The following is a 57,671-nucleotide window of genomic DNA, read 5'->3' as shown; positions in this document are numbered from 1 at the left end:
ACCGTGCCGTCAGCAATGCCGCGAACCTCGCCATGCAGTTCATCACCCGTGTGAAGCGGGATGCCGAGGTGCCGGTTTATTATCACCCGCACAATCCGGCCGAGGCCGTCGTTCAGCCCATGCCCTGGCAGGGCGCGGCGATTGGTGCGGCGTTTTGCGCCCTCCTGCTCGTTGCGCTCGCAGCGCAGTTGCTCCTGGCATGAACGCGACCGCGACCACGATCTCACCCGCGTGGTCAGGCACCTTCGCAGGCACGCTGCGCCCCTTGGCGGCGCAGATCGCCGTCACAGGCTACCTTGCCGGTTTTTCCGTGCTGCCGAACGAGTGGTTTCACCTCGGCTGGCTGCTGCTCGTCGGCGCTTGGGCCTTCATCTGGAAAGAAAACCCGGCTCAAGGGCTGCGCCAGCCGGTCCATCCCGGCGCGTGCCTCATGGCGGCTTTTCTGCTGTGGATGACGCTGCGCTCCTACTGCAGCGAGGCGTTTCGGCAAGGCCACTTCAGTAGCGAGGTCATGCGTGGCATGCTGGGAACCCTGCTGCTGGCCTTGTTCTGCGCTTTGACCTGGCAGACGGCGCGAGATCGTGAGGCTTTGCGCACTACCGGCTGGATCACCGGCATCTTGGCAGGCTGTGCCGCGCTGATCAGCCTCGTGCTATCCTACTTCGTGCTGCCCGGCCATATGGCGGGTGAGCGGCTGACGAATCTGCTCGTGCATGGCGGGCTGAATCCCATCTGCACCGGGCTGATTTTCGGTTTTTCCGCCATCTGGCTCGCCGCGCTGGTGGAGGGAAAGGCGCTGCCCGTCTCGCGCCGCCTAGCCTGGACACTCATCGCGCTGCTGCACCTCGCCGCCTTCTTTTCCGGCAGCCGTGGCGTCATGCTGGCGCTCGCCTGCGGTCACGCGGCCCTGCTCCTGGCGAGTGGCTGGCGGCGTGGCGCGGCGGCTTTGGGCGTGTTTGTCATCACCGGCATGCTTTACTTCACCAGTGCCCCTTTGCTGGCCAAGATCGCCGTCTGGCGCGCTGAGTCAGCAGTGGCTATCGCAACACCCACCCTCACCCATCACCTCCACAAGGCGGTGGAACGCGGTGACAACGGCCGCTTTGACATCTACCGCGCTGGTTGGAACGCCCTCGACAATCTCTGGCTCGGCACCGGCCAGTGGGGCGTGCGTGACGTGTGGCAGTGCGAGCTCCAGCCCGATCCGTGCAGCATGATGACCCACCTGCACAGCGCCTTCTTCGCCACTTTTGTTCATGGCGGCATCATCGGGGCTGTGATGCTGCTCGCGCTGCTCACGCACGCCCTGCGCTGCGCCAGAAACATCGCCCAACAAGGAAATGCCACCTGGCTCGCCCTCCTCGCCTTCGGCTGCGGCGGCCTGCTCTTCGACGGCGAATCCCTCACCTCCCTCGCCACCGCCCCACGCTTTGAAGGACTGCTGTTCTGGTTGCCGGTGGTGGTGGTCTTGGCGCGTGGTGGCCTCACTTCGACACCACGAGCTGCTTGATGCCCACTTCGCCGTCGAAGGCGATGAAATTAAGCTGTTCCTTCGCTTCGGCGAAAATGGCGTGTTTGGCTTTGGTGGTCGTTCCGGCGAACTGGACGGTGATCTCGTCACCTTGGAAGGTGACGCGGCAGGTTTGCCACTCGGCCGATTTGAATTTCACCTGGGTTTTGCCGAGGGGCACCACTTTGTCCGGCCCTTCACCTTTCTCGGGGTTCTTGGCGATCTCAAGGAAGGCACGCGAGAGGACGATGCGGAAGCTGCGGGCGTTTCCGGCGGTGTGAATGCGCAGGGAGTGACGGTCGGCCTCACCGAGGCGGATTTGAAACTCGAGGGTGCCGTCTTTCATGGCGAGCGGTCCGGTGAGGGCGCTGCCTTTGGCACCGGCCCGGCCAAACATGGCATCGTCCCGAACGGTCCATGCTTCTTTGCCCTGGGAGGATTTGAAGGTTTTCACGTCAACCGGCTGCGCATTGGCAAGCGGAGGCAGTGCAACCACCGACGTCTTTGGTTTGACGCCCGCAGGCGGGAGTTCACGACTGTAACCGCCGTCGCGATAGCGGTTGAGCAGTGTTTCGAGCTCTTTGACGACTTCGGGATGCTGCGCGGAGACATCGCTGCCCTCGGCGATGTCCTGGCGCACGTCGTAAAGCATGCGTTGCATCTGATCGGCGCGGGCTTTTTTCGCGGCGGGCTTCACGTCGTCGGCAGGAACACCTTCGATCCATTTCCAGGCTCCTTTGCGGATGGCAAAGTTGCCGTCAGCGCCGTGAACGATCACATCCTGGCGGATGGTGCTTTCGAGTTTGTTGCCGAGCCAGGCTTTCGAGACATCGTGGCTGTCCTCGGCGGCCTCGCTGGCCTTCGGCAGCTTGGTACCGGTGATGGCGGCAATGGTGGCGAGGGTATCGACGATGCTGATGGTTTCATCACACACGGTGCCTGCGGGCACATGGCCGGGCCAGCGTACGAGGTAAGGCACGCGGAAGCCGCCTTCCCACACATCGTGCTTCCCGCCGCGAAACGGTCCCACGGGCTTCAATCCGGCGGTTTGGGCCACGTTTTGCGGCGTGTCACCGGTCGGCTTGTTCACGCCGCCGTTGTCGCTGGTGAAGAGCACGAGCGTGTTTTTGGCGAGGCCCTGTTTGTCGAGCGCATCAAGCACGCGGCCCACGCTGAGGTCCAGATCGCTGATGAAGTCGCAAAACGGCCCGCCTTTGCTTTTCCCGGCGGTTTGCTTGGAAGGTGTGATGGGATTGTGGACGGCCACGGGCGTGAAATAGACGAAAAACGGCTTCTCCGCGCTCTGCTGGCCGATCCAGGTCACGAGCTTGTCAGTGAGCGTGTCCATGACCTCGTCGTCGATGCGTTTGGGGGCGTTGAGTTCGAGGTTTTTGACCGGCTTGCCCTTCTGCTGGCCCATGGTGACGTAGGGCGGGCTGGGCGAGGACGGGCTGTCTTTGTTCAGGCCATAGACCCAGTGGTTCTCGACATAGACGCCGCTGAGATCGCCGTGATTGGCAGGGACGCCAAAGTGGTAGTCAAAGCCGATTTCGAGCGGCCCGGGCTTCAGCTCCTTCGTGTAATCACACTTTGCCTCTGTGCCATAGCCGAGATGCCATTTGCCGACGGCGGCGCAGTTGTAGCCCTGGTTTTTCAGCATCGAGGCCACGGTGAGGCGTGTGGTCTCGATATGCAGCGGCGCGGTGGTGCCGAGCACCTCGCTGATCAATGACGTGCGCCAGCAGTAGCGACCAGTCATCATGGAATAACGCGTGGGCGAGCACACAGACGAGGTCGTGTTAGCATCCGTGAAGCGGCGGCCTTCTTGGCCGAGGCGGTCGATGTTCGGCGTCTGCACCAGTTCAGGATTCGCGCCGTAGCAGCCGACGCTGCCCCAGCCGAGGTCGTCGCTGAGGATGACGATGACGTTGGGTTTCTCAGCACCCTCCTTCGCCAAGGCTAAGGCGGGCAGGGAGATCGAAGAGCCGAGGGCGAGGAGGAGAATGAAGAAGCGTTTCATAACGCGGGAACGTGGCGGCGAGGGGGGACTTGCAGCGCATTCCGTGGGGGAGGTAGGAAGTGAGAGGTCAGAGGTGTCGGCACCCACCGCTGACCTCTCACTTCTAACCTCTCACATTTCACGTCTGACTCCCCCCACCCCGCCTTTCCCATTGCGGCAGCGGCTCGGTGCGGCACAATGCTGGCCGCCATGCCGACCCGTCTCGTTTTCTCCCTCCTGTTTTGCCTTCTCAGCCTGTTCATGACCGGCTGTGAAACCGGTTCCTCGCCAGCCTCCGGCCCTCAGGCCGAGGCACGCCGCCGTCAGATCGCCATGGAGCCGCGTGGGGATTATTACATCGGCCGCCGTTTTCACGTCCCGTTCACGCACTTCTGGGGCTATCTGCGCAGTCCAGGGCAGGATTGGAGCAGCTCCAAGCTCGTCATCATGAATGAGCGCTACATGAAAATTCCCTTCCGCCTGCCTGAGCAGCCTAGCGACGGTGGTTACGCCTATGGTGACGATCACAACAACGAGTACCGCATCTACGGACGCTACACCGGCCGCCGGGTGTTTGATCCGAACAGCAACATGATCCTGCCAGAGTTCGAGCTGCGCCGCTGGGAACTGATCAACGAAAGCGCTGGCTGGCTGTTCACGCCCGGCGAGCGCTTCACTGGCAGGCTTCTGCGCAGCGAGCCCGGCTCGGCGCCCTAGCGGAAATGACGAAACCCGCTTGGCGAATGACGGATTTCGGAGCTCTCCCTCGTCATTCGGACTTCGGGTTACATTCGTCATTGATACGCTTCGCTTCCCTCCGGGCTCCTTTCAGTCGTCTGTCTCGCTTCGCTCGGCTCTAATTTAGTCATTCGTCATTTTTTAACTCTCATGCCCACGACCGATCTGATCGCCGACCTCGAATGGCGCGGCCTGCTCAAGCAGTGCAGCGACCTCGAAGCCCTCAAAGCAGCCCTCAAGACCCAGCAGACCTTCTATTGCGGCTTTGACCCCACCGCAGACAGCCTGCACATCGGCAATCTGCTGCCGCTCATGGCCCTGCGCCGTGTGCAGGAGCACGGACACAAGGCCATCGCCATCGTCGGCGGCGGCACCGGCTTGATCGGCGACCCCAGCGGCAAGGCGAACGAGCGTACACTCAACACGCCCGAGACCGTCGCTGCCTTTGTGAAGCGCATCGAGGTGCAGATCCGCAGCATCCTCATTCCTGACAAGACCATCATAGAAGACAACGCCTCGTGGATCTGCAAACTGAGCGCCGTGGAACTCCTGCGCGATGTGGGCAAGCACTTCACCATCGCGTGGATGCTGGCAAAGGAATCCGTCGCCGCGCGTCTGGAGAGCGGCATCTCGTTCACCGAGTTCACCTACATGATTTTGCAGTCGTATGACTTCGTCGTGCTCAACGAGCGCCACGGCTGCACCGTGCAGATCGGCGGCAGCGACCAGTGGGGCAACATGACCGCCGGCATCGACCTCGTGCGCAAGCTACGCGGCCAGCAGACCTACGTCGTCACCTTCCCGCTCATCACCACGAGTTCGGGCAAAAAATTCGGCAAGTCCGAGGCCGGTGCCATCTGGATGGACCCCGCAAAAACGAGCCCGTATGCCTTCTACCAGTTCTGGGTGAACTCCGAAGACCCCGACGTGCCGCGCTTCCTGCGCCAGTTCACGCTGCTTTCACACGCAGAGATCGAGGCCATCGAAGCCGAGCACAACGCCCGCCCCGAACTCCGCAGCGGCCACAAACGTCTCGCTGCCGAAGTCACCCGCATGGTGCATGGCGAAGACGAGCTGCAAAAAGTCATCCTCGCCTCCCAGGCGCTCTTTGGTACTGCCGATCTCGCCACCGCCGATGTCGGCACGCTCATCGAAGCCACCGCGTCTGCTCCTAGCACCGAAGTCGATCTCGCGAACATCCCGCAGGTGGCCGATTTGCTCGTTACGCTCGGCCTCGCCACCTCCAAAGGCGATGCCGGTCGCCTGATGAAAGGCGGCGGCTTCTACATCAACAACCAGCAGGTGGACGCAGGCGCCGCGCCGACGCTGACCGCCGAGCATTTCCTCGGCGGCAGGCTCTGCATCCTGCGCAAAGGCAAAAAGAGCTACGCGACGGTGAGGGTGGCGGGGGTGTGACTGAGCCCGCGTTGACAAATGGCATGTAAACCGCACCTTCCTGACATGCCCGCCACGATTGAAGCACCCACATCCTGGATTGAGTCCATCGGCGACTTCCGGCTGCCGCCGGAGACGGACCGGCAACTCCAAAGCCTGATGGATCGCAACACTGAGGGGCTGCTGCAACCTGCGGAGAAAGAAGAGCTTTCCGCCCTCGCCGCGCTGAGCGAGGAAATCTCATTGTTTCGTGCCCAGGCATTGCAACTTCTTGGCAAGCGTCCGGCATGAATGTTCCCGCCGCCTTGGCCGTGCTCGTCAAAGAACGCGCGGAACATCGCTGCGAATACTGCCGCATGAGCCAGTCGCTTCAGGGTGCGACGTTTCATGTGGAGCACATCATCCCCGTCACCTGCGGAGGCACCACCTCCGAGGACAATCTCGCGCTGGCCTGCCCGAGTTGTAATCTGCACAAATCGGACCGGTCGCATGTGCTGGATCCAGACACACAGGCGATGGCAGCCCTCTTCCATCCACGCAGGCAACGCTGGTCGGACGAGTTTGCCTGGGAAAACAGGCGAATGACGGGTATCACAGCAACGGGGAGAGCCACGGTTCAAGCACTGGATCTGAATCATCCGCGCCGTCTTCGTGTGCGGGAGGCAGAGGCGTTGTTCGGGCTTTTTCCGCCTGGAATCTGAGTCTTCCAAGTCGCTGTTGCTGCTGTTCCCACGCACAAGAGCTACCCCACGGTGCGGGTGGCGGGGGCGTGAGCTCATTCGACGATCACGACATCGTCGCGGCGAAGAAAGAGGTCATATTCTCTACGTTTTTCGATCAGGGCTGCTTCGGTGTTCACGAGGATGCGTTTGTTGCCTTGAGGTGTCCTGCGAATGATCACGATTGCCGGGATTTTCTTTTTAGAGATGGTGCCACCTGCAAGCTCAAGAAGACCAGTGACACTCAGGTCTGTGTCTTCGGGCAATAAGTATTTGCCTGTTTTGGAGACATTTCCAAGGGCAACCACTGTGGAGTAATCAAACTCAAGAGAGCAGTCCTCGCATTTATGTGGCTTGAAGTCACATGTCACAGTGACCGTGGCTTCTTTAAAAAAGCCTTTTTCAAGTCCGTTTTTGAGCTGGTAAGCCAACGTGCGGCACGTTAAGCTGACAGCTTTAGTGAGGCCGAGATAGGGGGCTTGAATTTCCCCTGATACTGCAACGTACTGTTGAACGGCATCACGCTTGTCCTCTAGGATTTGAATAGTTATCAAATTGCCAACCTCGATCTTTTTCACATTATCGAGCGCATCCATGCCCGTCAGGGCTTTGACGGGCGGTTCGAGTGCTTTTTCTTCGCCTCTGGTGGCGGAAGCCAGAAGCAACGAGCAGAGCAATGTATAAAAGGTGGAGCGTCTTGGCATGCCACTCAGCCTACCCAGCCCTATCGGCAAGGCGCAAGCCAGATTTCCGCAGACGAGGGCGTCCGCGCTCCTGGCCGCTGCCCCCTTGTGAAAAGATTCACAATCTGTTTGCCGCTCCTGCGCAGGGGGCGTAATTCTGGCAGTTCTCAAACCCACACGTCGCCTCATGGTCGCCCCTGCTGAATCCACCGTTGCTGCTTACGACTCGAAAGTCGAAGGCAATATCATCTTCACCAAGATGGACGCCGCCATCAACTGGATGCGCAAGAACTCCATGTGGCCGATGCCGATGGGCCTGGCCTGCTGCGCTATTGAAATGATGGCCGCCGCGTGCAGCCGCTACGATTTGAGCCGCTTCGGTGCCGAAGTGATGCGTTTCTCTCCCCGCCAGGCCGATGTGATGATCGTGGCTGGCACGGTGACCTACAAGATGGCCCTGGCCGTGAAGCGGGTGTGGGACCAGATGCCGGAGCCGAAGTGGTGCATCGCCATGGGTGCCTGCGCCAGCAGCGGCGGCATGTACCGCAGCTACGCTGTGCTTCAGGGCGTGGACCAGATCATTCCTGTGGATGTTTATATCTCCGGCTGCCCTCCGCGGCCTGAGGCGCTGCTGGAAGGCATGATGCGCCTCCAGCGCAAGATCGAAACCGAGCACTCCTTTGTGGAGCAGAAGCAGGAACTTGTTGAGGAACTGACCGCTTAATTTTCCACGATCATGAACGCCGCCCAGATGACCGAGGCCCTGAAGCAAAAGTTCGGCGATGCCGTGCTCGAAACAAAGGAATTTCGTGGTGAGCACACGCTCGTCGTCACCCTGGCCAGCGCAAAGCCACTCTTGAAGTACTGCCGCGATGAGCTGGCCTTCGACTACCTCGTGGATGTGTCCAGCCTCGATTACCTGGGCAAGGAGCCGCGTTTTGAGATGGTGTACGAGCTTTACGGCTACGGGCACCACGAACATCTGCGTGTCCGCGCCGCCGTGGCGGAAGACGTGGAAGTTCCCACCGTCAGCGACATCTGGGCCACTGCCGACTGGCATGAGCGCGAGGTGTACGACATGATGGGCATTAAATTCAGCGGTCACCCGGACCTGCGCCGCATCCTGATGTGGGAAGGCTACCCCTACTTCCCGCTGCGCAAAGATTTCCCCCTCGAAGGCCTGCCCAGCGACATGCCGGATGTCGGTTTCACCAAGACCGCGCCGATGGCTGACGGTCCGTTTGTCACCAGCCCTGGGGTTGGCGACACGGTGACGCGTGAGCCACGCTCCCGCAGGCCGGTGGAGTGATTTCCAATTCACCCATGATTGGTCCGATCCGACCATCAGTCTGACCCGACGGATCCTCCCACCTCCGAAAGAGCCCGCCAAGCTCTGCGTTCCCGTTTCCTCCTCATCATGACACGCACCCACCTCACCACCGTCCTCGGTCTGGCGCTCGCCACGGCCGCTTCTGCTGCAACCGACTGGGCCACGTTCCGTGGTCCTGCGGGTAACGGCATCGTCCCTGCCCTGCCAGATGCCAAATGGAGCCTCAAGGAAGTCTGGAAATCGCCCACGAACCTGGGCTTCAGCAGCTTCGCCGTCGCAGGCGGCAAAGCCTACACGCTCGTCACTGGTGAAACCGAAGGCAACACGGGCGAAATGCTCGTCTGCCTCGACGAGGCGACCGGCAAGCAGCTCTGGAGCAAGCCTCTGACTGTCATCGCCAAATACGACGGTGGTGGTGATGCCGGCACACCTGACAACAAAGGCGGCGACGGTTCCCGCAGCACTCCCGTCATCGACAGCGGCAAAGTCTATGTCATCGACTCCATGCTCGGCGTGTTCTGCTTCGACGCCACCAGCGGTGACAAAGTCTGGAGCCACGATGTGATGAAGGAAAACGCCGGCGTGCAGATCAAATGGCACAACGCCGCCTCCCCGCTCATTGACGGCGATGTGCTCATGCTCGCCGGCGGCGGCGCGGGCCAGGCGCTCATCGGTCTCGACAAAAACACGGGCAAAGTGCTTTGGAAAGGCGAGGACGACAAGATGACCCACGCCACCCCGATTCTCGCGGACATCCACGGTGTGCATCAGGCCATCTTCTTCACCCAGACCGGCCTCGTCGGCGTGAACCCGCAGAAGGGCGACGTGCTCTGGCGCGCCGAGTTCCCCTACAAAGTGAGCACCGCCGCCTCCCCGGTCGTGTTTGAGGACATCGTTTATTGCTCCGCAGGCTACGGCGTCGGCGCAGGTGCCTTCAAGCTCGCCAAAAATGGCAGCAACCTCGAAGCCACGCAGATCTGGCGTCGTGAAAACCAGTGCTTCAACCACTGGAGCACGCCTGTCGTGAAGGACGGCTACCTTTACGGCATGTTCAGCTTCAAGGAATACGGTGCTGGCCCGCTCGCCTGCGTGGACATCCGCACGGGCGAAGACAAGTGGGCTGAAAAAGGCTTCGGCCCCGGCCAGGTCATTCTGGCGGGCGACAAGATCATCGCTACCAGCGACAAGGGCGAAATCGTCGTCGCTGAGGCCAATCCTGAGAAATACAAGGAAGTGGCCCGCAAGGACGTGCTCGAAGGCAAGGTCTGGAGCTACCCGATCCTCGCCAACGGCAAAATCTTTGCCCGCAGCACGGTTGAAGGCGTCTGCCTCGATCTGAACTGATCGCTGAAACACATTTCATCGGATCTCGAAGCCCGGTGCCAGCGCTCCGGGCTTCTTTTTTGCCCTGGGGCCGTGCAGCCTTGACGCATCCGACCCTCTGGCCGACTCTCGCCCCCTCTCTGGCATGAAGTGGCAACAACGTGTGATCCAGGCCTGGCAAAAGGCGCGTGAACTCCCCTATTTGGGGCGCAGTTCCTTTGCCGTGGCGATGATCCTGGTCGTGACCGCCATCGCGCTGGACTGGCACCGCACGCATCCTGATGATGACGCGGGCGAGGCGATCCAGCAGGCCCGGCAGGCGCAGATGGACGTGCCAAAGATGATTATGGTGCTCTCCCGTGTGCTGCCCTACCTCAATCTGTGGGTTTCGTTGGGCACGCCGCTGCTGCTGTTCATGATCTGGCGGCGCTGGAACGATCTGCGCCGCCTGATGGCTCCGGTGAGCATCGCCTCGGTTTCCATCGTGGCCTGGGTGGTCGCGAGCGAGCTGGTGGACTACGTCGCGCATTCGCAAATGACGGAGATGGGCGAGCCGCCCGCACCCACGGCCTTTGTGTTCAAGCTCATCTTCATCGCCCTCGCGGTTGGTTCGGCGCCGTTCGCGCTGCAATACTACCGCAAGACGACCATCCTGGAGCGCTACACGCTGCGCACCTTTGTGCATCCGCTGCTGTTCTGCTTCGTGTCATTCTGCTCGCTGTGGATCATCATGGACCTGCTGGACAACCTGAAGGACTTCCAGTCGGCGAAATCCAGCTTTGGCGAGGTGCTGGGCTTCTACCTCGGCCTGCTGCCCTACATTTACGTCACGGTGATGCCGGTGGCGCTGCTGCTGGCGGTGCTGTACGCGCTGACTCGCATGTCACGCGCCAACGAGATCATCTCGATGCTCGGCGCCGGACTTAGTCTGGCCCAGGTGCTGCGGCCAATCTTTCATTGCTCGCTCTATGCCGTGCTGTTGAGCCTCGCGGCAAACTACTACTGGGCTCCCCGCGCCGAGGGCAACCGCAAGGCCGTGGTGCGCGCACTGGAGGAAAAGGGGGCGGACTCCATCATGGCGTCCGCAATCATGTTTCACAACGTGCAGACCCGCCGCACTTGGTACGCTGCCACCTTCCCCTTCTCCTTGCGCAGCGGCCGCGAGCGCATGCACGGCGTGCAGGTGCGGGAGGAAAGCCCCGAGGGCGCTCCGTCACGCACCATCCTGGCCCCCTCCGCCTCATGGACGCCTAAAGGCGGCTGGCGCTTCTATGACGGCAAGGTACTGCGCTATCAAAACGGCAGCGTCACCTCGATCCAGCCTTTTCCCCTCCGCACAGACGGCACTCGCATGCTTGAACTCACCGGCCTTGAGGAGACCCCATGGAGCATCGTCAGCTACGCTCTGCGGGCCGATTTCATGAGCGTTCCAGAGATCATCTCGTACCTGCATGCGCACCCGAAGGCCACTGCCGACAAGCTCGCCCCCTTCCGCACGCATTTCTGGCACCGCTTCGCCCTGCCATGGCAGGCGCTTGCTCTGGTACTCGTCGCCGCGCCGCTGGGGGTGGCCTACTCACGCCGTGGCTCGGTCGGTGGCATCGCGGGAAGCGTGTTCATCTTTTTCATCTTCATGTTCGTGAACAACCTCTTCCTCAACCTCGGCAAAGGCGGCCACCTGCCGCCCTGGCTCACAGTTTGGATACCGCACCTTCTGTTTGGGGCGCTGGGGCTGGTGCTGTTCCATTACCGCTCCCAGAACCGCGACCTGCCGCGCCTCAAACTCGGCTTGTCCAAGCCCAAAAAATCGCAGATCGCCCGGCCACGCAACCGCAGTGCCCCGTTGCCCGGAGCCTCGGCCACTTGAAACTTCAAACCTGAAACTTTAAACATCGTTGATGCAGCAAAACTGGTCCATCCGCAGCCGCGCCCATCAATGCGCCCTCACCGGCCGCCCTTTTGAGGACGGCGAGAGCTTCCACACCACGATCTACTTCGATCCGCAGGAAAACGGCTACGTCCGCCGCGATGTCTGCGCCGAGGCCTGGCCGCAGGAGCGTGAGCAGCGCAAGCCCGTCGCCGCCTGGAAGAACATTTACCAAAAGGTCATCGCCGAGGCCAAACCTGAGATCGCGCCCAAGGAAAGCGCCCAGGATCTGCTCCAGCGCTTCATTGAGGACGGCGATCCCAAGACCGAAAACGCCCGCTACATCCTCGCCCTCATGCTGGAGCGCAAACGCCAGATCGTGCAGACCGCCGAGAAGGAGGTGGATGGCGCGAAGATGCTCTTCTACGAGAACAAAAAGACCGGCGAGATCTTCATCGTGCGCGATCCCGAGCTGAAGCTTGATGAGATCGCGCAAATGCAGGACGAAGTCGCCTCCATCCTTGCCTTCGGTGGTCCGGCTGCTGAAGCCGCGAAGGCAGTGGGCGTGACCCTCACCGTCGATGGCGTCGTTCCGGCCGCCGACACGGCCCAGGAGTTGTCTGAATCCGCGCCCGAAGCCGAATCGCCCTCCGAAAACGTTGAACCCACCTCTTCTGACGAGTCGGAGGAAGAGGCATCTACCGAAGAGACGGCGGAGGAGCCGGGGGACGAACTTGAATCCGATTCCGAAAGCACCGAACCGGAAGCATCGGACGAGCCCACAGAAGAACAGGAGCCGCCTGTTCATTAAACAACGTCGTGCGAAAGAGCACGGTCAGGCTGTCGGTTGAGTGTCTCTGCATGAAACACTTCTTCCTTGCTGCTCTCGCTGCTTTCTCGGCCTCCCATGCCGCAGACCTTCCCGATCTGCCCGTCGTGGATCTTTCAAATCAGAAAGACCGCCCCACAATCATCGCCGCAGGCACGGAGCAGACTTATCAGGGCCATCCCACGACGGTCTTGATGCCGGATGGCAAAACCATCTTCTGCGTGTGGTGCATCAATCATGGCGGAGCCGCAGGACCGATGGCACGCAGCGATGACGGCGGCCTGAACTGGACACGCATGGACGAACTGCTGCCGCCCGGCTTCAAAACGCACCAAAACTGCCCCAGCATCTACCGCATGACCGATCCCGCAGGCAAAGAGCGCCTGTGGGTCTTTTCCGCCGCGAAAGACAATCGCAGAGGCCCCGGCATGCCCAGCATCATGAGCGCGGATGGCGGCAAGACCTGGAAAGAGATGCCGCCGCTCGGTTTCCCCTGCGTGATGACCTTCAGCAGCATCGTGAAGCTCAAGGACGGCCGTTACCTCGGCCTCTACCACAAAGGCCCCGGTGGAGCCGACAAAGCGCCGCTCGATGTGCTGCAAACCATCACCGCCGACGGCGGTTTCACCTGGAGCGAGCCGAAAGTCGTCGCCTCCGTCGAAGGCAAAAACCCCTGTGAGCCCTTCGTCTTCCGCTCGCCTGATGGAGTGGAGCTTTGCTGCCTTATGCGTGAGAACACGCACAAAGAACGCAGCCTCATGATGTTCAGCCACGATGAAGGACAAACCTGGACCAAGCCCGTGAACACCTCCTGGGGTCTCACCGGCGACCGCCATGCGGGCGTGTTCACCAAGGACGGCCGCATGGTCGTCGCCTTCCGCGATCAGGCGCTCAACAGCCCCACCAAAGGCCACTTCGTCGCCTGGGTCGGCACTTACGATGACCTCAAGCAGGGCAAGCCCGGCCAGTACCGCGTCAAGCTCCTCCACAATCACGCCGAGCGTGTCGGTGACTGCGGCTACCCCGGCATGGAACTGCTGCCAGACGGCACCATCGTCGCCACCACCTATGTGAAGTATGCGCCAGGCAAAGAGAAACACTCCGTCGTGAGTGTGCGCTTCAATCTAGCCACCACCGATGCGCTGGTGAAGCCTTGATACGCCTGAACTTCGCAAAGGCAGGCGCATGGGCCGCGTATGACTCGCGCCATGAACACGCCCGCCACCTCTCGCCGCCGCTTTCTTCAAACCTCGCTCGCCGGAGCCGTCTCACTGCCTGCCTGGGCCGCGCCGCTCGGTGCGAATAGCGATGTGCGTGTCGCCGTCATCGGCTTTCGCGGTCGTGGCGGCGGTCACATCAAAGAACTGCTCAAAGTCTCCGGCGTGCGCCTCGTGGCATTGTGCGATGTCGATTCCGCCGTCGTGGACAAGAAGGTCGCCGATCTCGACAAGCAGGGCATCAAGGTGAAGACCTATCGTGACTTCCGTGAGTGCTGCGCGGACAAAGACATCGATGCCGTCACCATCGCCACACCGAATCACAGCCACGTTTTGATCGCGCTCACCGCTTTGCAGCATGGCAAGCACGTCTATGTCGAGAAGCCAGTGAGCCACAACCTCATCGAAAGCGCCAAGCTCATGACTGCGTCCACCAAAGCCGCCGCGAAGGGCCTCATCGTGCAGCATGGCATGCAGCGCCGGTCCGACGAAGGCTGGGCCAGCGCCATGCAGTGGGTCAAAGAAGGCCACATCGGCAAGCCCAAGCTCTCCCACGCCCTCGTTCACGGACTGCGCCTGAGCATCGACAAAGTGGACGGCCCGCAGCAGCCACCTGCCACCGTGGATTACAAGCTCTGGTCCGCTCCACGGCCCGAACTGCCGATCATGCGGAAACAATTCCACTACGACTGGCACTGGCAGTGGCCCTACGGCGGCGGCGACATCGGCAACCAGGGTCCGCATCAATACGACGTGGCCCGCTGGGCGCTCGGCGATCCCGACACACTGCCAAAGCGCGTCATGAGCTTCGGCAACCGCTGGGGCTATGTGGATGACGGTCAGAGCGCGAACTGCCAGATCGCCTTCCATCCGTATGAGCCCGTACCGCTCATCATGGACAAGTTCGGCCTGCCCATGCGCAACCTTGATCCCAAATCCGGCGAACCACCCTACAAAGGCCTGCGCACCGGCAACATCATTCACTGCGAGGGCGGTTACGTCGCCGAATCGAAGGCCTACGACAACGCGGGCCAGGCCATCATGAAGTTCGAGAACTTCCTCACCGGCCCGGACCACATGAAAAACTTCATCGACAGCGTTCGCGCCGGAAAATACACCAAGGACGTGCTTCACATCCGTCACGGTCATGCCGCCGCCTGCCTGTCTCACCTCGCCAACGTCTCCTACCGCCTCGGCAAGGCCATGAAGAACGAGGAGATCAAAGAGCGTCTCGAAGGTGACAAGTTCGGCCAGGAACTCTATGCCGAGTTCCTCAAAAACCTCGCCAACAACGGCATCGACACCCAGGAAAAACAAATCATCGCCGGCCCCTGGCTCGACTTCGATCCCGCCACAAACCAGTTCGCCGGCCAGTTCGCCGCCGAGGCCAACAAACTCTGCCAAGAGGAATACGCGGCGGGGTTTGAGCTGCCGGAGGTGTAATACCTCTCAAACCAACTCCCTCAACGGCGCGCCCTGGTCCACGATGAAGTTGGGTCTGCCCTGATGATCCATGTAAGTCGCGTCCAGCGGCACGCCCATGTGTTGGTAGATCGTAGCGGCTAGATCTCCAGGAGTCACCGGGCGCTCTTCAATCTCCGCGCCGTCTTTCGTGCTCGCGCCGATGACCTGGCCGTGACGGAAGCCTCCACCGGCGAGGCTCATGCTCATCACGACGGGCCAGTGATTGCGCCCGTCGGTGCTGCCTTGGGTGCCGAGATTCGGCGTGCGGCCAAACTCGCCCATCGCGATGACGAGCGTGTCATCGAGCATGCCGCGCTCGCGCAGATCGCTCACCAGCGTGGTGATGACATGATCGAACACCGGCAGCAGCGGGCGCAGGCCGTTCCAGATGCCGCCGTAGGGCGGGATGTTGTCGCCGTGATTGTCCCAGGTGCCGGAGGCGCCGTGATTGCTGAGGTCGATGGTGACGAAGGATGAGCCACGTTCGACCAGACGACGTGCGAGCAGCGCTTGTTTGGCCCAATCATGCTCACCGAAGCGGTCGCGCACCTTTTTCGGCTCCTTTTCCAAATCGAAAGCCTCCTGCGCACGACCTCCCGCGACGATGTCGAAGGCCTTTTGGCCGAACATGTCCATCGCGCCCATCATGCCGCTCGCATCGATGTCCGCGCGCAGGCCATCCATTTGCCGACTGAGCGTCTGGCGCGCGTGCAGGCGGTCCATGCTGAGGCCGGAGGGCAGTTGGAAGAGCTTCGTGGCGTTGTTGCCATCGAACGGATCATACTGCGTGCCGAGGTAGCCGCCCCAGGCCACGTGCGAGCGCGATTTCATGTTCAGCACGACGTAGGGCGGCATCGCCGGATGATTCGCGCCGTGATGCTTCGCCACAATGCTGCCGAAGGAGGGGAAATACTTCGCCTTCGGGTTCGTGCGCGGCTCGTTGGCCAGATTCGCGGTCTGCATCACCATGTTCGGCTCATGATTGCTGAATCGGCAATCGACCGAACGGATGAGCGTGAACTGGTCGAGCATCGCCGCCTGCTTCGGCAGAAATTCGCAGATGCGCACGCCAGGCAGTTTGGTCGGGATCGTCTTGAAAGGCCCGCGATTCTCGATGGGCCGGTCCGGCTTTGGATCCCAGGTGTCGATCTGCGACGGCCCGCCTGTCATCCACAGCAGGATGACGGCTTTGTTGCTCTTTGTGACCTTTCCTTCTCCGCGCAGCTTCATCAGCCCCGGCAAAGTGAGGCCGCCCAGCCCCGCGAGGCTTGTCTTCAATACGGAACGTCGTCCATGCACGACCACGCCGTCCCGCACGCGTGGGTTCATGAAGGTGAAGGCATGTCCGTGATCGTGCGAGGCCATGCGAGTCATACGGGACCGATGAAACAGCTTTGTCAGCGCCGCTGTATTCTGCGCATGAGAATTCTCCTTCTGGCCCTGCTTGGTTCCACTCTCTTGGCCGAAATCCCCCGCCCTGACGATGCGCAACAGCCGCTCTCGCCCGCTGAAAGCGCGAAGCTCTTCCAACTGCCCGCCGGTTATTCCATCCGCCTCCTCGCCAGCGAACCGCTCATCAATGAGCCGAGCGGCATCTGCTGGGATGACAAAGGACGCTGCTTCGTCTGCGAACTGCATGGCTACAACGTCGAAGGGCAATATGACATCGACGAGTTGAACAAAAGCGGCCAGCTCGACCTGGAAGTGCGCCGCATCCAGGCCAGCGAGGAGGCCAAGAAAAAGGCCGAGGCCGAAACCTACGGCACCGTGAAGCTCCTGCGCGATACCGATGGCGACGGAGTCATGGACAAAGCCATCGTGTGGGCGGATCGCCTACCGCCGTGTTACGGCATCGCGACAGCGAATGGCGGCATCATCGTCGCCTGTGCACCGCACATCGTTTTCCTCAAGGACAGCGACGGCGATGACCAAGCCGACGTGAACGAAAAGATCTTCACCGGCTTTGGCACCGGCAATCTGGAGCGCGGCATCAATGCACCGACCTGGGGACCGGACGGCTGGCTTTATTTCGGTCGTGGCTGGGCCGGAGGTGAGATCACCGGGCCGCATTTGCAAAAGCCCGTCACCCTTCCCGCCACTGACTTCCGCATTCGCGCCGATGGCAGCGCCATCGAGCCCGTCAGCGGTAGCACGAAGACGATGGGCATGGCCTTCACCGACAGCGGTGAGCGCTTCACCTGCACCACCACGCATCCCGGCCTGTACGTCACGCCCATCCCATGGCGCTACCTCGCACGGAACCCCGATGCCGCCGCGCCCGTGCTCGACTCTCCCGCCAGCGAGGACACCCGCGTCTATCCCATCTCCAAACCGCATCCCTGGCGCACCAAGCGCGAGCAGCATGCCGAATACTTTGCCTTCTACCGCAAGATCAGCCTCAGCGACGCCGCCGCGTCCGGCTACTTCACCAGCGCCTGCGGACCGCTCGTCTGGCGCGGCCAGTATTTCGTGTGCGAACCCGCGCAAAACCTCATCCACCGCGCCGACATCGTGCGCGATGGCACGCGACTGCGTTTGCAACGCGTGAAGGGTGAGGAGCAGCGCGAATTCCTCGCCTCCCGCGACGCCTGGTTCCATCCCATGAGCCTCGCGCACACGCCTGAGGGCCACATGGCCATCGTCGATTTCTACCGCGAGATTATTGAGGACTACTCCGCCATCCCGCGACACCTCCAGCAGCAATACGGCGTCATCAACGGCCGTGATCGCGGCCGCATCTGGATTCTCGAAGCGAAGGACAAATGGCAAAAGCCACCACTGAGTGCCACCGACGCGAAAGTGCTGCAACTCCGCCAAAACGACGACACTTCAGGGCTGCGCCTCGAATTCGGTTTCGCGCCTCAGCTTGCCCTCCAGCTCGCTCTGAGTCTCGGGCCGCGCAAAGACGATCTCGCCACTCTTGCGCGAATCTATGGCCACCTGCGCTGGATGGACGCCGCCATCGCCTGCTCGGCTCACAAGCTCGAAAAAGACCTGCTGCTCGCCCTCGCCTCCGATGTGGGAAAGAGCGAACCCGTCATGGCAAACCTCGCCGGCATCATCACCGCACGCGGAGACGCCAAAGAGATCACCGAATGCCTCGCCGTCGTCAAAACCGGCAAAGCGCACGAGATTCTGCAACTCGGCCTCGAAGACACCAAACCTCTCGCGAACGCCGTCGAAGTCCCCGTGCCCACAGCGCCCACCCCCGAGCAAAACGCCGCGTGGGAAAAGCGCGTGCCCGCCATCCTCGCAGCGTTGAAACAGAAACCGAATATCGACGAAGGCAAAACGCTCTTCCAAGGCATCTGCGGAGCCTGCCACAAGTCCCACGGCATCGGCTCCACCGTCGGCCCCGATCTCGACGCCGAGTTCCAACGCGCCCCCGAGGTCATTCTGCGCGACATCCTCTTCCCCAGCGAAGCCGCCCGCCCCGGCTACGAGACCATGATGGTGAAAACGCATCGCGGCGAGACCCTGCTCGGCATCACCGCCTCCGACTCGCCCACCAGCATCACCTTGAAGCTCCCTGGCGGCCTGGAACGCACTGTCCTGCGCAAACGCGCCGAAATCCGCGCGGTGAGAAATGTGTCCCTGATGCCTGCTGGCCTTGGCGATGCACTAAAGCCCGAACAGATCGCGAACATCATCGCGTTCCTTCGCACACAGGCTGCCCCTTGATTGATCCACTCGGAAGACAAACTACAACGGCTGCAGAATCCACACGCGTCTTGCCAACGTGCCTAACTTCTGCGCAATCTGACCCAATCCTCATGAAGTTTTGCATTTTTATCCTGGTCGCCTTTTCCAACCCGCTTGGCGCCGTTGACAGCTTCCTCGTCGAAAACGGCCAGCCGCGGGCGGAGATCATCATCAGCGACAAGCCCACGCGCATGTCCCGAGTCGCCGCGCATGAGTTTCGGCAGCAGATCGAGAAAATCAGCGGCGCACGGCTGCCCATCGTCACGCAGCCTTCAGGGGATGCGGTCAAAGTTTTCATCGGAGCCAGTGCGCACTCGCCTGTGAAGGCGGAGGGGCTCAAAGACGGCGCGTATCGAATCGCCAGCGGCGCGGACTGGCTGGCGCTGATCGGCGATGACGCGGACTTTGAGCCGGTGGGGCCGTTTGCACGAAACAATGGCGACATCCCACGAGCGCAGGCCGAGTGGGAAAAGATCGTCGCCGCGCCGTATGGGCTGCCGAATCCCGGTTTGTACAAGCACCGCACCAAAATCACTCTCGGCGGCGAAACGATGGAGATCTGGGGCCTTGATGAACGTGGCAGCTTCAATGCGGTGACGGCGTTTTTTCAGAAGCTCGGCGCTCGCTGGTATCTGCCGGGCGAACTCGGCGAGGTGTTGCCGACGATGAAGACCATCGATCTGCCCAAGTTCGATGAAACGGTGAAGCCGGACTTCGCGCTGCGGCAGTTCAATTTCCGCTTTGCCACCTGCGGGCCTGACACATCGCTGTGGGCCATGCGACTCGGCATTCGCAACGACGAGCGTCTGCAAATCGCCCACGGCATGGCGAACATGACGAACCGCGAGGAAGTCTTCGCGAAGCATCCCGACTGGTTCGCCATCTACGGCGGCAAGCCCGACTTCAAGCCCGGCGACTCTAAATGTCAGCTCTGCTACTCGAATGACGAACTCTTCCGCGAGACCGTGCGCTATGCGCGGGCGCTGCTCGATACCTTCCACTTGGAAAGCGTCTCCATCATGCCTCCCGATGGCTACACCTCCATTTGCCAATGCGAGAAGTGCAAAGGCAAGGACTCGCCCGAGCGCAACGAGCGCGGCTTGCTCAGCGATTATGTCTGGGACTTCGTCAATCGGGTGGCCAAGGAGGTCGGCAAAACGCATCCGAACGCGAAGGTGCTGAACTGCGCGTATGGCGTCTATACCCTGCCGCCGCTGAAGATCGACAAACTGGAGCCCAACGTGCTCGTCGGCATCGTCGGTGGTCGCCGACCGATGAACAAAGCGGGCAACAAAGCCGAGGGCGAGGCCGCGCCGGAGGCTCTGCGTGCCGCGTGGGCTGCAAAGACAAGCAACCCGATCATCAACTTTGAAAACTACCCGTTCACCGATCGCGGCTGGTATCTGCCCGCTTTTGCCGCGCAGTCGATGGGCGACACGGTGAAGGCAACCCAAGGCCTGTCCCAGGGCGAGGACATCTGGCTCACCGTGCGTCACGACTTCGACAAAGTCGCCACCGGCTTCAATCACTTCCTCGTCTATTTCACTGCCCGCGCTTACTGGAGTGGCTACGATCCCGCCGCAGCGCTGCGAGAATACTGCCGCCTGTTCTACGGCCCCGCCGAGATCGATATGTTGAGCTTTTTCAACTTCTGCGAAGCCCACTGGAAGGTCATGGACGAGGACAAAGCGAAAGCCGACGAAGCGCTCGCTCTTTTCGACAAAGCAAAGGCCAAAACCGATGCCGCGAGCGTCTTTGGAAAACGCCTCGCCCTCATCGACGACTTCCTCAAAGGCCTGCGCATGAAGTCACAGCAACTCGGTCAGAAACGCGGCCCCGTGCCCACTGTGCGCCTCGTCGGCGATGCGAAGGACATCGTCATCGATGGCAAACTCGACGACGAATACTGGCAAAACTGCCCCGCCGCCGCCACGGGCAAGTTCAGCGAGCTGCAAACCGGCCGCGTGCCCACCTTTGGCACCACCTTCAAAGCTGGCTGGCAGGGAAACAGCGTCTGCTTTGCCATCCGCTGCGCCGAGCGCACCGGCGAGAAGCTCAACATCGCCGCCACGCGTGAAGACGATCAAGCCATCTGGTATGGCGACGCCATCGAGATCGAACTCGCCACCGAAACACACTCCTACTACTCCATCGCGATCAGCCCGAACGGTCACATCGTCGATCTGGACCGTGGTGCGCCACGCGGTCAGTGGTTCACTTGGGATTCCAAGGCGGAAGTCGCCACCCACATCGCCGATGATCATTGGACCGTCGAGATTCGCATCCCCGTCACACAGGATGAAAACGATCCGCTGCATCAAGTCATCGGCCGCAAGCCCACGCAGAGTCTGCCCTGGCACATCAACCTCTGCCGTCAGCGCATCCGCGAAGACGGCCAGGAGCACAGCGCCCTCTCCCCCACTGGCGTCGAAAACTTCCACGAGCCACTGAAGTTCGCCCACTTCTATGACGGCAAGTCGCACGTCTTCGACGCCGACCCCAGCGTCACCGACTTTGTGATCGGCTACCGCGATGCCACACAAAAACGCAAAGCCGCAGGATTCCTAGCCCTCGCCGAAGGCAAGATCACCTACTTCCAAAAGTCCGCAGCGCTCGAACAAGCCTCCCTGCTCGACCGCAATGCCTCCTTCATTGACCAGATCCCCATCGAAGCCGTCCGCAAAACCGCGCAGATGCAAAACCTGCTCGCCAACTACAAAGCCATCGAAGTCGTGAAGCAGTTCGCCAACGAAGACATTATGAGGTGGCCCTTTTGGAAACGCGGCGACGGCTTTCATGCTCGCGGCCGCGCTTACTTCATCACCAAAGCCGGCGAAAAAGCCGAAACCGACCTCCGCGCTGCTTTGGAGTTCACCAGCGATCTCCGCCAGCGTGAATCCATCTTGCTCGTCCTCGCCCAAAACCGCGAAACCAACCTCAACAACGACGAAACAGCTCTCAAAGCCTACGAGGCCATCCTCGAAGGCAAAACCCGCCTCGGCGGAGCCGATGAGTTTTCTGCGTTGCAAGGCATCGCCCGCATCCAAACCCGTCGCAGCAAATTTGATGAGGCCCTGAAGACGCTCCACCGCGCCGAGCCAGACAAGCTGCAAGGCGTGTGGAAGACGAACATCCTCAAATCCATTGAGGTGGTGAAGCAGGCACAAAAATAGTCGGACAGGTCGGCTCTGCCTGCGGCGTCTGATTCTGGCATGAAACCGCTTCTCTTCCTCTTGTGTGCTGCGTCAGCCTTCGCTGCTGATACGCCCACGCTTCATCCGAAAGCCGCCGCGCTGCCCTTCACGCATCAGGGACCGTTTGTCACCACGGCGGATGGCGGCGTGCTCTGCATCGACTCCAAGAACGCGCTTCGCAGCACGGATGGCGGTCGCACCTGGACGAACGCGCCGCTGTTCTCAGATCCCGCCAAATTCAATGTCAGCAACGAAAGAGCTCTGCTGCGCACGCGTGAGGGTATTGTCATCTCCGCATGGATGAATGGCGCGGAGCGCAAGCAGCCCAAAGGCTGGCGATGGGGCGAGAAGGATGTGAGCTGGAAGGAATTCATTCTGCCCACCTACACTTGCCGCAGCACTGATGACGGCAAGACCTGGGAGGCACCGGTGAAGCTCAGCGATCCATGGTGCGGCTGCATTCACTCGCTCATCCAGATGAAAAGCGGCCGCCTCGTGCTCGTGGGGCAGGAAATCATTCCCGAGTGGCGGCATGCGACGGTGATGTGGGCTTCGGATGATCTCGGCAAAACGTGGCAGCGCGGTGACATGCTCGATTACGGCGTCGGCACGCATGATCACGCGGGTTCGCTGGAAGGCAGTGTCATCGAGCGCAAGGACGGCTCGCTCTACCTGCTGCTGCGCACGGAATCGGGCTTCTTGTGGGAAGCCACCTCGCGTGATGGCTTGAAGTGGGACGGTTTGAAGCAAACGACGATTCAATCTGTCACCTGTTGCCCGCAGATGGCCCGCCTGGCCGATGGCCGCATCGCGTTGCTGTGGAATGCGCCGCCACGTCACGATCCGAGTAGCGGATCGAGTCGCTCGGAGCTGTCGCTGGCCTTTTCCAGTGATGAAACGGCCACTTGGTCAAAACCGGTGATTGTGGCGGCAAATTATGTGCCGGGCGGGCGTGTGTCGTATCCCTACCTTTACGAGCGCAAGCCTGGCGAACTGTGGATCACCACGATGCAGGGCGGCCTGCGGATGAAGATCAACGTGGCCGATCTCAGCGCAGCCGAAATTCCTGTCTTTGTTCCTCCGCCCAAAGCACAGCCAAAGCCCGGCGGCATCGTCATGTTTGGCGATTCCACCACCGCGCCACGCGGCAGCGTCAAAGTCTATGCCACGCGTGTCGAGATCGCGTTGCAAAGCATCGGCTCCTCGCTCGGTGTTCACAACGCGGGTATCCCCAGCAACACCACGGTCCAGGCCCGCAAACGCCTCCAAGAAGACGTGCTGCGGCACAAACCACGCGTCGTGGTGATGCAGTTCGGCATCAATGATTCCGCCGTGGATGTGTGGCGGAAGCCGCCGATGACCGAGCCACGCGTCTCGCTGGAGGGTTTCATCGAAAATTACCGCGCCATGATCGCCGAAACGCAGAAGCAGGGAGCCAAGGTCATCCTCATGACCACCAACCCGCTGCGGTGGACCTCCAAGCTGCGCGAACTCTATGGCAAGCCGCCTTACAACGCCGATGCCGAGGACGGCTTCGAGTCGCTGAATCTCACGCGCTACAACGACGCGCTTCGCAAGCTTGCGGATGAGATGAAAGTATCGCTCGTCGATGTCCATGCTGCTTATCCGGCCTTTGCTGCCAAAAACAAAACGACCGTCGAGGAGATGCTGCCCGATGGCATGCACCCTGGAGATCTCGGGCACCAACTCGTCGCGGAGTTGCTTGTTCCTGCGATTCGTGATGCCGTTCGCTAATTCTTTTCGCAGAACGCTGCCAGCGTTGTCGTTCAGCTCCAACCCATAGCCCTATCATGATCCGCCACCTGCTCCCCCTTTGCGCCGCTCTGCTTTGCACCCTGGCCACCGCTCAAGAAACATCGCTGCCTGCGAAGGACAAATTCCACCTCTTCCTGCTCGTTGGGCAGTCCAACATGGCCGGGCGCGGTGTCGTGGAGGCGCAGGATCAGACACCGCATCCGCGTGTGCTCATGCTGAGCAAGGAGGGCCGCTGGGTGCCTGCGATGGATCCCCTGCATTTCGACAAACCGAGCGTCGGCGTCGGCATCGGCAAGACCTTCGGCCAGCTCATCGCCGAGGCGAACCCCGGCATCACCATTGGCCTCATTCCGTGCGCCGTCGGCGGCTCGCCCATCGACACCTGGAAGCCCGGCGTGTTTTATCCCGCGACGAAAAGCCATCCCTGGGATGACATGGCGAAGCGCGCCGCGCTCGCCCTGCCCGCAGGCACGCTCAAAGGCATCCTCTGGCATCAGGGCGAGAGCGATTCCCTGCCGGAACTCGCCCCGGCTTATGAGGCAAAGCTGCTCGATCTCATCACCCGTCTGCGTCAGGAGATGAAAGCACCGGAGATTCCCTTCATCGCCGGGCAGATGGGCAGGTTTGATGACATGCCTTGGACGCCGGAGAAGAGCATCGTGGATCGTGTGCATCAGGACTTGCCGAAAAAAGTGCCGCACACGGCTTTTGTGGGCTCGGAGGGCCTCAAGCACAAAGGCGACAAGATTCACTTCGACGCCGCTTCCTATCGCGAACTGGGGAAACGCTATGCCAGGGCGTTTTTGGACATGACCGCGAAGCGCTGACCCAAACCGGCCGAAAGACCCTGTGCAGGGCGTCGGTTCAAGGAGGCATGAAAGCCATCCTCGCCCTCTGCCTGCTCACCAGCGCCGCATTTGCCGACATCCATCATGCCCAGGGCGAGATGGCCGGTGAAGTCACCGCGACCTCGGCCTTCCTTCAAAGCCGCCTCACGGCCATTCCCGGCCCCGTTCTCGATGAAGGGGGCGATGTTCCCGGCAAAGAAGGCGTCGCGTATTTTGAGTGGAGCGAGTCGGCGGACTTTGCGCAGCCGACACGCAGCAAGTGGTCCGAGGCGAAGGCGGATCACGACTTCATCATCCGCAGCAGCGCGAGCAGGCTCAAACCCGGTACGCTTTATCATTACCGCCTCGTTTTCGGCGAAACTCGTGAGACCGCCAAGTCTGGCCCCACTCGCAGCTTCAAGACACTGAGTGAAAGCGGTCCCGTGAGCTTCTGCATGGCCAGTTGCATGAACTACCACGCCTTCATGCACGGCAAGGCCAACGGCGGCGGCCCCGTAACTGCGACGGAGGAGGACAAGCAGCTTGGTTATCCCGCTTTCGCGGCGATGGCGGCTTTGAAAGCCGATTTCTTCATCGGCACCGGTGACATCGTCTATTACGATCATCCCGCGAAGCCTGCGGCACAGACGCTGCCGGAGCTGCGGAAGAAATGGCACGAGCAGTTCCGCTTTCCACGCATGATTGAATTCTTTGCTCGCACACCGGCCTTCTGGTCGAAGGACGATCACGACTTCCGCTTCAACGACGCCGATCTCGGCGGCAAGAAGCTGCCGGAGCCTACCACCGGCATCGAAATCTTCCGCGAGCAGATGCCCATCTTCGATGAAGAAGATCGCGTCACGCCGACCTACCGCACGCATCGTGTTCACAAGCATTTGCAGCTCTGGTTTGTCGAAGGCCGCGATTACCGCTCTCCCAATCAAATGCCCGACGGTCCTGAAAAGACGATCTGGGGCCGCGAGCAGCGCGAGTGGCTGCAAACGACGCTCAAAGCCAGCGATGCCACCTGGAAGGTCATCATCACCCCCACGCCGATGGTCGGCCCAGACCGCAACAGCAAGACGGACAACCACACGAATCTTGCCGGCTTCAAACAAGAGGCAGACAGCTTCTTCCGGTGGCTGCTCGACAACGGCCTGGACAACGTCCTCACCTTCTGCGGCGATCGCCACTGGCAGTACTACAGCATTCACCCGCTGGGTGTGGAGGAGTTCTCCGTCGGCGCCTTGAACGACGAAAATGCCATCCGTGGCGAAAAGCCAGGCGGCAAAAACACCACCGACCCGGAGGGCAAAATCCTGCAACCCTACATCTATGACAAACCCACCGGCGGCTTCCTGCACGTCCGGATCGGCGACGACGTACGGCTGGTGCTCACTCACCACGACGACCACGGCGTGGTAATGCACCGCGCTACCAAGAGGATGCGCTGAGGCGGTCAGGTTCGTCAAGAAGTCAAGGCTTCGCCGTCAAGATGATCAGGAAGGTGCTTCGGCCTCCTTTGCACCCAGCTTGACTTCCTTGACCCTTTGACGCGCAGCACTTCACCTTCCCACGCGAAGCACCTTGACCCGCTCCCCCCGCTTTTTAACTCTCAGGCTCTCAAAATTCCGTCCCCTGCCCCCATGTCCGCCAAAATCATCTACACCCTCACCGACGAAGCCCCGCTCCTCGCCACTTATTCGCTGCTGCCCATCGTGAAGGCCTTTACCAAGGCGGCGGGCATCGAGGTCGAAACGCGCGACATCTCCCTCGCCGGCCGCATTTTGGCCCAGTTCGGCCAGCAGGACGATGATTTGAGCTACCTCGGCAAACTCTGCCTCGAGCCCACCACGAACATCATCAAGCTCCCGAACGTCTCCGCGTCGCAGCCACAGCTCAAGGCCGCTATCGCCGAACTTCAGGCCAAAGGCTACAAACTCCCCGATCTGCCCGAAAACCCGCAGACCGACGAAGAAAAGGAGATCAAAGCCAAGTACGCCAAGGTCATGGGCAGCGCCGTGAATCCCGTGTTGCGTGAGGGCAACAGCGACCGCCGTGCGCCGAAGGCCGTGAAGGACTACGCCAAGAAGCACCCGCACAAGATGGGTGCTTGGTCTGCCAACTCGAAGACTACCGTCGGCACCATGGGCAAGGACGATTTCTTCTCCAACGAGAAATCCGTTTGTGTGCCAGCAGCCACGGAAGTGAAGATCGAGTTCGTTGGCAAGGACGGCAGCACCAAGACCCTCCTGCCTAAGCTCGCCCTCAAAGCCGGCGAGATCATGGATGCCACCAAGCTCAGCAAGAAGGCCCTCGTCGCCTTCTTCGAGCAGCAAATCGCCAAGGCGAAAGCCGATGGCGTGCTCTTCTCGCTCCACATGAAGGCCACCATGATGAAGGTCAGCGATCCGATCATCTTCGGCCACGCCGTCAGCGTCTTCTTCAAAGACCTCGTCGCCAAACACGCCGCCACGCTCGCCGAGATCGGCGTGAACTTTAACAACGGCTTCGGCGACCTCATCGCGAAGCTCGACAAGCTGCCCGCCGACAAAAAAGCCGAGATCGAGGCCGACATCCAGGCCGCCTACGCCAGCGGCCCTGCTTTGGCCATGGTGAACAGCGACAAAGGCATCACCAATCTCCACGTCCCGAGCGATGTCATCGTCGACGCCTCCATGCCCGCCATGATCCGCGGCGGTGGCAAGATGTGGGACGCCGCCGGCAAGGAGCAGGACACGCTCGCCGTCATCCCGGACAGCAGCTACGCCGGCATCTACCAGGCCACGATCGACTTCTGCAAAAAGAACGGCGCTCTCGATCCCAAGACCATGGGCAGCGTGCCCAATGTCGGCCTCATGGCCCAGGCCGCCGAGGAATACGGCAGCCACAACAAGACCTTCGAGGCCCCCGCCGACGGCGTCATCCGCGTCACCGACACAGCAGGCAACGTGCTCTTTGAACACGCCGTCGATCAAGGCGACATCTGGCGTGCCTGCCAGACGAAGGACGCCCCCGTGCAGGATTGGGTGAAGCTCGCCGTCAAACGTGCCCGCGCCAGCGGCGTGCCTGCGATCTTCTGGCTCGACAAAGCCCGCGCCCACGACGCCCAGATCATCGCGAAGGTCGAAAAATACCTCAAAGATCACGACACCAGCGGCCTCGACATCCGCATCATGACACCCGCCGATGCCTGCACGTTCTCGCTCGAGCGCATCGTCAAAGGCGAAGACACCATCTCCGTCACCGGCAACGTCCTCCGCGACTACAACACCGACCTCTTCCCCATCCTCGAAGTTGGCACGAGTGCGAAGATGCTCTCCATCGTCCCGCTCATGAACGGCGGCGGCCTCTTCGAAACCGGTGCCGGCGGCTCCGCTCCGAAGCACGTGCAGCAATTCTGCGAAGAGAACTACCTCCGCTGGGACAGCCTCGGCGAGTTCTTCGCCCTCGCCGCCTCCTTCGAGCATCTCGCCGACACCTTCAAGAATCCGAAGGCCAAAGTCCTCGCCGACACCCTCGACGCCGCCAACGGCAAGTTCCTCGAAAACGACCGCAGCCCCGGCCGCAAACTCGGCACCATCGACAACCGCGGCAGTCACTTCTACCTCTGCCTCTACTGGGCCCAGGAACTCGCCGCCCAAACCGCCGACGCCGACCTCGCGAAGACCTTCAAACCCATCGCCGAGTCCCTCACCACCAACGAGAGCAAGATCGTCGCCGAACTCCTCGCCGTCCAAGGCCAGAAAGCCGACGTCGGCGGCTACTACAAGCCGGATAACGCCAAAGCCGATGCCGCGCTCCGCCCGAGCGCCACGCTGAATGGGATCTTGGCGGGGGTTTGATTCCACTTCGAAATCTCTACTGAATAAAGACTACGGCCTCACTCCAAGCGAGATGGACATCCTTAAGCTCCTTGTGACCGGCAGCACCATCAAAGACGCCGCCGCACAGTTCGGCATCGGCTACTGCACCGCCGACGAATATATCCGCAGCGTGTATGTGAAACTGCAGGTCCGCAGCCGCGCCATCGCGAAGGCGGTGAACCATCAGCGTGACGATGCGCGTGATGTCGGACTCCAGCGCGGCGCGTTGTTCCGCAGGCAAATCCTCAGCCTTCGGCGGCATCTCGTCTTTATCGACCCGGTCATGGATGCGAATCCAACGCTCGCGCGTCGTGTGATCGGCGAGATCAAACTTCAGCGCGGTACGATCGAGGCTGCCCTTGGCGGTTTCTTTGTCGTGGCACTTGATGCAGCTCTGCTCGATCTGCGGCGGCTTGGCCGCGAGCCCCAGCGGGACAAGGCAAAGGAGAAAAGTTCAGGCTCACATGAAAATCGGGCCTGCCACTACGCCAGAAGCTACACCAATCCTTCTTTGAGGGCCTTCGCCACCGCGCCAGTGCGGGTGTTCACCTCCAGCTTCTCGTAGATACGGCGCAGATAGGTGTCCACGGTGTGGATGCTGAGCGTGAGCCGGCCGGCGATCTCCTTTTTGATGAGGCCCGTCGTCATGAGCTGGAGGATTTCTTTTTCGCGTTCACTCAGGCCATAGTCGCTTTGTTTGGGAGCGAGTTTGGAAAACATGTCGAGCACACGACGGGCGATGCGCGGGTTCATCGGCGAGCCGCCTGCCAGCGCATCGCGCACGGCCTGGGTGATGTCGGTGACGCTGCTGGTTTTTAGCAGATAGCCAGCCGCGCCAGCGCAGATAGCCTGGAAGACCTTGTCGTCGTCCTCGAAGACGGTGAGGATGACGATGAGCGATTTGGGCGCGCGTTCTTTGAAGAGGCGGATGCCATCGAGGCCGCTCATGCCTGGCAGGCCGACATCGAGCAGGATCAAGTCGGGCGCGTCATCGCGCGTGAGGGCGGCGAGGGCTTTTTCGCAGGAGTCGAAGTCGCGAGGGCACTGCAAGTCAGGTTCCGAGTTCAAGACACGCACGAGCGTGCGGCGGAAGGCGGCGTGGTCTTCGACGATCCAGAGAGTTTTCATGAGAGCGGGGCCTCCAAGACGATGCGCGTGCCTTTTCCAGCCTCGCTGGTGATCTTCACATCACCGCCGAGCACTTCGGCGCGGTGACGGAGGTTGGCGAGGCCGTTTCCGGCGGTGACGACACTGGCGTCAAAGCCACAACCATCGTCTTCGATCACCATTTGCAGCTTTTTGAGCTGCCAGGTGATTTGAAGGCTCACACGCATCGCTTTGGCATGTTGGGCGATGTTGTAAACGGCCTCGCGAAAGAACAGAAAAACCTGGCGATGAAATTCCAGCGACGCGCTGGCCGCATCACCGCCTTCGGGCGATGCGAGTGTCCATTCAATGCCCTTGAGCAAGCTGCCCGCGCTCTGGCGCATAGCTTCGACGAGGCTGGTGAGCTTGGGCGCATCACCCTCGCGCACGAGCCAGATGATGCCGCGCATGGACTCGGCGGCCTCGCCAGCAAGACGATGAATTTCTTCAAGTGATTCGGAGGCACCATCTTCACGCAAGGCCAGCTCGGACATCAGGCGGATGCTGCCGAGGTGACTGCCGATCTCGTCATGCAGATCACGCGAGATGCGATGGCGCAGCGTTTCCATTTCGAGACTGCGCGAACGGCGCAGGCGCACGAACAGCATCAACCATGCGGAAAACATCGCGATGACGACCACGATCGCCAGATAAGCGGCTCGTGAGCGAGCCCTGAGCATCTCCACAGCTCTGTCAGCGTCGAGCATGGCGAGTCGGAAGCTGATTTCGCGCCGTTTCGAGAGATCGGCGAGCCATGCGGCCTCAGTCAGCAACACACCGGAGCTGGTGCGTTCATCGACCAGTTGCTCACGCGTCCATGAACCGGTGATCGTGTCGTCCGAACTCGCCACAGCTGATGCTAACGCGATGTTTTGTCCTCCCGCGAAGGCTTGCAGCTCTGACAAAGCGAAGACGAAATCAGCGCTGCGCTCCCAGAGCGACGTAGCGGTGACGCGGATGGTTTGAGCACGCAAACCGGGTGTTGGGAAGGCCACGGGAGTGTCGCCAGGATTGGGGAAGTCCGCGCTGGTGCTGTCGAAGATAGGCTTTCCGTCCGCCTCGACCTTGAACCGTCGCGGAAAGCCGAAACCGAAGCGGTCCGGGTAATCGCGCGGATGCGCGGGGATGAGGCGAATCTCCTCCACATCGCGCACGGAGCCGAAATCAGCCTGCACCCAGCTCGTGGAATCAGCGCGGGTGAAAATAGCGCTGTGCCAGCCGTTGTTCGGAACATCGTCGGCGCGCACCGGCAGACCAAGCGCGTGACAGCCATCGACTAGATGCCGTGGCGACCACGTCGGCAATGTTTCGACCGAGTTCGGCGCAAACACTTCAGCACGCAGCGCGACGTTGCGACCGCCGCTGAAGACCAGCAGTTCGCCAAGGCAAAAGATGAAGCGCTTGCCCAAGCGTGGCTGCGCTGAGAGCTTGGTGGCGGTAAAGCGGACGTAGCGGGCCTTCACGCGGTTCGCGGCGATGTGCCACGGCGCGAGCGAGGGCGCGGCATCAGCACCAGTTTGATCCAACAGCGTGGTGGAGTCGCCAAAGAGCGGATCATTCGAGGCGTCGATACGAAACCTCAGCGGAAAGCCATACGCTTCCACGCTGCCGAGCATCGCAGGAACGACGACCACCGCATTGAGCGCGCGTTCCGCACCGAGATCCACCTGCACCCAGCGGATGGAGTCGGCCTGCGGGGCGAAACCACTGTGAAAGCCCGCGTGTTCGTGCGGCTGGGGCGAAGGCGCGGGTGGCAGCGCGGACAGTTCCGCACGGAGCTGGTCCTGGCGCGTTTCGAGGGCTCCCAGCTCCGCATTCAGCCAAGCCCAAGGCGCACCAGCCTGCGCGGTGGTGGCGACAAAAGCGAGACTGAGCAGCCAGGGCTTCAAACGAGGCATCATTCCCGTCACACGACGAAGCGCAACCCACGCGTGCGCGGGACATGCCGTCACGGCTTGCGTTTGGCGACCTCGGACGTGTCCAGCACCTCGCCACGCAGGTTTTTGAACTGGAGCTTCATCGTGGGAGCACCAGCGGTGAGGATGAGGAGGAGGTAGTTGTCCACGCGAGCGTGGAACTTGGATTGGGGGTCTTTGTAGAGGTCACCATCGCCTTTGAGGCAGGTGTTGTAATATCGGAGGCCGCCGCTGAGCTCGGCACGATCGGCAAAGTAACCAAAGCCGGTGATCAGGGCGCTGCCTTGGCGAAAATGCTCGTGCCATGCGCCTTTCGTGAGTCCCTGCACTTGCGTTTGCTTCTCATTCATCAAGGAGATGACAAAGCCGCTCGTGCTTGCCGCCATCGTTTCGGCAAACCATTGGAACTGCGGCGAATCTGGCTGCCAGGCATGGCAGGTCTGCCAGGTGGTGCCGAAGTCCTGGATGTGATTGAGATCGAGCGCGATGAAACGCAGATCGAAGCCGGGGAGGTCGAAGTGCCATTTCCATTCGTCGCCGGGGAGAGCGAAGAATTCACGATACGCGGCGGCCTCCACATCATAAACAGCCTGTGCGGGCGGCTTGGGGCCGCGACTCGTGACTTCGCGGTCGTGATTGCCGAGGATCGGCATGAAGGGCGTGCGGCGGAAGAGATCGCGGTTGGCGTCGATGAGCGCACTGAAGGCTTTCGTGCCTTCCTTGCCCTTCTCATGCAGGCTGGCGACGTTGTCACCGGCGGTGAGCAGCAGATGCACATCGTCTTTGACGATGGCGCTCACGTCCTTGCCGGGCGCATAGCCCCAGTCGCCCACGATGGCGATGCGGAGTTCTTGGCTCGGGTAGCCTTTGAAGCTGGACACCGTCGAAACATCCTCGCCACTGCGCACGCGGTAGTGATAGACCACGTCTCGCTGCTCCAGCGGGATCTCGACGTGGTGGAGCTTGGTTTTGTGCTCCAAGATCACGCGTTGTCCGAGAGCTTCGCTGGTGCCAAACTCGACGACGGAATCGCCCGGCGCAGCGGTTTCCCAGTTGATGACGATCTTCGAAGGATCGTTCGTTGCGTGCGTCAACCAGATGCGCTCGATGGGCGCGGCGCAAACAGAGGACGCAACAAGGAAGCAGAGCAGCAGACGCATGGGGTGAATCATTTGACGAGAATCTCCTCCAGCACGCGACCGTCCTGCTGCGGCAGCTTGAGGTCCATGAGTTTCGCGATGGTGGGTGCCACATCGAGATTGGCCATGCGTTCGAGCACGACGCCAGGTTTGATCCCGCGCCCGCTGGCAATGAAGATGCCGTCGAGTTCGGGGTCGCCGTTGAAGAAGCCGTGCGTGCCGCCGTAGTTCACGGTGGGCGCGGTCACGGCATCGCCTGCGGCGGCGTTGTTGAAGGCGTGGCCGTCCTTGGCGTAGAGCACGAGATCGCCCATGCCCTGGTTTTCCTCCGGCGTCGGCATGCCGAGTGTGTGGCCATCCTTGCCGTCGATGACACGGTCCACGCCTTCGGTCTGCTCGAACATCGCCTTGAGTTTCGGCAACAGCTCGGCCTTGCGGGCGGGATCGTTCACATAAACGAAGGCCATGCCGCCCTGGGTCATGCAAAAGGCGTCGCAGGTGGTGATTGTGGGGCCGAGAGCGGTGGCGAGACCGGCTTTTTTGAGCACGACGTTCGGATACACATACTTCGACACTTTTTTGAAGCCGTGATCGGTGGCGATGAGGAAGGTGGTGCGGTCACGCAGGCCGCTGTCCTCCACAGCCTGGATCAAATCGCCGACGAGCTTGTCCGCGTAAGCCAGCGCGGTGTGGCTGGCCATCGTGCCGGGGCCGTAGGTGTGATGCGTGGCGTCGGTGTTGAGCGTGTGATAGAGCAGCAGGTTCGGCTGGTGCGTCTTGAAGATGTGGATCGCGGCCTTGGTCCACATGTTGTCGAGAAAAGTCACGCTCTTGCGCTTCGGACCGAGCTGCATCCACTCAATGTGCTCCGGCGTGATCGTGCCTGCGGCGATCATTTCCTTCACGACGGGGCTTTCGGCCTCCGGCAGCTCCGCGAAGCTCCAGGTGATGGTGCCTGGCCGCGTGACGGCCACCCAATCAGACTCCGCCGTGGTCAGGCCGTTCTGATGGGCGATGTCATAAAGCGTCGGCACATGCACCAGCTTCGATTTGTCCACCCAGGGCTCGATCTTCGCGGGTTTGTTGCCGTCCTGCCGCACGAGCAGGCCGTTGAAGAGCACACCATGCTTGCGCGGCTCCACGCCGGTGACGAGCGTCGTGTGATTGATCCAGGTGATCGAAGGATTGCTCACCGTCATCGCCTTCGTGCTCGCTCCTTCGGCGGCCAGCTTGCGCAGGTTCGGCACTTGCAGCGATGGATCATTCCACATCCAGGCCGGGAAGCCGTCGATGCTGATGAGGATGACGTGGTGATCCTTGCTGCCCGACTTTGAACAAGAGGTCAAGCCGAGGACAATGACGATGCCGAGAACAAGAAGGGCGCAAAATTTCATTTGGGGCGAAGGGTTACGAGTGCTTGCCTCGTTTCCTTTCTCTCTCATGAAGCGCCTCGCATTTTTCCTCCTCGCCGCCATGTCCGTTCAAGCCGTCGAAATCATCGCGCATCGCGGTTTTTCCGCCCGTGCGCCGGAAAACACGCTCGCGGCGTTTGAGCTCGGCTGGAAGCATCAAACCGATGCCTGCGAGCTGGATGTGTACCTCACCGCCGATGGCAAAACGGCCGTCATTCATGACAAGGACACGAAACGCACCGCCGGTGTGAAGCTCGACGTGGCGAAGTCGAACCAGGCTGATCTGACTGTGCTCGATGCCGGATCGTGGAAGGGCAAAGAATGGGCGAAGGAGAAAATCCCGACGCTGGAGCAGGCGCTCGCGACTTTGCCGAAAGGGAAGCAGCGCTTCTTCATCGAGGTCAAATGTGGCGCGGAGATCGTGCCGGAGCTGAAGCGCATCCTAGAGCCGATGAAGGATCGCGCGGATCAACTCGCGATCATCGCGTTCAAGCGCGATGCGGCGGCGGAATCGAAGAAGGCGCTGCCGTGGATCAAGGTTTACCGCCTAGCTTCCGGCAAGACGAAAGACAAGAAGCCTACAGACCTCACGCAACTCATCGCCGACACGAAGGCCGACCAGCTCGACGGCCTCGACCTTGGCGTGGCCGATTTTCCGTGGGATGACACGATGGTGAAGCAGATCCGCGACGCAGGCTTCGGCCTCTACGTCTGGACGGTCAACAAACCGGCGGATGTGCAGCGTTTCGCGAAGCTCGGTGTCGATGGCATCACGACGGATGATCCGGTGATGGTGCGCGAGGCGCTGGCGAAGCCTTGATGGCATCAGCTTCTTGATCCCGGAGAGGTCAGCCAACCTGGATGACGTGCATTTTCTGATCCGCACGGATGACGAGTTCGTGAAGCCGCACGGGCTTAAGATTCAGAGCCATCTTGGAGACGCTGTATCAGCAGTTGAAGCAACGCATCAGCGCCAGATAGTGGTCCGCACAGTCCTCTGTGCGGGTTTGGGTGTCAGGTGACGCTCGTGACGCCGCACAGCGGACTGTGCGGACCACTTTATTACTGCCATGTCACTCACTGCTCTTCAAAACGCCCGCCCCGAAACGGCCATCGTGCTTGGTTCTGGTCTCGGAGGGGTCGCGGAGGTGTTTGGGGTCGAATGCGAGGTGCCGTATGCCGAGGTGCCGGGTTTGAGTGCTTCCACAGTGCCGGGACATGCGGGACGCTTTGTTTTGGCACATCATCACGACAAGCCCATCCTCATCGCGCAAGGGCGGCGGCATTTGTATGAAGGTCTGAGTGCTGCGGAGGTCACGGCGGGCATTCGTTTCATGCACAGCCTCGGCGTGAAGCGTGTCGTGCTCACGAATGCGGCAGGAGCGATCGACGAGCACTTCCATGTCGGCGGGTTGATGCTCATCACGGATCACATCAACCTCCTGGGCACCACGCCGCTGCTCGGCGGGCCGAACTTCCATGACATGAGCGAGGTCTATTCGCGGGCGTGGGCGGCAAAATTCCACGCGGCGGCGGTGGAGATCGGTTTGAAGCTGCATGCGGGCGTGTATGCCGCGCTGCTCGGCCCGCAGTATGAAACGCCCGCCGAAATCCGCATGCTGCACACGCTCGGTGCTGATGCTGTCGGCATGTCCACTGTGCCGGAGGCGATTCAAGCCCGCGCCCTCGGCATGGAAGTCGCCGGCATCTCCATGCTCACCAACTGGGCTGCCGGCCTGCGGCCGCAGACGCTGCATCACGCCGAAGTCGTCGAAATCGGCAAGACCGCGAGCCTGTATCTGGCGCGGTTGTTGAAGGCGGTGGTGTGATGACGGTTTGTTTTACCGGCTTCGCTTTCGCAAACGCAACAACGCATAAATCACAAAACTCCAAATCGCAGAGTAAATCACGATGACGAGCAAGATTGTCTGCAATGCAGATAGCTGAAGGAAAGAGAAAGACCCTATCAACCATGTTCCAGGGTAGTGCAGAACATACAGCATGGTAACCCAAAGAGGTGGTGGACCAATACCTCCGAGCATTGGAATCAACAAACCCATGAGCAAAAACTCAACCGCAATCCCTGAGATGATAGCTTTCACTCGGAGACTCATCGCGGTAAGCCGTTTCAGGTTTTAGCTAACAGCAAGCGCTCGCCTTTTCCTTCTCGCAGGAATGGTCGCAGCAGGGGCTGAGCGGCACGCCGTCCATGGACTCCGGGGCTTCCAAGCCGGGATTCGGCTCCAAGGGAGCGAGGCCGAGTTCGCGGAGGAGTTTCATGTCCTCGTTGGCGCGGGGATTGGCGGTGGTGAGGAGTTTGTCGCCGTAAAAGATGGAGTTGGCACCGGCGAAGTAGGCGAGGGCCTGGGCTTCCTTGGACAGGTTGGTGCGGCCGGCGCTGAGGCGCACTTTGGCCTTCGGCACGGCGATGCGCGTGACGGCGATCATGCGGACGAAGGCGAAGGCATCGATGACCTCGTTGTCGCCCATCGGCGTTCCCTTGATGGGCATGAGGGCGTTGATGGGGATGCTTTCGGGCTGCGGATTGAAGTTGGAGATGACCTCCAGCATTTTCAGACGGTCGTCGATGGTCTCGCCGAGGCCGAGGATGCCGCCGCAGCAGACGGACATGCCGGCGTCCTGTGCGTGGCGGATGGTGCGCAGGCGATCCTCGAAGGTGTGGGTGCTGACGATGTTCGGGTAATGCTCAGGCGAGGTGTCCACGTTGTGGTTGTAGGCGGTGACACCGGCTTCCTTGAGGTCGGCGGCTTCGTCCGCGCCGAGTTCGCCGAGGGTGACGCAGACTTCCATGCCGAGCTTGGAAACGTCGCGCACGATGTCGAGCACCTGGTCGAATTTTTGAGTGCCTTTGCGCACGCCTTTCCACGCGGCGCCCATGCAGAAGCGCGTGGAGCCACTGGCACGGGCGGCGAGGGCGCGTTCCATGACCTGCTCCTTCGGCATGAGCTTCTCCGCCTGCACGCTGGTGGTGTAGCGGGCGCTCTGGGCGCAGTAGCCGCAGTCTTCGCTGCAACCGCCGGTCTTGATGCTGAGCAGGGTACAAAGCTGGACCGAGTTGTCCGCCCAATGCTCGTCATGCACGGCGCGGGCCTGCTTGAGGAGGTTGAAGAAGGGCTGGTGATAGATGCGGTGAAGCTCGGCGAAGGTCATAGGGCGTGGGATTGTTGGCGCAAATGGGCGAGATGCACGGGAAAAGTTGGCTTGGAGTCGTCCTCCTGCTCGAACTCGTCCTTCGTCCTCGATTCTTCGGTGCCGCAATCAGCCAGTGTGGGCGATTTGATCGAGGACGAGTTCGAGTAGGAGGACGAGGACGATGGATGGAGTGCAAGACAGACCCGCTCGAAGCCGATTCTTTGCACCACCATGAACCGCCGCACTTTCTTCCACCAAACGTCCGCGCTCGCCGCGGTCTCCGCTTTACCAAAACTCCGTGCTGCGGATGCCGCGCAGAAAAAGCTCAAGGTGGCCGTCGTGGCGCTCGGTCGCGGCATGGGGCATGTGCAGGCACTGTTGAAGCTGCCGAATGTGGAGATCGCGTATCTGGCCGAAGTGGACCCGAAACGCCTCGAAAGCGGCCTGAAGGTGGTCAATGACACGCAGCAGGTGTCCTGCGTGGGCGTGAAGGACTTCCGCTCCATTCTCGATGACAAGACGCTGGACGCGGTCTTCATCGCCACGCCGAATTTCTGGCACACACCCGCCGCTTTGCTCTGCATGCAGGCCGGGAAGCATGTGTATGTGGAAAAACCCGGCAGCCAGAATGCGCATGAAGCGGAAATGATCGTCGAAGCAGCGACGAAATACGACCGCGTGGTGCAGATGGGCAATCAGCGCCGTACCTGGATGAAGGAGGCGATTGAGGCGTTGCACGGCGGTGCCATCGGCCCGGTGCGCTTTGGCCGTGGGTTTTACTACAACACGCGCAAATCCGTCGCCACGAACGAGAAGCCCGCCGCGCCGGACATCGACTACAATTTGTGGCAGGGACCGGTGCCTGACGATGCGAAGCACGACTTCAAAGCACTGGCGCACTACGACTGGCATTGGTTCTGGCACTGGGGCAACGGCGAACTCGGCAACAACGGCATCCATACGCTCGACATCCTGCGCTGGGGCATCAAGGGCGACTACCCGCTGCGCACGACCTACAACGGAGGCCGCTACTTCTTCGATGATGCGCAGGAAACGCCGGACACCGGCACGGCGGTCTATGATTTCGGGCACGCGGGCTGTGAGTGGGTGCAGAGCAGCAGCCATCCGCGTGCCGCAGAGAAGCCGTTGGCGGAAGTCATGTTCTACGGCGACAACGGCACCATGGCCATCGCCCGTGATTCATGGATCAACTACGACCTGAAAGGCGTCGAAGTCAGCAAGGGCAAAGGCGCTGGCGGCGGTGATCCCGCTCACATCGGCAACTTCCTCGACGCGATTCGCGGCGAAGCGAAGCTCAACAGCCCCATCGTCGAAGGCCAGAAGAGCACCATGATGTGCCACCTCGGCAACATGGCCTACCGCACCAACACCGTCGTGAAATGCGATCCCAAGACCGGCAAGATCCTCGACAATGCCGAAGCACTGAAGCTTTGGGGTCGCGAGGGTTATCGCAAGGGCTGGGATGTGAAGATTTGAGCCAAAGTAGCCTTGTTGCTGTGCAACAAGGACCGCCCTGTTCCGCAGGAACAGGGCTACTTTTACCGGAACACCACGTCCACGCCCATCGCGCTCTCTTTGGCGAAGCCGGGAATCCAATGCGGCTTTCGCAGCGCGATCACGCGGTAGATCATCGACAGCACATGCAGGATGAGCAGGCGGTCGATGATGCGATAGCCACGGCGGCGACGCATGAGCAATTCGACCGCCCAGCCGATGTAGCGGCGATGCAGCCAGAAGGGCGTGAAGCCCATTTTGATGCGATAACGGGCGCGCAGGCCGCGCTTCGGATACTTTGCCTTGTAGGCCCGCTTGGCCTCTCGCAGCCGCGATTCGATCTCCGGCGTGAATTCGGTGAAGCAGTACTCCCGCGCCAGCGCCAGCAGGCGAAAGGTGTCGCGCATGTATTCGAGATCGGCCACCGGCACTCCGGCACGCGGTGCGAGGGAGATCATCTGATCCAATCGGCCCATGCAGCGCACGGCGCTGTGCAGCGCGGCCTCTGGCTCATGCACAAAGTAGCGCAGCAGCTTTTTCACGCTGTGATTGATGAAGATGTTCCCCCAATAGACCTGGAGCATCGGCGGGATGCGCACCCGGCGGAAAAACAGCTTCTGCTGCGCGAACTCCTCCACATACAGCAGCTCGCGCACGACCTCGTCGGAGTAGCGCAGCAGCTCGATGAGCGCGTTCGCATCGCCCAAACCACGCTCTTGGACAAAGGCGCGCACCGCATCCTCGACGACCCAGCCATTCTTCATGATGCGCAGCGTGACGAAGGTGTTCAGGTCGATCCAGATCGCTTCGGGATCGATCAACGCGATGCGGCGGAAGGGCACCCAGCCGCCCGTCTGGCACCAGACCATGCAGCCGATGACGTTGTCTGCATGCTTCAGCTCGCGGGCATAGCGCTCGTATTCCCAGCCGGTGAAGCTCGGGTACTCGCCGCAGCCCTCGTATTCGCGCCGCGTTTGCAGCTCCACGATCTTCGGGATGCTGGTGCGAAAGAAGTTCCGGTTCAGCGGCAGGTAGCGGAAGAAGTCGGACTCGCCGTACTTCATCGAAATGACCAGGGCCGGGCTTTGCAGCCCTTCAAACACGCTCGCAAAGGTGCGGCGGTGCCACATCAGATCGCCGATGCGATACGCGCCGACGGTCCAGGTGCGGAAAATCAGGCGGCGTGCGTGCTTCTCGCACACCGGCAGCAGATCGAGCAGCAACTGGCGGGCCTGTGCGGGCTTTTGGATCACCAACTCGCTGCGAAACTCGTCATGCACGCCTTTGCCGTCGGATTCGCCGATGCGGACAATGATCCCCGCCACCTGCGGGAAGCTGGTGAAGAAGCCATCGAGCAATTCGGCCAGGTAGTCGTTCACGCTGCGCTTCGCCTCGGTCATGCGGCGGCGCAGCTCGGGCGTGTAGGTCATCACATCCATCGTCAGATGCACCGCCAGGCCGCGTTCCGTGAAAAGCGCGAAGCAGCGGGCGAATTCCTCCCGGTAGAGCGCGATGCGCTCGCGCAGCTCCGGCTCCAGCCAGGCGTGATCCGCCAGATGCGTCACGTCATCGAGCGAGAACGCGTTGAAGCCCCACGCGGCGGCCTGATCCGCGAACTTCGTCAAATCCGCCCGCACCAGCGCCCACCAGGCATCTGCGGCGGCATCGCGCGTCTTCGGCAGGTTTTGCCACGGGATCTTCGACCAGTTGATCGTGCGCACGTCATGCCCGCGAAAAAACGGGCCGATGGCGTCGATGAGGTGGAGCGGTTGCAAGCGCCGCGAATGAAGCAGGTCCGGCGGGGATGCAAGTGACGATCTTGAAAGTGGTCCGCACAGTCCTCTGTGCGGCGCTCCGCAGCGCTACAGACCTTCGTATGATCCCAAAGGTGCTTTCTGAAGCCGCTTTTTTCTAGCTCACCTCACACCCATCGACACTCCGCACAGGGGACTGTGCGGACCACTTTGCTACTTCACCCGCTCTTTGAGGATTTCGCGGAACGAACGGCCATCAAGGCTGAGATCCGCCAGCACGGCGCGGCCGTTGAGCACGCGCACCTCGGCAATGATGCCCTTGGTGCTACGGATGTTCTCGGCGAACCACTTGTCGGCCTCAGGGGCGAGCTTTTCATTGATGTAGAAGCGCTCGAAGGGCCACTCGATGGTCGCCTTGCTTTCATAGGCATAGCCGACGTTTACGCGGATGTAGTCGCCACTCGTGGGTGGCGTGAGGGACAGGCTGGAGATCGTGGCCAGACCATCCGCGCCGGAGGTCAGTGTGGCGTAAACGCGGGTGCCGCTTTCCAGTTTCAGACCCGCAGGCACGCTGGCCTCGCGCTGCTCCGGCCGCACGGCAAGATAGCGGCCGCGCAGCGGGTCGTAGGGATCGGGAGCGCTGCACTTGAGCTTGATGAGCGTGCCTTTCGCGAGCGTCTGCTCGTGTGTCCAGATTTGCGAAAGCGGTGCGGCCCACTGGGCGAGCGCAACCATGGCGAAGATGATGATGGGAAGGGCTTTCATGGCTGGGTGAGTTGTTTTTGACGGGCAAGACGGCTCATGCAGATGTTGAAGGCCAGGAAGGCCACGCCGATGACGATGAAGGCCAGTCCTTTGGTGAGAAGTGACAGCTCGCTCTCAAACATGCGTGCGATGATGAGCACGCAGAGCAGGGCGGCCCCCAAACGCGGAGCACCGCGCCGCCCGGTGAACTCCAGCACGATGAGCGTGATGCCGATGAGGGAGAGATGCAGCGTCATGAGCCAGGGCAGGACGGCTTGGGCCGTTTCACCCATGACCAAAGCAAGCACGGGTGTGATCGCGATCGAAGCGACAGACAAGACCGCCCAGCGGCGGCGCAAGACCGCATGAACGGCAAAAGCGGCGATCAGCGCGATGAGAACCCAGGTCCAAGGCACTTGCCAGGCCTCGCGAACCGCCTTGGCGAGTTCCTGGCCCATGTCCAGAAACGTGGCGACAACGCCAAACTGAAGGAGATGCAGAAAGCCGAGGACGATCTGCGGCTTTTGGCGCGGCTCCGTATCGAGAGCGGACAGGGGCAGCGGAAACAGCGCCAGCATCGCGGAGGTGAGCACCCACAGCCAGAGCGTCACGTCAAAGTGGCCCCAGGAGTCCGCGAAATGCATCCTCGTGGCATAATGCGCGGCCGCACACAGGCCGCAGATGGCGCTGATCGTCATCACCCAGCGCAGCGTGGTGGAAAGCGGACGGTCCAACTTCCAGCCCGGCCAGAACGGAAAGAGACCGAGCAGCAGCAGCGGGTAGATCATCGGGCTGGCATGCCAGGGTTGATGTCCCCACACCTGATGAATGCTCCATTCGGCAATGCCGATGAGGTAAAAGATGGCGACGGAATTCGATTTCATCACCCACACGAGCGGGAGACTGAGCAGGCACCACCAGAAGAGAAAGTCCGGCCATTCGCCGCCCAGATTGTAGATCTGCGAGACGAGGGCGATGCAGGCTCCCGTGCAAAGCGCTTGAAGCAGGGCCGCCGTCTCGCGCACCCAGGCTGCGGCAGCGTCGCCTTGAAGCATCACCCGCAGGCTGAACAATTGAGTGAGCAACAGCGGCAGAAAGGCGAACACCAGCCGCACCGGGCGCGAGAAGTCATCCCAGTTGAAGCCGATGATGGTGATCAAGCCGGTGCCAATCAGCAAGGCACCGAGAGAACCCATGATGATCTGCGCCGCGCCCGGCTGCGAGGCATCCACCGCATGCCGCTCGCGCAAGGTGCGTGCCGCATCCGTGGTGAGAAGATCTTCACTTTCCCACTTCGGGAGTTGTTCGAGGAGCCAGCGGTGGTGGGAGGAGTTCATGGGAGAAGGGTAGCCGAGTATGTCCGACCCGCCCGATCACGGCGAATCGAAAAACTCAATGATCGCATTGAGTTTCCATATTTCGTCAGAATGGGCGGCGTATGGCGCAGAAAAAAGCGGAGGTGCTGCCTCCGCCTTGAGAAACACAGGATGCGACGCGTCCTGGATGCCTTTACATCTATTACTTCGCCTCGGGCTTGATCTTGCCTTTGTCTTCGAGCGTGTGCTTGAACTTCTCGGTCTTGGGATTGACGACGGCGCGGACGTAGCCCTGGTTGGGGTTGAGGGCTTTGAAGTTCTGATGGTAGTCCTCGGCGGGATAGAATTTCTTCAGCGGGGCGATCTCGGTGGCGATGGGGTCTTTCCAGTTCTTCTGGGCGGCATCGCGGGAGGCCAGGGCGATCTTCTTCTGCTCTTCGTTGGTGTAGAAGATGGCGGAGCGGTACTGCGTGCCGTAGTCGTTGCCTTGATAGGCAGTGCCTTTGGGGAGGAGCTTGCCGTGTTTGACCATGTCCTCCTTCGTCACGCTGGTGGGATCATGCGCGTCCCAGAAAAGGTCGATGATCTCCTTGAAGCTGATGACCGCAGGATCGAACTCGATCTGGATGACCTCGGCATGGCCGGTTTCTCCAGTGCAGATGTCCTCATAAGTTGGGTTTTCTGTTTTGCCGCCGGCGTAGCCGCTGACGACTTTTTTCACGCCTTTGACCAAGAGATACTGCGCCTCGACGCACCAGAAGCAGCCACCGCCGATGATGGCGGTTTCGGTTTTGGCGGCAGGGGCGTCGGCAGCAGAAGAAAGCGGGGCGATAGAAGCCATGAGGAAGGTGGTGAGAAGGGTGAGCGCGGTTTTCATGACGGTGATACGAACGAAGGAGAAGGGCGAGTCAATCATCCGTCGCATGAGAGGCGAAACTTTCGCGGGAAATTCCGGGCCTGTTCAATTTCCTGGCCTGAATACATGTTCCATATGAGATGTTCTGGCACAGAGATCGTTAGTTCAGTTGGTCTTTTTGATTGCCAAAATCCTCAGTCTAAAGACAAAATCCAACTGTGCGTCTCGGCTTGTGGAAATATGCGCCAGCGATTCTGGGGGGATTCTTAATCCTCCTACTCTCGTTGTTGCTGCTGTTTGGAAAGTGGATCCCCGGCTTTCAGTTCGTCGAGCGTTTGGAACTCATCTCCTACGACTGGCGCGTGCGGCTCTCACTGCAAAGCGGCGGAGGAAGTGATGACTTTGGCGTCATCGCGATCGATGAAAAGACGCTGGCCGAACTCAATCGCAGCCGCGGATTCCAATGGCCCCTGCCGAGGATGCTTTACGCGCAAATACTTCGCGAGTTGAACGCCCAAGGCGCAGCAGGCGTGGTATTCGACATTTTTTTCCTCGATCTCGACGATCCCAAGGTAGTGCCCCCGCTTCGACTCGTCAGCGGCGGAACTATCACCTCGGATGAATACTTCGCCCAGACCCTGAGCAGTTCTCCCAACGCCATTCTCACTGCGCCTGGCGGCGCGGCCGGCCGCTTGGCATTGCCAGCCGATTTGTTTCGCTCCAAAGCTCAACGCCTAGGCCACGCGGTGCGCACCACGGACGAAGATGGAGTCCTGCGCCGCATCAAACCGTTCGTCGATGATCCTGACGCCGGGCGTCTTTGGCATGCAGGCATCGTGCTTGCCTCGGCCAAGTTGAAGTTGAAACTCTCTGAGGCCAGCGTGGAAGCGGATCGCATTCTTATTCCAACGGAAGCAGGCGGACAGCTCGTTCTACCTCTCGATCACACCGGTGGAATGCTGGTGAACTGGACCATGCCAGTGGAGGATACGCGCCTGCGCTTCCGGAACATGCTCTCCGTTCTCGGCGCTGCCGCTCATCGCGCCAAAGGCAACGAGGTCCCTAGCATTTGGAAAGACCGCCTGGTCGTGATCGGCTCCACGGGCGTTGGCAGCAACATCGCCGATCTCGGCGCCACCCCGGTATCCCGGCAATCTTTCCTATTCAGCACAATCTGGAATGTCGCCAATTCTCTGACTGCCGGCCAGTTTGCTCGTGAACCACACCCGTGGGTCCAGGTAACTTTGCTCGCAGCATTCACCGCCCTTTCGGGATTCGTCAGTTGGCGTCTCCGTGCATTGTTTGCAACCGGCGCGGTGATTGGCCTCGCGGCCATCTACGTGGTGCTCGTCGTCTGGATCTACCTTCGCTTTCGCCTTGTCCTACCGATCGTACTTCCGGTCGCCGGGGCCTTGCTCATGACGCATGCCACCATGGTGGCCTTCCGCATTGTTCTCGAGCGCGGCCATCGCCGCAAAGTACGCACCCTGTTCCAGCACCTCGTCTCACCGAACATCATGGACCTGCTCATCGAGCATCCCGACCCCTCGTATGGCACGCAGAAACGTGAACTGACCGTCCTCTTCGCCGACATTCGCGGCTTCACCGATTACACCGATCAGCAGCGCACGGCGGCGGAAAAAGAAATTCAGCACCTCGGCCTCACAGGCGCCGAAGCCGATCAATGCCACGACCGCCACGCCAACGAGGCCATGGAAACCGTGAACATGTACCTCTCCGCCATCGTGGACGCCGTCAAAAAGCATGATGGCACGCTCGACAAATACATCGGCGACTGTGTCATGGCCTTCTGGGGAGCGCCGTTGCCCCACCCGCGCCACGCCGAAGCCGCCGTGCTTGCCGCCATCGATGCCCAGCGTGCCATCGCTGCCCTTAACGGAGAGCGCGAGAATGAGAACACACGCATTGTCGGCGAAAACAAGAGGCGTGAGGACAGCGGCGAGTTGCCCCTTCCTGCCCTCCCCCTGCTCACCGTCGGCATCGGCATCAACACCGGCACCATGACAGTCGGTTTCATGGGCTCCTCAAAACACCTGTCCAATTACACCGTGTTCGGGCGGGAGGTGAACATTGCTTCCAGGCTGGAAAGTTTTGCCGGCAGGAGCAGAATCGTTGTGAGCAATTCAACGCTGAGCGCATGCACAAGGTCGATGCCTAGGCCGTCGGCTCCGGATATAATCTTCCAAGAAGCATCCGAGGTCGCGATAAAGGGCATTGCTGATCCCGTCAGAGTTCATGTGGTGAACTGGTAATAGCCCCAGTATATTTTTCTTCCTGTGGCAGGCGTATTCTGATACTTTGCAGGTGATTTGTATCAAAAATCCAAGCATCTGGATGTCATCCACCTCAATGAAAGCATACAAAATAAAATTTCGCCCGGCAAAAAAAGCAGGAGCCAAAACCACGACCGGTGTGGTGATATATAATCAATACACCGGACAACTGTTCGTCGCAGACGAAACCTACGACCTGCAAGACGGGGACGTGATTCAGACAGACGATACCTATTATCTGGGTGGATCAGATCCGGTGCCATCCCCGCCGCCGCCGCCTGATGATTTTTATGTTTACCCGGTAGCCGATCCAACGCAGGAAGTGATGTGCTATTACTCGGACCCGGTTGTGACTGATCCAAACTATGCCGGTGATCCGGCGTGGACCAATTATCCGGAGGATCCCCCGCCTCTTCCCGCCGCCCCCCCCGCCGATCCTGGCTATGTCGAAATCGACCCATCCTACTTCGAATCCTATGATGAGTATTATGATGAGGGTGATGAGCCTGTTTACTCGGGAAGCGATTGCGATGGAAGCATTGGCATCAGAGGATAACACCAACTGGAGGATTTCACACTATGGCTGACATTATCACCTTGGAAGTATGCAGCATTGGAGCAGGGGCGAAAGTTCGGTACTCCAATGACGACTGGGCAAACTCAAGCGAGCTTTTGCCAACATCATCTTTTGGTTCTGGTTCAAAACCATACTATCAGCTCGAATTGAAGAAGGGCGTCGGCCCCAAACCCAAACGACCGAAGCAAAGCGTGCAACTGGCGGTGGAGCACGCCACCGGCAACGGTTCTGCCATCCTGCGTCTTTTTGCCACCCGCGGAAGGACGGGCAAGTTTTGTGAGAAAAAATCCGGCGTTCCTGGCCCGGCGGGAATGAAAAAACATTCACAGCGCATGATTGGCCGAATCATCATTGAGGGGGGCAAGATTATTTTCCGCTCCCCTGATCCCCTGGACGCTTCAAAGCTCATCAAAAGAACACGGTTCATGGAAAGCCTTCCAGCGAGAAAAAAACAACCCAACAACCACAAACCTGATTCTGGTGACTCCCGCACCTTCAACGTGCAGGTGACCAAGAGTTCGTTGCAGAAGATTTCCACGAAGACGCGCAAAGCGGAACGAGGCCTGCTCATCAGTCATGGCACGCTCCACATCGCGTTGTCACCAAGCGTTGAAACATAGGAAGGCATTTGCCACGGGTCACAAAAACCGCGCCGTCCGGCTCTCCTTGCACTTCTTCACCTGCTCGGGCGTTCCTGCGGCAACGACGCGACCGCCTTCCGCGCCTGCTTCAGGGCCGATGTCGATGAGAAAGTCGGCTTCGGCATACACATCGGGATGATGCTCGATGACGACGACGGTGTGACCTTCATCGACGAGGCGGTGGAGGACGTCGATGAGTTTGGCGACGTCCTGGATGTGCAGGCCGATGGTGGGTTCTTCGATGAGGTAGAGATTGCGTTTCCCAGCCTTGGTGATGCCTTTGAGCTGCTCCTTGAAGGTGCGGCCGTCGCCGCTGCGCAGTTCGGTGACGAGTTTGATGCGCTGCGCCTCGCCACCGCTGAGCGTGGGGCTGGGCTGGCCGAGCTGGAGATAGCCCAGGCCGGTGTCGGCGAGCAGTTTGAGCGGCCGTGCGATCTTCTGCACCGGCGCGAAGAACTCCGCCGCCTCGGTGATGCTCATGCGCAGCACTTCGCCGATGTGTTTGCCGTTGTACTCGACTTCGAGTGTCGCGGCATTGAAGCGCAGGCCGTTGCAGGTCTCGCAATGCACGCGCGTGGTCGGCAGGAAGGCCATCTCGACTTTGATCTCTCCATTGCCGCCGCAGGTCTCGCAGCGTCCACCTTCGGTGTTGAAGGAGAAACGGCCCGACGTGTAGCCACGCGTACGCGCCAGCGGCACCTGCGCGTACAGCTTCCGAATGTCATCCAAAATGCCCACATACGTCGCCGGACACGAGCGGCTCGTCTTCCCAATCGGTGATTGATCCACCTCATGTACCGTCTGCAAATTCTCAAACCCACTCACGCTGCTCCAGGCCCGAACCCCTGTGCCCTTCGCCCTTCGCCCTTTGCTAATCTTCTCGCGCACCGCCGGCGAAAGCACTCCATGCATCAGCGAACTCTTGCCACTGCCGCTTACGCCCGTGAGCACCGTCAAACGGCCAAGCGGAATCGCGGCATCGACGTTTTTGAGATTGTTCGCCGTCGCGCCGGTCACACGCAGCCAGCCGTCTTTCGATTTGAGCGCAGGCAAGGCTCGTCGCTCGCCGCGTGACGGATGTTTGAGCGGTTTGTTCAGGCTTTGGCCCGTCACACTCTTCTTGTTCTTGAGCAGGTGCGCCAGCGTGCCTTGCGCGATGACTTCGCCGCCGAATTTGCCCGCGCCGGGCCCGAGATCGAGAATCGTGTCAGCACGCCGCATCGTTTCGTCATCGTGCTCGACGACGAGGAGCGAGTTGCCTTTGTCCCGAAGCGCGGAGAGCGTGTCGAGCAGCTTCTCGTTGTCGCGCGGATGCAGGCCGATGGTTGGCTCATCGAGCACATACAACACACCGCGCAGATTGCTGCCGAGCTGCGCGGACAAGCGAATGCGCTGTGCCTCGCCACCACTGAGCGTGTCCGCGCTGCGATTGAGCTGGAGATAACCCAGGCCCACCTCCTGCATGAATTTGAGCCGCTGCTCGATCTCCTTCACGATGTCGCGTGCGATGATCGCCTCCGTGCCCGCAAATTTGAGTTTGCTCATCAATTTGCCTGCATCGCCCGCTGTGAGCGAGGTGAAGTCTTGAATCGTGCTGCCTTGAAGCTGCACCGCGCGGCCGATCTCGTTGATGCGACTGCCGTGGCAGCTCGTGCAGGTCTGACGCGGCGCATCTTCCTCGTCCTCGCTGTTGAAACGGCGTTCTTCCTCCATCTCGGCCTCCAGCACCGACACATCGGGCTGGCGATCACCCAGATCGAGTTTGCGGCCGACGACGCCAAATCCGCGGCAGTCTTTGCACCAGCCATGCGGGCTGTTGAAGCTGAACAGCCGCGGATCAAGCTCCTCAAACGACAAACCGCATGAAGGACAGCTCATCTCTGTGCTCAGCACCGATGTCGATTTATCCGCCAAGCGCAGCTTGATCGTGCCCTTGCCCATTTTGATCGCCGCTTCGACCAGCGGACGCAATTTCTCATCCGAATCGGCCTTCGTGACCTTCGCGATGACCGCATCGATGTTGTGCTCTTTGAAGCGTTCCAGCCGTTGGAAGCCCAGCGTCTGACGAAACTCGCCATCGACGAGCAACTTCTCGATGCCATGCCGCTGCGCATGATCCGCCACCTCGTTGTGGAATCCTTTGCGCGCCTTGATCAGCGGTGCCAGCAGATGCAGCGGCCCTTTGGTCGCCTGCTTCATCACCGCAGTCAAAATGGACTGCACGCTCTGCTTCTTCACCGGCACGGCGCACTTCGGGCAATACTGCGTGCCCAGCTTTGCAAACAGCAGGCGCAGGAAGTGATACGACTCCGTTACCGTCGCCACGGTTGATTTACCACCACCACGCGAGATGCGCTGCTCGATGGCCACCGTCGGCGGCACACCCGTGATCAAATCGACCTCCGGCTTCTCCATCTGCTCCACAAACGTCCGCGCATACACCGACATGCTGTCCAGGAAGCGCCGCTGCCCTTCCGCAAAGATCAAATCAAACGCCAGCGATGACTTGCCCGAGCCGCTGAGGCCGGTGACGACGACGAATTCATCACGTGGGATGTCGAGGCTGATGTTCTTTAAATTGTGCTCACGTGCGCCTCGGATGCTAATGACGTTCTTCGTTTCAGGTTTCAGGTTTAAAGTTTCAAGTTGGCGCGTGCGGTAGCTAGCAGCCGATTCGTCAACGCGGCTTGCAACTTGAGACTTGGAACTTGAAACCAACTCACGGAGATAACGCCCCGTATGCGAGGCCTCACACTTCGCCACCTCCTCCGGCGTTCCCGCAATCACCAGCGCACCGCCCGCAGCGCCGCCTTCCGGCCCCAAATCAATGACCCAGTCGGCGCATTTGATGACTTCGAGGTTGTGCTCGATCACCAGCAGGCTGTGGCCTTCGTTGACGAGGCGTTGCAGCAGTTTCACCAGCAGCGCGATGTCATCGAAGTGCAAGCCGGTGGTTGGTTCGTCGAGCAGGAGCAGGCTGCCGGAGCCTTGCTTCGCTTTGGGATCGGTAGGGTTCTCGATGAGGTGCCCGATGAGCTTCAAACGCTGCGCCTCACCGCCGGAAAGCGTGTTGAGCGGCTGCCCGAGCTTCAAGTAGCCGAGTCCGGCCTCGTTGAGCATCTGAAGCTGCGTCACGATCTGCGCGGCTTTCTTTGACGACTCAAACAACGTGCTGCTGAACCACGCCACCGACTCCTCGGCGGTCAAACCGAGCACTTCGTGAATGCTTTTGCCATGCAGCAAGATTTTCAACGCATGCGGCTGGTAACGGCGGCCTTCGCATTCGGGGCACATCACATAGAGATCGCTGAGGAACTGCATCTCGATCTTCTCGTAGCCATTCCCCGCGCAGCGCTCGCAACGGCCTTCGCCGGAATTGAAGCTGAAGAAGCCCGGCATGATGCCCTGAGCCTTCGCATCCTCCGTTTCAGAGAACAGCGTGCGAATGTGATCAAACGCACCAAGAAATACCGCCGGTGTGGATCGCGGTGTGCGTGCCAGCGGCGATTGATCCACCATCACCACCTCGCGCAAGTCTTCATATCCCGTGATCTTGCTCACGCGGCCCGGTTCTTCTTCACAAACCTCCCCACGCAGCTTTTGTAGGTTCCGGTAGAGCACGTCATGTACCAGTGTCGATTTGCCGGAGCCGCTGACACCCGTGACGCAGCAGAACACGCCGAGCGGGATGTCCACATCGAGCTTCTTGAGGTTGTTTTGGCGTGCACCGAGGATCTTCAGCAGTTTTGTAGCCCCTCCTTTAGGCGGCTTCGAACTGATTCCGCCTGAAGGCGGGACTACGGAACGGCGTTGGGTGGGAACGGGCACCGACTTTCTTCCAAACAAGTAATCTCCCGTCAGCGAACCCACCTTCGCGCTCAACTTCGACAGCGGTCCGCTGAACACCAGCTCGCCACCTTTGTCACCACGCCCGGGACCGATGTCGATGACGTTGTCCGCGCTGCGCATCACGGCTTCTTCATGTTCGACGACGAGCAGCGTGTTGCCTTTGTCGCGCAGGCCTTCCATGACTCCAATGAGGCGACCGATGTCACGCGGGTGCAGGCCGATGCTCGGTTCATCGAGAACAAAAAGCGTGTTCACCAGCGAAGCGCCGAGACAGGTCGTCAAATTCACGCGTTGCAACTCGCCGCCGCTCAAGGTGCGTGTTTGGCGATCCAAATTCAAATAACCGAGGCCCGCACGATCCATGTAGCTGATGCGACTGGCGATTTCATCACGTAGCATCGCGGCGGCGTGATCGCCGTCTTTGAGCTGCCAGGATTGCACGAGCGGATGCAGATCGCTCACCGGCAGACGCCAGAGATCCGCCAGCGTGTGCTTGCCGATGCGGAAGTTGTGCGCTTCCTTCTTCAAACGCCCGCCGCCGCAGTCCATGCACTCGGTGTAGGCGCGGTAGCGGCTCAGGAACACGCGGACATGCATCTTGTAACTGCGTGATTCCTGCCACTTGAAGAACCCGCGCACGCCATACCACTCGCCGTGGTTGTAAGCCTCCTCGGGATCATCCCGCGTGCCTTCGATGAGCCATTTGCGATCCGCATCGCTGTAATCTTCAAACGGCTTGTGAATATCGACACCGCGCTTCCGCGCAGCGCGTTCGAGGTCGAGCTGCGACTCGCCGTAGGTGCTGCCTTGAAACGGACGGACCAGACCTTGATTGATGCTCAGCGATTCATCCGGAATCGCCTTGCCCATGTCGAGACCGAGCGTGCGGCCAAAGCCGCGGCACGTCGGACACGCGCCGATGGGTGAATTGAAGCTGAACAAGCCCGGCGTCGGCGCTGGAAGCGTTATGCCACAGTCCGCACAGCTCCAATCGGTCGAGAAATGCCGAATCTCATCGTCGATGTTTGTCGCGACCTTGCCTTTGCCGAATCGTATCGCCGCTTCCACCGCCTCGCTGATGCGAGCGCGTTGTTTTGAGTCGAGCGTGACGCGATCCTGCACCACCATCACCTGCGCGGGCAGTTTGCGCTCGGTGATTTCATCGAGGCGCACGATCTTTCCATACAACCAGATGCGGACAAAGCCCTGCGCCTGCAAGAAGGCCGCAAAATCGGACGAAGCCGTGTCCTTCGGCACCGGAACGGGAAACAGAATCAGCGCCTGCTTCACCGTGTGACCATGCAGGAGCGTGTGCAGGATGCTCTCCGTCGTTTCCGGCTTCACGGGCTGCTTGCATGACGGACACGTCGCCGAGGCGATGCGCGGGAACAGCATCTTGAGGTAATCATTGATCTCTGTGATCGTACCGACCGTCGAGCGCGTGCTGCGCATGTTGTTCACCTGCTCGATCGCGATGGCCGGCGGGATGCCCTCGATCGAATCCACCTGCGGCTTGTCCATGCGCTCGAAGAACTGCCGCGTGTAAGGCGAAAACGTCTCCACATAGCGCCGCTGCCCTTCCGCATAGATCGTGTCGAATGCCAACGACGACTTCCCCGAGCCGCTCGGCCCCGTAATCACATTCAGCTTCCCCAGCGGTAGATCGAGATCGATTCCCTTCAGATTGTTCTGCCGCGCCCCGCGAATGCGGATGACGTCGTCAGAAATGGGGCGGCAGGCAGTTTTTTTCGGAACACGAGACATGGGGGGACGACGAGAGTAGCGATACGCCCTGAACTGGCAAACGGGCGCTCAAGGCCCCAAAAGATTCGCTCCTCCGGCTGATAGCCGCTTGTCCGGGCCTTCCCAGAGGAGTCTGGCGTGCGAGTCTCTAGTTTAGAGACCGGCTGCGCGCTGGATCAGCGTGTTCGCCGGCAGGCTGGGATCACGCACTTTCGCGGCGCTCTCACTGCCGGCCACCGGCAGCTTGCTGCCATCCAGCAAGCCCAGTTGGAGCAGCACGGAGGCCTGGTCCCAGTAGATGTGCTCATGCGACACCTTGCCTTCACGGAATCCGATGATTGCCACCAGGGCCACCTCGACCTTTTTCCCTGTGGGAGGAATGCCAGGCAGCATCCAGTCCATCGGGACTGTGTGAGTGAACTCAAAGATCATTTCGTCCACGATCTGCGTGTCGCCGATGGTGCGTGAGACCTGCGTGGTCTTCGTGTCCGGCGGCATCTGCGGAATGAAAAAGCGGGAATAGAAGTCCCGGATCTCCTTCAACCCGCGCCCGCCGGTCATCGTTGGCACATGATTGACATGCCCGCCCTCGATCATCGTCGCCATCGTGTCATCCACATTCTTGGTCGCAAACTCGGACTTCATATGCTCCTCCCAGACCGCCTTGAGCTGCTCCTGGGCCGAGGACAGTGCCGCGCCCGCATCCGTGGCAGGCTGGCCTACTAAAGCGGCTCCCACGGCGGCCGGGCCGGAGACAACCGCGCTCTTCACAAAATGACGACGACTCGCATTGGCTGCTTTTTGGGTCTTTTTCATGAAGCAATGAGATCATACCGGGCCATGGGATGTCGAGTTTATTTAAAAACGCTCGTTCCAGGCGCTGCCTGACGGCGGGTCTTTGGCCCGTACGGCATGTCAGTGGACTTGATCGAAGTGCAAAGGGACGGATACTCTGTTTGCTGGTACGAGCGCATAAGACTTCCTCGCCTGTGAAAATCACCTTCATGATATGCGACCAGAGAGGCATCCTGGTGGAGACTTTCGGGGCGCCCATCGCGTTGCTTTGCGAATTCGTGGAGGAGCTTGAAGGGGCGGAGCCTGAGTGGCTCAACTTCATTCGACACCCTGGTTATGTGATCGAATACAGCTTCGACGGCGAACCTTCCATGCATTCACCTGCCGAGGCTGTCGCCTGCTTGAGACGCTTGCGCGGTCTCGCCGTCCAGCATGGGCAGCAATGGACGAGCGACTCGCGTTGGCCTCAGTATTGGTGGGATGCCGAAGAACTCGTGGACTGGCTCGACTCGACAATTGAAGCGCTCGAAAGCGAGCCGCCCGAGTCACTCATCTACGCGGTGGAGCAACATGGGTGAAGACGCTCCACGGGTATTCTGTCGTGACTTTTGTGCGTCGGCAGGTTCGGGTGAATCGCTGAGAGACGCCCTGGAACACATTCGTTCACGGGCGAAGCACTCTTCCGCCTCTCCATTTCAAACCCATCCACCCCATGACCCGCCTCTTCTCTCGAATCTCATTCATCGCGTTTGCTCTCGTTTCGCTTTCCATGGCGGCTGGTGCCGAGGGTGAAAAGAGATCGCTGAACGTGCTCTTCATCGGCAACAGCTTCACGGCCCGGCACAACCTCTCCACCGTGGTCAAGGCGATGGCCGAGGCGGGGCAGCCGGGGCTCACATTCAACCGCACGGACGTCATCTATGGTGGCCGCACGCTGAAGGATCACTGGCGGCTGGGCACGCAGAACATCGTGAAGCAAGCGACGCTCACCGAGGCCGAGGAGAAAGCCACGATTGCTGCGCTGGAGAAGGCCGCTGCGGACGATCCGAAGGACAAGTACGCCCCGAGCGCCCTTGCACGGCATCGGGTGCTGCTGCCAAAGATCGAAAGCAGCCGACAGCGCTGGGATGTCGTGGTGCTCCAGTCTTACCGCGATGACATCGAAGGCGATCCCACGCTCTATGCCGAGTATGCGCCGAAGTTTGCCGAGCTGGCGAAGGCACAGGGTGCCCGCGTGATCTTGTATGAGACCACACCTTTGACCCAGAACGACAAACCTCTCACCGCCGCGCCCGATTCCGCACCGATCCTGGCCAAGGAACGCGCCATCGCCGCGCTGGCGAAAAAGATCGACGCTGGCGTCGCTCCGATGGCGCTCGTGGCGCATCGCTGCCAGACCCAGCGGCCGGATCTGACGCTGCGCTTCGTCAATGACGCGCATCTCAACCAAACCATGGCCTACCTCACGGCCTGCACGCTTTATGCCGCGTTGTTTGAGAAAAGCCCCGTCGGTCTGCCCATTGACGCTGTCACCGACATCCGCCACCTCGAAGGCGAAAGGAATGACAAGACGAAGGATCGCGATGGCAACCCCATCACTCGCCAGTTCTCCGACCAAGACCGTGCCGACCTTCAGCGCATCGCCTGGGAAGGCTGGTCGGAGTTTCAGACGCTGCGGTGATGGTTTTGACGGGCTGCCGCCGTACTTGGCTCCCATGAGTCGGCTGCCACATTTCGTTGAGAGGGAGACCTTGGGCTTGTGGCGAGGCATTCTTCTCGCAGGCTTGTGCGGCATCGCGACGTTGCGTGGAGCCGATGCCATGCCGCAAACTCCGCCGCCGGACGACGATGGAGCGATTCCACAATCCGTGAAAGACGGGCACTTTGAAGAACTCCTCACAAACTCGCCTTTCACGCGTTCCTTGGGCGTTTTCGATTCGATCATCCTCACGGGTGTCGCGCGCACCGAGAACGACGTCCTTGCCACCCTACTCGACACCAAGACCATGGAGTCTCATGTGGTCTCCAAAACGGCCAATTTTCAGGGATGGCAGTTGGTCGGTGTTGAAGGCTATCCAGCCGAGATGCGGACATGGTCGGCAAAAATACAGGTCACAGGAGGGCAGGTCATCACCGTCCGCTACCAACAGCCGCCAAAAAAAATCGTTCGGGCAACCACAGGCGGTGGTGGTTCCAGCGGCGGTTCGGGTGGTAACACCCCGCCTTTGAGCTCGGCCCAGATGGACGAGGCGAAAAATGCCGCCGTGAACTACAAGGAAGGCTTCAACGCGGACGGCTACCCCCGCCAGCCGCCGCCGGAGATGGTGGCCAAACTCTCGCGTCTCAGCGTCTCGCAGCGCGAGGACATCAACAAACAAATGTTCGGCCTGCGCAACCAGGGCCTCGGCCTGGACGAACGTCGCAAGATCTATGAGAACCTGGTGGACCGGACGACGCAACGGGGACGTTGAGGCCCTCTCCTTTGCTGGCTTCATTGTCTTCGCTTCTTTCCTCAACTTCATCTCGGCTGCCAATCGAAGTTGCGCCCCCAAATCTCGGGGGAACCTGCACTGCACAAAGGGCGGGGAGCGTTATCTGTTGGTCCGTTTCTCTTCATGAATGTTCCCAAACAAAACTGGCTCATCAGCCACCGTCACATGCACCTGCCGAACGGGGTGAACACGCTCGGTTATCAGATTCTGTAGTCGGGAGCGAATTACACGTTCAGCAAAGGACTGAAGCCACTGGAACGTCATCGTGCGAACATCACGCCCATCCCGGGCCTACATCATCCACAGGGCCTGGGCTCATCATTTCGGCCAGAGCATCTGGCTCACGGGCGCGAAGGTGGGGCAAGGCGAACGTAACAGCATTTCACTGGACCAGTTCATCGAGGAAAAGGCCGTGCGCACGCGCGCTTCGCCTCGTTGGAGATCAGCCACACCGGACGCTCGTTGGCTCACCATCGTGACGGCATCGAGCTGAAGCCCGGCGAGGCCTTCATCCCGGATCATGCAATAGAACAGTAGCAAAGAACCGGAGAGCCCTTCAAGGCAGGGAGTTGACGAGTATGCAAGAATCACCGGAATGGTGAACCTGCCGATTGAATACTCTGACAAGCCGGTGACGCCTTTTGGCGGCATGGCGCTGATGAAGCGCTTTATCGACCAGACCGGCATCCGGGAGCATCTGGCCACGTTGGATCTGCCTCAAGGCGGGTCGAATCGAGCCTACGATGCGGTGCAGATCATCGAAAGCTTCTGGCTCGGGATCTGGACGGGAGCCAGCCGTTACATCCACTGCGACTGGTTGCGCCAGGATCAAACGCTAGCGGCCATTTTTGGCTATGAGAGCCTGCCGAGCCAAAGCACCTACAGCCGGTTCTTTGGCAAGTTCTCGCAGGCACGCAACACCGCCGTGTTCCCGCCATTGCAGAGGTGGTTCTTCTCGCAGATCAACGTGGGCGCAGTGACGGTGGACTTCGATAGCACGGTCATCACGCGCGATGGCAGTCAGGAAGGCTCGGCCAAAGGTTACAACCCCAACCGCAAAGGGCGCAACTCGCACCATCCGCTCATGGCCTTCATCAGCCAGACACGCATGGTGGCCAACGCATGGCTGCGCCCTGGCAACACGGCGGCGTGCTCCAACTGCGTGGAGTTCATGCGCGAGACTTTCGACGAGGCGATGTCAGGTGTGAAAGTGGGCCTGGTGCGTGGCGACAGCGGTTTTTACACCGACGAAATCCTGAGCGCTTTGGAAGAGCGCAGCCTCAACTACATCATCGCCGCGCGGGCCTACTCCAATCTCAAGAACGAGATCCACGGCATGAAGGACTGGGTGAAAATCTGTCCCGGTATCGCGGTCAAAGAGTGGCGGCATCAGCCCGCCGATCCCAAGGCCAAAGCGCGTCGGCACATCGTCGTGCGCAAGCAGATCAGCCGACGCCCGCAGGCCGGAGGCAAGCTGCTCTTCGAGGATCTGCCCGACTACCGCTTCAGCCTGTATGTGACCAACCTCAACCTGCCTCTGGATCAAATTTGGAACATCTACAACAGCCGAGCGGACTGCGAGAACAGGATCAAGGAACTAAAGCAGGACTTCGGGCTCGACGCGTTCTGTCTGCAAGACTTTTGGGCCACGGAGGCGTCCTTCCGCTTCATCATGGTAGCTTACAACCTGATGAGCCTGTTTCGGCATTTTGGGCTCAACAGCCACAACCAAGCCACCTTGGCGACGCTAAGGTCCTATTGCTTTGCAATAGGCGGGTGGATCAGCCAGCACGCACGCAAACGGGTGCTCAAGCTCTCGCTGCCTCAGAAAAAGCGCCCCTGGATGGACGCGATCTTCCGCCAAATCGAGGCCCGGCCACCACCCTTCGC

General features: G+C 60.5%; 44 protein-coding genes and 1 pseudogene (1 of these 45 running past the window's edge). 30 read left to right on the top strand and 15 right to left on the bottom strand.

Annotated elements, in window-relative coordinates:
- Positions 1-203: the 3' portion of a DUF3592 domain-containing protein gene (locus tag ACILSI_RS12945; RefSeq protein ID WP_395722301.1), read on the top strand. Its footprint begins 298 nt before the window's first position; the window shows 203 of its 501 coding nt (coding positions 299-501); the start codon falls outside the window, past its left edge; its stop codon occupies positions 201-203.
- On the top strand, positions 200-1,510 hold the full coding sequence (locus ACILSI_RS12940; RefSeq protein ID WP_395722300.1) for an O-antigen ligase family protein: 1,311 nt from the start codon (positions 200-202) through the stop codon (positions 1,508-1,510). Before ACILSI_RS12945 ends, ACILSI_RS12940 begins: the two co-directional genes overlap by 4 nt.
- On the opposite strand, the gene ACILSI_RS12935 is transcribed toward ACILSI_RS12940, so the two are convergent.
- On the bottom strand, positions 1,485-3,530 hold the full coding sequence (locus tag ACILSI_RS12935; protein WP_395722299.1) for an arylsulfatase: 2,046 nt from the start codon (positions 3,528-3,530) through the stop codon (positions 1,485-1,487). The two genes, ACILSI_RS12940 and ACILSI_RS12935, sit on opposite strands and share 26 nt — an antisense overlap.
- A gap of 189 nt (positions 3,531-3,719) precedes the next feature.
- Between ACILSI_RS12935 and ACILSI_RS12930 the strand changes: the two genes are divergently transcribed.
- From ACILSI_RS12930 to ACILSI_RS12915, 4 genes are all read left to right on the top strand, one after another.
- The gene (locus ACILSI_RS12930) at positions 3,720-4,226 is read left to right on the top strand and encodes a hypothetical protein (protein ID WP_395722298.1); all 507 of its coding nucleotides are present in this window, start codon (positions 3,720-3,722) and stop codon (positions 4,224-4,226) included.
- 171 nt (positions 4,227-4,397) lie between these two features.
- Positions 4,398-5,663, top strand: a complete 1,266-nt coding sequence (gene tyrS / locus ACILSI_RS12925) for a tyrosine--tRNA ligase (protein WP_395722297.1) — start codon at positions 4,398-4,400, stop codon at positions 5,661-5,663.
- Between the two features lie 45 nt (positions 5,664-5,708).
- A complete protein-coding gene (locus ACILSI_RS12920; RefSeq protein ID WP_395722296.1) occupies positions 5,709-5,933 on the top strand; it encodes a hypothetical protein in 225 nt (74 codons plus the stop codon).
- The gene (locus ACILSI_RS12915; protein ID WP_395722295.1) at positions 5,930-6,343 is read left to right on the top strand and encodes an HNH endonuclease; all 414 of its coding nucleotides are present in this window, start codon (positions 5,930-5,932) and stop codon (positions 6,341-6,343) included. The genes ACILSI_RS12920 and ACILSI_RS12915 overlap by 4 nt, the downstream gene beginning before the upstream one ends.
- A gap of 74 nt (positions 6,344-6,417) precedes the next feature.
- Here the strand turns inward: ACILSI_RS12915 and ACILSI_RS12910 are convergent, their stop codons facing one another.
- Entirely contained in the window at positions 6,418-7,065 is a 648-nt protein-coding gene (locus tag ACILSI_RS12910; protein WP_395722294.1) for a polysaccharide biosynthesis/export family protein, read from the bottom strand.
- 166 nt (positions 7,066-7,231) lie between these two features.
- On the opposite strand from ACILSI_RS12910, the gene nuoB reads away from it, so the two are divergent.
- The 7 genes from nuoB to ACILSI_RS12875 all read left to right on the top strand — a co-directional run bounded on the left by nuoB (position 7,232) and on the right by ACILSI_RS12875 (position 15,053).
- On the top strand, positions 7,232-7,768 hold the full coding sequence (nuoB, locus tag ACILSI_RS12905; protein ID WP_395722293.1) for an NADH-quinone oxidoreductase subunit NuoB: 537 nt from the start codon (positions 7,232-7,234) through the stop codon (positions 7,766-7,768).
- 12 nt (positions 7,769-7,780) lie between these two features.
- A complete protein-coding gene (locus ACILSI_RS12900; protein ID WP_395722292.1) occupies positions 7,781-8,353 on the top strand; it encodes an NADH-quinone oxidoreductase subunit C in 573 nt (190 codons plus the stop codon).
- 108 nt (positions 8,354-8,461) lie between these two features.
- Positions 8,462-9,718 carry a PQQ-binding-like beta-propeller repeat protein gene (locus ACILSI_RS12895; RefSeq protein WP_395722291.1) on the top strand — a complete coding sequence of 419 codons (1,257 nt, stop codon included), beginning with the start codon at positions 8,462-8,464 and terminating at the stop codon, positions 9,716-9,718.
- A gap of 124 nt (positions 9,719-9,842) precedes the next feature.
- Positions 9,843-11,564 (top strand): LptF/LptG family permease, encoded by a 1,722-nt coding sequence (locus ACILSI_RS12890; protein ID WP_395722290.1) that lies wholly within the window; start codon positions 9,843-9,845, stop codon positions 11,562-11,564.
- A gap of 31 nt (positions 11,565-11,595) precedes the next feature.
- Positions 11,596-12,375: a hypothetical protein gene (locus ACILSI_RS12885; protein WP_395722289.1), complete on the top strand. Its 780-nt coding sequence runs from the start codon at positions 11,596-11,598 to the stop codon at positions 12,373-12,375.
- Positions 12,376-12,425: 50 nt separating this feature from the next.
- Positions 12,426-13,550: a sialidase family protein gene (locus ACILSI_RS12880; protein WP_395722288.1), complete on the top strand. Its 1,125-nt coding sequence runs from the start codon at positions 12,426-12,428 to the stop codon at positions 13,548-13,550.
- Positions 13,551-13,601: 51 nt separating this feature from the next.
- Entirely contained in the window at positions 13,602-15,053 is a 1,452-nt protein-coding gene (locus ACILSI_RS12875; protein ID WP_395722287.1) for a Gfo/Idh/MocA family protein, read from the top strand.
- 6 nt (positions 15,054-15,059) lie between these two features.
- Here the strand turns inward: ACILSI_RS12875 and ACILSI_RS12870 are convergent, their stop codons facing one another.
- Positions 15,060-16,439 (bottom strand): DUF1501 domain-containing protein, encoded by a 1,380-nt coding sequence (locus ACILSI_RS12870; RefSeq protein WP_395722286.1) that lies wholly within the window; start codon positions 16,437-16,439, stop codon positions 15,060-15,062.
- A 54-nt stretch (positions 16,440-16,493) separates the two neighbouring features.
- Between ACILSI_RS12870 and ACILSI_RS12865 the strand changes: the two genes are divergently transcribed.
- From ACILSI_RS12865 to ACILSI_RS12835, 7 genes and pseudogenes are all read left to right on the top strand, one after another.
- Positions 16,494-18,755 (top strand): PVC-type heme-binding CxxCH protein, encoded by a 2,262-nt coding sequence (locus ACILSI_RS12865; RefSeq protein ID WP_395722285.1) that lies wholly within the window; start codon positions 16,494-16,496, stop codon positions 18,753-18,755.
- Between the two features lie 92 nt (positions 18,756-18,847).
- Positions 18,848-21,949: a DUF4838 domain-containing protein gene (locus tag ACILSI_RS12860; RefSeq protein ID WP_395722284.1), complete on the top strand. Its 3,102-nt coding sequence runs from the start codon at positions 18,848-18,850 to the stop codon at positions 21,947-21,949.
- Positions 21,950-21,988: 39 nt separating this feature from the next.
- The gene (locus tag ACILSI_RS12855) at positions 21,989-23,725 is read left to right on the top strand and encodes an exo-alpha-sialidase (protein WP_395722283.1); all 1,737 of its coding nucleotides are present in this window, start codon (positions 21,989-21,991) and stop codon (positions 23,723-23,725) included.
- Positions 23,726-23,781: 56 nt separating this feature from the next.
- Positions 23,782-24,573 carry a sialate O-acetylesterase gene (locus ACILSI_RS12850; protein WP_395722282.1) on the top strand — a complete coding sequence of 264 codons (792 nt, stop codon included), beginning with the start codon at positions 23,782-23,784 and terminating at the stop codon, positions 24,571-24,573.
- Positions 24,574-24,620: 47 nt separating this feature from the next.
- The gene (locus ACILSI_RS12845) at positions 24,621-26,027 is read left to right on the top strand and encodes an alkaline phosphatase D family protein (RefSeq protein ID WP_395722281.1); all 1,407 of its coding nucleotides are present in this window, start codon (positions 24,621-24,623) and stop codon (positions 26,025-26,027) included.
- 192 nt (positions 26,028-26,219) lie between these two features.
- Positions 26,220-28,418, top strand: coding sequence for an NADP-dependent isocitrate dehydrogenase (locus tag ACILSI_RS12840; RefSeq protein ID WP_395722280.1), 2,199 nt, complete (start codon positions 26,220-26,222; stop codon positions 28,416-28,418).
- Positions 28,396-28,590, top strand: a pseudogene (locus ACILSI_RS12835) (LuxR C-terminal-related transcriptional regulator); the annotation flags it as partial. The gene ACILSI_RS12840 and the pseudogene ACILSI_RS12835, both read left to right, overlap by 23 nt.
- 344 nt (positions 28,591-28,934) lie before the next feature.
- Here ACILSI_RS12835 and ACILSI_RS12830 read toward each other — a convergent pair.
- The 4 genes from ACILSI_RS12830 to ACILSI_RS12815 are packed head-to-tail and all read right to left on the bottom strand — an operon-like array spanning position 28,935 to position 34,034.
- Positions 28,935-29,567 (bottom strand): response regulator, encoded by a 633-nt coding sequence (locus ACILSI_RS12830; RefSeq protein ID WP_395722279.1) that lies wholly within the window; start codon positions 29,565-29,567, stop codon positions 28,935-28,937.
- On the bottom strand, positions 29,564-31,486 hold the full coding sequence (locus tag ACILSI_RS12825; protein ID WP_395722278.1) for a discoidin domain-containing protein: 1,923 nt from the start codon (positions 31,484-31,486) through the stop codon (positions 29,564-29,566). Before ACILSI_RS12825 ends, ACILSI_RS12830 begins: the two co-directional genes overlap by 4 nt.
- 47 nt (positions 31,487-31,533) lie before the next feature.
- Entirely contained in the window at positions 31,534-32,661 is a 1,128-nt protein-coding gene (locus ACILSI_RS12820) for a metallophosphoesterase (protein WP_395722277.1), read from the bottom strand.
- An 8-nt stretch (positions 32,662-32,669) separates the two neighbouring features.
- Positions 32,670-34,034, bottom strand: a complete 1,365-nt coding sequence (locus ACILSI_RS12815) for an alkaline phosphatase family protein (protein ID WP_395722276.1) — start codon at positions 34,032-34,034, stop codon at positions 32,670-32,672.
- A 46-nt stretch (positions 34,035-34,080) separates the two neighbouring features.
- Between ACILSI_RS12815 and ACILSI_RS12810 the strand changes: the two genes are divergently transcribed.
- Positions 34,081-34,872, top strand: coding sequence for a glycerophosphodiester phosphodiesterase family protein (locus ACILSI_RS12810; protein ID WP_395722275.1), 792 nt, complete (start codon positions 34,081-34,083; stop codon positions 34,870-34,872).
- Positions 34,873-35,122: 250 nt separating this feature from the next.
- Positions 35,123-35,881, top strand: a complete 759-nt coding sequence (locus tag ACILSI_RS12805; protein WP_395722274.1) for a purine-nucleoside phosphorylase — start codon at positions 35,123-35,125, stop codon at positions 35,879-35,881.
- A 310-nt stretch (positions 35,882-36,191) separates the two neighbouring features.
- Here ACILSI_RS12805 and bioB read toward each other — a convergent pair whose 3' ends face one another.
- The gene (gene bioB, locus ACILSI_RS12800; protein WP_395722273.1) at positions 36,192-37,223 is read right to left on the bottom strand and encodes a biotin synthase BioB; all 1,032 of its coding nucleotides are present in this window, start codon (positions 37,221-37,223) and stop codon (positions 36,192-36,194) included.
- A gap of 213 nt (positions 37,224-37,436) precedes the next feature.
- Between bioB and ACILSI_RS12795 the strand changes: the two genes are divergently transcribed.
- Positions 37,437-38,702 carry a Gfo/Idh/MocA family protein gene (locus ACILSI_RS12795; protein ID WP_395722272.1) on the top strand — a complete coding sequence of 422 codons (1,266 nt, stop codon included), beginning with the start codon at positions 37,437-37,439 and terminating at the stop codon, positions 38,700-38,702.
- 62 nt (positions 38,703-38,764) lie between these two features.
- Here the strand turns inward: ACILSI_RS12795 and ACILSI_RS12790 are convergent, their stop codons facing one another.
- The 4 genes from ACILSI_RS12790 to msrA all read right to left on the bottom strand — a co-directional run bounded on the left by ACILSI_RS12790 (position 38,765) and on the right by msrA (position 43,375).
- Entirely contained in the window at positions 38,765-40,495 is a 1,731-nt protein-coding gene (locus tag ACILSI_RS12790; protein WP_395722271.1) for a hypothetical protein, read from the bottom strand.
- Between the two features lie 192 nt (positions 40,496-40,687).
- The gene (locus ACILSI_RS12785) at positions 40,688-41,239 is read right to left on the bottom strand and encodes a GDYXXLXY domain-containing protein (protein WP_395722270.1); all 552 of its coding nucleotides are present in this window, start codon (positions 41,237-41,239) and stop codon (positions 40,688-40,690) included.
- Positions 41,236-42,555: a DUF2157 domain-containing protein gene (locus tag ACILSI_RS12780; protein ID WP_395722269.1), complete on the bottom strand. Its 1,320-nt coding sequence runs from the start codon at positions 42,553-42,555 to the stop codon at positions 41,236-41,238. Before ACILSI_RS12780 ends, ACILSI_RS12785 begins: the two co-directional genes overlap by 4 nt.
- 181 nt (positions 42,556-42,736) lie before the next feature.
- Positions 42,737-43,375 carry a peptide-methionine (S)-S-oxide reductase MsrA gene (gene msrA / locus ACILSI_RS12775; protein WP_395722318.1) on the bottom strand — a complete coding sequence of 213 codons (639 nt, stop codon included), beginning with the start codon at positions 43,373-43,375 and terminating at the stop codon, positions 42,737-42,739.
- Between the two features lie 233 nt (positions 43,376-43,608).
- Here msrA and ACILSI_RS12770 point away from each other — a divergent pair, with 233 nt between their 5' ends.
- From ACILSI_RS12770 to ACILSI_RS12760, 3 genes are all read left to right on the top strand, one after another.
- Positions 43,609-45,663, top strand: a complete 2,055-nt coding sequence (locus ACILSI_RS12770) for a CHASE2 domain-containing protein (RefSeq protein ID WP_395722268.1) — start codon at positions 43,609-43,611, stop codon at positions 45,661-45,663.
- Between the two features lie 97 nt (positions 45,664-45,760).
- A complete protein-coding gene (locus tag ACILSI_RS12765; protein ID WP_395722267.1) occupies positions 45,761-46,240 on the top strand; it encodes a hypothetical protein in 480 nt (159 codons plus the stop codon).
- A gap of 23 nt (positions 46,241-46,263) precedes the next feature.
- On the top strand, positions 46,264-46,881 hold the full coding sequence (locus ACILSI_RS12760; protein ID WP_395722266.1) for a hypothetical protein: 618 nt from the start codon (positions 46,264-46,266) through the stop codon (positions 46,879-46,881).
- 18 nt (positions 46,882-46,899) lie between these two features.
- Here the strand turns inward: ACILSI_RS12760 and uvrA are convergent, their stop codons facing one another.
- Together uvrA and ACILSI_RS12750 are read right to left on the bottom strand one after the other, a co-directional pair.
- Entirely contained in the window at positions 46,900-52,515 is a 5,616-nt protein-coding gene (gene uvrA, locus ACILSI_RS12755; RefSeq protein ID WP_395722265.1) for an excinuclease ABC subunit UvrA, read from the bottom strand.
- Between the two features lie 132 nt (positions 52,516-52,647).
- A complete protein-coding gene (locus tag ACILSI_RS12750; protein ID WP_395722264.1) occupies positions 52,648-53,310 on the bottom strand; it encodes an ester cyclase in 663 nt (220 codons plus the stop codon).
- Between the two features lie 173 nt (positions 53,311-53,483).
- Here ACILSI_RS12750 and ACILSI_RS12745 point away from each other — a divergent pair, with 173 nt between their 5' ends.
- From ACILSI_RS12745 to ACILSI_RS12735, 3 genes are all read left to right on the top strand, one after another.
- The gene (locus tag ACILSI_RS12745) at positions 53,484-53,867 is read left to right on the top strand and encodes a hypothetical protein (protein WP_395722263.1); all 384 of its coding nucleotides are present in this window, start codon (positions 53,484-53,486) and stop codon (positions 53,865-53,867) included.
- A 134-nt stretch (positions 53,868-54,001) separates the two neighbouring features.
- The gene (locus ACILSI_RS12740) at positions 54,002-54,970 is read left to right on the top strand and encodes a hypothetical protein (protein WP_395722262.1); all 969 of its coding nucleotides are present in this window, start codon (positions 54,002-54,004) and stop codon (positions 54,968-54,970) included.
- Between the two features lie 139 nt (positions 54,971-55,109).
- The gene (locus ACILSI_RS12735; RefSeq protein WP_395722261.1) at positions 55,110-55,760 is read left to right on the top strand and encodes a hypothetical protein; all 651 of its coding nucleotides are present in this window, start codon (positions 55,110-55,112) and stop codon (positions 55,758-55,760) included.
- Between the two features lie 339 nt (positions 55,761-56,099).
- Here ACILSI_RS12735 and ACILSI_RS12730 read toward each other — a convergent pair whose 3' ends face one another.
- Positions 56,100-56,468 carry a hypothetical protein gene (locus tag ACILSI_RS12730; protein WP_395722260.1) on the bottom strand — a complete coding sequence of 123 codons (369 nt, stop codon included), beginning with the start codon at positions 56,466-56,468 and terminating at the stop codon, positions 56,100-56,102.
- Between ACILSI_RS12730 and ACILSI_RS12725 the strand changes: the two genes are divergently transcribed.
- Positions 56,440-57,671, top strand: a 1,232-nt coding sequence (locus ACILSI_RS12725) for an IS1380 family transposase (protein ID WP_395722259.1), incomplete at its 3' end; no start/stop codon positions are given. The genes ACILSI_RS12730 and ACILSI_RS12725 overlap by 29 nt on opposite strands.

The organism is Prosthecobacter sp. (assembly GCF_044232965.1).
Taxonomy (GTDB): Bacteria; Verrucomicrobiota; Verrucomicrobiia; order Verrucomicrobiales; family Verrucomicrobiaceae; genus Prosthecobacter.
Note: the sequence above shows the minus strand (reverse complement) of the source record. Positions and strands in the feature narration are given on the sequence as shown.

Coding starts and splice junctions, on each gene's coding strand:
- ACILSI_RS12750 (WP_395722264.1), bottom strand. CDS start 53,310: ATGAAAAAGACCCAAAAAGCAGCCAATGCGAGTCGTCGTCATTTTGTG.
- uvrA (WP_395722265.1), bottom strand. CDS start 52,515: ATGTCTCGTGTTCCGAAAAAAACTGCCTGCCGCCCCATTTCTGACGAC.
- ACILSI_RS12930 (WP_395722298.1), top strand. CDS start 3,720: ATGCCGACCCGTCTCGTTTTCTCCCTCCTGTTTTGCCTTCTCAGCCTG.
- ACILSI_RS12890 (WP_395722290.1), top strand. CDS start 9,843: ATGAAGTGGCAACAACGTGTGATCCAGGCCTGGCAAAAGGCGCGTGAA.
- ACILSI_RS12920 (WP_395722296.1), top strand. CDS start 5,709: ATGCCCGCCACGATTGAAGCACCCACATCCTGGATTGAGTCCATCGGC.
- nuoB (WP_395722293.1), top strand. CDS start 7,232: ATGGTCGCCCCTGCTGAATCCACCGTTGCTGCTTACGACTCGAAAGTC.
- ACILSI_RS12900 (WP_395722292.1), top strand. CDS start 7,781: ATGAACGCCGCCCAGATGACCGAGGCCCTGAAGCAAAAGTTCGGCGAT.
- ACILSI_RS12910 (WP_395722294.1), bottom strand. CDS start 7,065: ATGCCAAGACGCTCCACCTTTTATACATTGCTCTGCTCGTTGCTTCTG.
- ACILSI_RS12825 (WP_395722278.1), bottom strand. CDS start 31,486: ATGATGCCTCGTTTGAAGCCCTGGCTGCTCAGTCTCGCTTTTGTCGCC.
- ACILSI_RS12805 (WP_395722274.1), top strand. CDS start 35,123: ATGTCACTCACTGCTCTTCAAAACGCCCGCCCCGAAACGGCCATCGTG.
- ACILSI_RS12810 (WP_395722275.1), top strand. CDS start 34,081: ATGAAGCGCCTCGCATTTTTCCTCCTCGCCGCCATGTCCGTTCAAGCC.
- ACILSI_RS12895 (WP_395722291.1), top strand. CDS start 8,462: ATGACACGCACCCACCTCACCACCGTCCTCGGTCTGGCGCTCGCCACG.
- ACILSI_RS12830 (WP_395722279.1), bottom strand. CDS start 29,567: ATGAAAACTCTCTGGATCGTCGAAGACCACGCCGCCTTCCGCCGCACG.
- ACILSI_RS12885 (WP_395722289.1), top strand. CDS start 11,596: ATGCAGCAAAACTGGTCCATCCGCAGCCGCGCCCATCAATGCGCCCTC.
- ACILSI_RS12795 (WP_395722272.1), top strand. CDS start 37,437: ATGAACCGCCGCACTTTCTTCCACCAAACGTCCGCGCTCGCCGCGGTC.
- ACILSI_RS12935 (WP_395722299.1), bottom strand. CDS start 3,530: ATGAAACGCTTCTTCATTCTCCTCCTCGCCCTCGGCTCTTCGATCTCC.
- ACILSI_RS12840 (WP_395722280.1), top strand. CDS start 26,220: ATGTCCGCCAAAATCATCTACACCCTCACCGACGAAGCCCCGCTCCTC.
- ACILSI_RS12735 (WP_395722261.1), top strand. CDS start 55,110: ATGCCGCAAACTCCGCCGCCGGACGACGATGGAGCGATTCCACAATCC.
- ACILSI_RS12785 (WP_395722270.1), bottom strand. CDS start 41,239: ATGAAAGCCCTTCCCATCATCATCTTCGCCATGGTTGCGCTCGCCCAG.
- ACILSI_RS12870 (WP_395722286.1), bottom strand. CDS start 16,439: ATGGCCTCGCACGATCACGGACATGCCTTCACCTTCATGAACCCACGC.
- ACILSI_RS12855 (WP_395722283.1), top strand. CDS start 21,989: ATGAAACCGCTTCTCTTCCTCTTGTGTGCTGCGTCAGCCTTCGCTGCT.
- ACILSI_RS12765 (WP_395722267.1), top strand. CDS start 45,761: ATGAAAGCATACAAAATAAAATTTCGCCCGGCAAAAAAAGCAGGAGCC.
- ACILSI_RS12815 (WP_395722276.1), bottom strand. CDS start 34,034: ATGAAATTTTGCGCCCTTCTTGTTCTCGGCATCGTCATTGTCCTCGGC.
- ACILSI_RS12875 (WP_395722287.1), top strand. CDS start 13,602: ATGAACACGCCCGCCACCTCTCGCCGCCGCTTTCTTCAAACCTCGCTC.
- ACILSI_RS12915 (WP_395722295.1), top strand. CDS start 5,930: ATGAATGTTCCCGCCGCCTTGGCCGTGCTCGTCAAAGAACGCGCGGAA.
- ACILSI_RS12850 (WP_395722282.1), top strand. CDS start 23,782: ATGATCCGCCACCTGCTCCCCCTTTGCGCCGCTCTGCTTTGCACCCTG.
- ACILSI_RS12860 (WP_395722284.1), top strand. CDS start 18,848: ATGAAGTTTTGCATTTTTATCCTGGTCGCCTTTTCCAACCCGCTTGGC.
- ACILSI_RS12845 (WP_395722281.1), top strand. CDS start 24,621: ATGAAAGCCATCCTCGCCCTCTGCCTGCTCACCAGCGCCGCATTTGCC.
- ACILSI_RS12740 (WP_395722262.1), top strand. CDS start 54,002: ATGACCCGCCTCTTCTCTCGAATCTCATTCATCGCGTTTGCTCTCGTT.
- ACILSI_RS12730 (WP_395722260.1), bottom strand. CDS start 56,468: ATGCCGGTCTGGTCGATAAAGCGCTTCATCAGCGCCATGCCGCCAAAA.
- ACILSI_RS12880 (WP_395722288.1), top strand. CDS start 12,426: ATGAAACACTTCTTCCTTGCTGCTCTCGCTGCTTTCTCGGCCTCCCAT.
- ACILSI_RS12940 (WP_395722300.1), top strand. CDS start 200: ATGAACGCGACCGCGACCACGATCTCACCCGCGTGGTCAGGCACCTTC.
- ACILSI_RS12820 (WP_395722277.1), bottom strand. CDS start 32,661: ATGCGTCTGCTGCTCTGCTTCCTTGTTGCGTCCTCTGTTTGCGCCGCG.
- bioB (WP_395722273.1), bottom strand. CDS start 37,223: ATGACCTTCGCCGAGCTTCACCGCATCTATCACCAGCCCTTCTTCAAC.
- msrA (WP_395722318.1), bottom strand. CDS start 43,375: ATGGCTTCTATCGCCCCGCTTTCTTCTGCTGCCGACGCCCCTGCCGCC.
- ACILSI_RS12780 (WP_395722269.1), bottom strand. CDS start 42,555: ATGAACTCCTCCCACCACCGCTGGCTCCTCGAACAACTCCCGAAGTGG.
- ACILSI_RS12760 (WP_395722266.1), top strand. CDS start 46,264: ATGGCTGACATTATCACCTTGGAAGTATGCAGCATTGGAGCAGGGGCG.
- tyrS (WP_395722297.1), top strand. CDS start 4,398: ATGCCCACGACCGATCTGATCGCCGACCTCGAATGGCGCGGCCTGCTC.
- ACILSI_RS12865 (WP_395722285.1), top strand. CDS start 16,494: ATGAGAATTCTCCTTCTGGCCCTGCTTGGTTCCACTCTCTTGGCCGAA.